The organism is Celerinatantimonas diazotrophica, assembly GCF_004339545.1.
GTDB classification, from domain to species: Bacteria; Pseudomonadota; Gammaproteobacteria; order Enterobacterales; family Celerinatantimonadaceae; genus Celerinatantimonas; species Celerinatantimonas diazotrophica.
On sequence record NZ_SMGD01000015.1, the window covers coordinates 1 to 57671 of the forward strand.

The following is a 57671-nucleotide window of genomic DNA, read 5'->3' on the forward strand; positions in this document are numbered from 1 at the left end:
TGTGGGGTTTCCCCATGTGAAAGTAGGTCACTGCCAGGCTTCGAATTGAGCCCCATCCGTTGGATGGGGCTTTTTTTATGGGTGGGATTTTGTCCTTGCTCCGGATTGCTGTTGATTGACGGGCACTGCCTGGTGTTCCCTCGTGTTTATCTTCCAGCGCTCATTCTGCTCTCTGTTATTGTTCAAAGCCCCTGCCCGTATCACGCTTCCCAGTCCGTTTGACCAATTTTTTATGAACGGATCTCATACGAAATAATGATCGACTATCATACGAATGTGTGAAATTTACATGGATGACGATGTGATCTGAGTATGGGTCTATGATTATTTACTTTTTTGATTATAATTTGGTTTCTTTACAAATAAATAGGTTACTTTGAAAGGAATTCAAGTCAATGAGAGTGCTCCCTAAGATTGCTGTGATTGCATTTACAGCGATGTGTGTGATGTTAACTGGTTGTTCAGCAACGTATACGGCGATTAAAAAGCGAAATCTTGATGTGCAGACGAAGATGTCTGATACGGTTTTCTTAGATCCGGTGAAACCGTCAGAACGGGTGGTCTTTTTACAAATCCGTAATACATCAGATCAGCAAGATATAAAAATTAAGAGTCAAATTGTGGCTGCGATTGAAGCCAAGGGATATCGGGTGACCGATGACCCAGATAAAGCGCACTATATGATCCAAGCCAATATTCTCCAGGTGTCAAAAAGTGATAAAAGTGGCTCTCAAGCTGCGCTGCTAAGTGGATATGGTTCGGGCATCGTTGGTGCGGCTGTAGGGGCTTCCATCGCCGGTGGGGGAACAGGGCGTGTTGGCACCGGACTCATAGGCGGCTTGATTGGGATGGCCGCCGATGCGATGGTTGAAGATGTGTATTTTACCATGGTGACGGATGTGCAAATCTCCGAGCGGGCTGGGCAAGGCGTGAAGGTAACAGAAGAGGATAATGCGCGATTGCACCAAGGGACCAGCGGCTCTAAAAAAATATCCAGTACTCAGATAACCCATTGGAAACGCTATCAAACGCGTATCATTAGTGTCGCCAATAAAGTGAACCTAGATTTCAATGAGGCTCTGCCAAAATTGCAGCAGGGGTTGATCCACTCGATCGCTGGCATTTTATAAACGGAGCTCTTTGGATGGACACAATTATAGCGTAAGCCAACCATCTAAATAGTGTTGAGATATTGAAGATCCGATACCGATTGCAGGTATCGGATTTTTTTATGCTGTGATGCTGTGAATGTCGAAATATGTTCGTTTATTTCTGAATTCAGATTTTGGATAACCAAATTTTCGCTTTAGCTCATGTATTGGGCCAATATGTGATCAAAATTATATTTTTTGTAAGATCTATTAAATATTTTTATCTATATGAGTTATTTAACATTTTTAAAATTGGTTAACCAATAATATGAATATTCCATTGTGATAGGGGAAGCAAGATGGATGTTCATTCTCATCAGGATCAGACAGCTGTAAAAATGCCTGAATTAGCAAAGCCTTTCGGTATGCGAGATAAGATCGGATACGCTTTAGGTGATTTGGCGAATAATCTTACTTTCGTGATCTCTGCAGTCTTTCTTTTAAAGTTTTATACCGATGTCATGGGGGTTTCAGCTGAACTTGTTGGTTTCATGATGTTGGTGAGTAAAGTGGTCGATGCTTTTACCGATGTGACTATGGGACAGCTGGTTGATCGCTGTCAACCTAATGCAAAAGGTAAATTTGCCCCTTGGTTATTGCGAATGAGTGGTCCGGTGGCTGTTGCAACTGTTTTGCTATTCCCTGTTTGGTTTGCTCATATGCCAATGGGTTTTAAAGTGTTCTGGATGTTTTTCTCTTATCTTCTTTGGGGAAGTGTCTGTTATACCGGGATTAATATTCCATATGGCTCAATGGCATCTGCTATTTCTAGCGACCCAATTGATCGGACGGCTTTGTCATCTTGGCGCACGGTGGGAGCGACCGTGGGGATTATGATTGTTGGGGTGATCTTACCGTTATTTGTTTTTTATAAACAACCTAATGGTCACTCGGTATTGTCATCTGAACACTTGGCCGTTGGGGCGCTTGTCTGTGCGTTTCTAATGGTTGGTTGTTATATTGGTTGTTACTTTATGTGTACTGAGCGCATTAAAGTAAAAAAGTTAACAGTGAAGTTTTCACTTGCGAAGCTGTTATCCAGCCTGATTCATGATCGCGCTCTTATCGGGATCGTGTTTAGCTCATTATTGTTGTTGGTTACGCAATTGTCGTTAACCGGAACCGGTGCCTATATCTACCCCAATTATTTTGGGAATGCTTCGGCTTTTTCAGTTGCTGTTTTTCTGGGTGTCATTATTACCTTTGCTTTTACCCCTTTTGTAGTGAAATTATCCCAGTGGTTTGGGAAGAAAGAGATCTCACTTGTAAGCTCTGTAGTGAGTACCGTTTCGCTATTTGTACTCTATTGGCTGCATACGCATAACATTTATGTTTGGTTCGTTTTTTATGCCATTGGTTATATTGGGATTGCAATTTTTACCCTGGTTTGTTGGGCGATGATTACGGATGTCATTGATGCGAATGAGCTCAAGACACTCCGGCGAGAAGATGGCTCTGTTTATTCTCTCTATTCTTTTTTCAGAAAAATTGGTCAGGCATTAGCTTCTGGTTTAACCGGGATCATGTTATCCGTCGTTGGGTATTCATCGACAACTGCTTTTAGCCAGCCGGTTGTTGATGGAATTTATGATATTACTTGTCTCATTCCAGCAATCAGTTCGTTGGCTTTCGTGATTGTGCTGTGGTTCCTGTATCCATTAAATAAAAAGGCAGTGGCTCGCAATGTTGATGCCCTGCGTCGACTTCGCGCTAAGGATGCGTGATAAGGATTTGTATGCTCTCAACATGTCAATTTTTTAGTTCAGTATTGGCAACAAACGTCACTATCAATGTCGTAGTGCCAACGCCAGAAGGTGAAGAACAAATTATTGAAGAAAATTTTGTGCAAAATTATCCCTATCAAAGTGGTTTTCCAGTCATCTATCTATTGCACGGCGCTTATGGAAACTGCCACTCTTGGGTTCGTTTTAGCAGTATTGAGCGCTATGCGCAGAAGCATCGCTGCGTATTGGTAATGGCATCGGCTGAGAACAGCTTTTATCACAATGAAGTCTATGGCAATCGATATTATGACTTCTTCGCGGATGAATTACCGCAGATGGTTGGCAACGTTTTTCCAATTTCGACTGAGCGCAGTAAAACATTCGTAGCCGGATTTTCAATGGGGGGATATGGCGCCTGGCTTTTGGCACTTAAACATCCAGAGCGCTTCGCCAAGGCTGCCAGTTTATCCGGGGCATTAGATTTAGCCTATCTACATGAGTCACCCCAATATGGTGTTGATGATGGTCCAATCCCATGGCATCGATTATTCAAAGATCCGCAGAATTTACGTCGAAGCAACTCAGATTTAATAAAACTGTATGACGATCTTCAAGCAAGTGGTCGTGCTATCCCTGCACTTTATCAGTCCATTGGGTTGGACGATCCGCTTTATGAGCTCAATCTTAAAGTAAAAGAACAATTGACTCAGCGTCAGGCTCAGTTGCTATTTTATAGTGAACCAGGCGGACATAACTGGGAATTTTGGGATCAAGATATTCAACGTGTGTTGCAGTGGATGCTCCCTAGCTAACTTCGGCTATTTAATAGACAGACAGGGTATTTTTTATCGCTGTTTTTAAATGTCCATCTGCTTTGTCTAACTGTGTTTGAGCCTGTTCTGCATCTAACTGGGTCATGGCCATTAAAATAGCGATTTTTAACTGTCCGTTGGCTGCTCTGAGTAGATGCTCAGCCTGAGCTCGATTGCAATCTGTCAATTGCATGAGAATACCCAATGAGCGTGCTTTGAGCTTTAGGTTAGATGCTTTGAGATCGACCATAAAATTCTCATAACATTTACCCATCTGGACCATTGCTGCGGTGGTGAGCATGTTGAGAATTAATTTTTGTGCGGTGCCTGATTTGAGCCGAGTGGAACCTGCGAGTACCTCTGGACCCACTATTGGTGTTAATGCCAGCTGTGCTTTTTGGGCAATGGGTGAATCAGCGTTGCAGCTAAGAGCAATGGTGGTTGCACCGATAACCTGACTATATTCTAGCGCGCCAATCACATACGGGGTTCGGCCACTGGCAGCAATTCCGACGACGACATCTTTTGATGTTAGTTCAAGTGCTTGTAGATCGTCTTGGGCAAGGGCTGGAGAGTCTTCAGCGCCCTCTTGGGCTTTAAACATCGCCTCTTTGCCACCTGCAATCAAGCCGATCACTTGCTGATCGTTGACACCAAAAGTGGGCGGGCATTCACTGGCATCTAATACGCCTAAGCGACCGCTGGTTCCTGCACCCACATAGATTAGACGGCCATTTTGGCGAAAACTTTGGCAAATCAGGTCCACAGCCTGGGCTATTTGTGGCAGAATTTTGGCAATGGCGTTTGGTACCTGTGCATCTTGCTGATTCATCAGAGTCACAATAGCGAGGCTATTCAGCTCATCCAGCTTTTGCGTCGCTGGATTTGATTGCTCGGAAGTCAGCGTTGTAAGTTCCTGAATGAGGTTATCGTTTTGCATTCTGCTCTCTTTTATCGAATGATTGGATCAGCCTGAAATATACCACCTAAGATGGACGCTCTGCTGGCACCGGATATATTGGGCATATCGATAGCGATACCTTTTAAGCATTGCCTTGCTAACCAAGCAAAAGCTATCGCTTCCATATAGTCTGAATGGATACCTTTTTCGTCGGTGGTTAGAACCTGCCAATTGGGTAACTGGTTTTGTAGGCGTTTCATCAGTGCACTATTGTGGGCGCCCCCTCCGCATACGAGTAACTCGCCAGATGGGTAGTTTTGCAGTGGCTCGGTAATGGTTATGGCGGTCAACTCTAACAAGGTTGCCTGCACATCTTCTGGTTTTTCTTGATGATTCAAGTGTGATTGCAGCCAATCGAGATTAAAATGTTCTCGTCCGGTGCTTTTTGGGGCGGGTTGGGTGAAATAGTCATCGTGACGAAGGGCCGTTAAGAGCTCGGGAATGATGGTTCCAGTGAGCGCCCAGCGGCCATCCTCGTCCATTGGTAGTTGCCGACAATGGTTGATCCAACTGTCGAGTAATATATTCCCTGGGCCGGTGTCATAGCCACTTACCGGCGTATCTGCTTGTAAAATTGAGATATTGGCAATTCCCCCGATATTTAGAACGACCACTGTCTCATCACTCTTGCCGAATAATGCATGGTGAAATGCTGGCACCAACGGCGCACCTTGTCCCCCATAGGCTAAATCTTTGCTGCGAAAATCGGCAATAGTGGTAATTTGCGTTTGCGCTGCAATCAGGCTCGGGTTATTCAGTTGTATACTATAGGGATACGGTGGTTGTGGGTGATGCTGGACGGTCTGACCGTGACACCCAATGGCCTGGACATCCTTTTTATCGAAACCTGCACAGTCACACATGTGATTAATCGCATCGCTATAGCATTGGCTAAGCCAAGTTGTGGCATAACCTATCTGACTGATAGGAAGTGCTTTATTAAGAGCAATGTGATGGAGTAACTCGTGCAGTTCTGATGGGAACTGGTCATTGAAGCTAGCGATTAATGTGGGTTGCTGCTTTGAAAAATCGACAGCAACCACATCGATTCCATCCAAACTTGTTCCTGACATAACGCCAATATAGAGCTCAGCTTGTTGCATTGAGATCATACTCCTAATCATAAACAGCCAGTGTTGGTGAGGACTGTTCGGATGTCTCTGGCCGATAATGTCATCCATTTTAGCGGATTTGGTTTTTGATTTACTAGTAAATTAATGGCGTTGCGCTTTGAGTAGCAATTTATTGTCGAGGCAAAATTCAATGATACCGATGGGACTCTATGGATGGCCCGTGTCGGCTTACTTTAAGTCATGATCAATCGATGGGCGTTGCATGTTTGGGCGTATTAACCAATCTATCGGGTCTAATGACGCAATGATGCTATTATCTAGAATATCATCAGGTATTGGCTGTATAGTGACCAACTGATAGATAAATTGTTTACGCTATAGACATCATGATGGTATGAAACATCAGTTGTATACGTAACGTTAAAAATTGGTACACTCAATACGCTATCCCCGGTTTGGCGGTTATCTTACTGGTGATATTTCCTAAGGAGTTCGATAGACCGTCAGACATCATATTCGCTGATAAAATAACTACTGACTTCATGAAATACGAGGTATTTATGCCAACTCAACAATCATTCATTCCACTATCTGATGGCAACACTATCCCGCAGATAGGACTTGGCGTTTGGCAAGCAAGCCAAGAGCAAGCAGCCAATGCCGTCTATGTAGCCATTGAGTCTGGGTATCGTCATATTGATACCGCCTCTGTTTATAAGAACGAGGAAGGGGTTGGGCAGGGGATTAAGCAAGCGGGTATCTCTAGAGAGGAACTGTTTGTAACCACCAAAATATGGAACACGGATCAAGGGTTTGATAAAGCTACCGCGGCCTTGGATGCCAGTCTGGAGCGGTTGCAATTATCCTATGTCGATTTATTGCTGATTCATTGGCCATTTCCAAAGATGGATCTTTATCTTGAAACGTGGAAAGCCTTGATTGCAGCGCAAGCACAAGGAAAGGTCAGATCGATTGGCGTATCGAATTTTAATCTGGAGCATTTACAGCGTTTGATTGATGAAACTGGCGTAACACCTGTATTGAACCAAGTTGAGTTACATCCTTTCTGGCAGCAAAACGCTCTGCAACAAACGCACAAGACTCTGGGGATTGAAACCGAAGCATGGAGTCCACTGGGACAAGGAAAGGCTTTAAATCATCCTACGCTTAATGCTATTGCTGAGAAACATGGGAAGAGCTCAGCGCAAGTGATTATTCGTTGGCATGTGCAACAGGGACGAATCGTCATCCCGAAATCGGTAACACCCAGTCGGATTCAAGAAAACTTTAATGTTTTTGATTTCGCGTTAGATGCAGATGATTTAGTGAATATTGCAGCCATCGATAACGGCGGGCGTTTAGGCCCCGATCCTCTGGAATTTCCTGAGTAACAAACAAGGCCGTTATCATTGTATGGTAACGGTCATATCCCTTCGGTAGATAATCTAAGATCAGAGCTACAAAATGCTGGATTCCATATTTTATAAATAAATATTTACGAGCGAAAAAAATTAATTCATATAACGGTGCATGTAAAAAATAGACTCAAAATCTTAAGCTTCATTCAATCGGAGGACATTGTTCTAATGGTCTCTAATTTTGCTAAAAATATGTCATTAAATACTTATATCGATTTTCCAAGGCACTTGTTTAACTTTTTGAAAATGTCAAAAGAATATTGCCTTCGCTATTTTTAGCTAATTTTTAAACCGCTATTTATTCCTGAGCAGTGTTATTTTTCAATCGTCATTCTAAGTTGTGATGACTCAAGATGCCGATTTTTATCTGGCGGTTATTAATATGAGAGAAATGACTCACGAATGGTATGTGATGTTCGAGTGCTCTGTATCGTAAAAATACGGATATGCATCCTGATTTAATCTGACTGATGCGGCTTTGACACATTGATTAATCAGCGTTTTCGGCGTAAATTTATCAGAGATTTTTAACAAAAAAATAATATTTAAATAACGAAAAAGCGATCGACCAAGAACGCGTCGCGACGTCTTTTTAAGTCCGTGTACCATAGCCTTATTATTGCGATGAAACCACGAGGTTTGACCCGTTTTTCCGATGTTTTAATTATGATGTCAAAGGAGCTATATGGCACAGTTAAGTGAAGAAAATCGCCAATTGATCGGGCGGTTTAATGACATCGTTGGTCATTCTCACGTTCTCACCAAAAATTCCGCAACTCGTCGTTATCGCAAAGGGTTTCGCTTTGGCGATGGCCCTGTTCTGGCTGTAGTTAAGCCGGGTTCGCTTTATCAGCAATGGCAAATTTTACAAGCCTGTGTTGAAGCAGATGTGATTGTCATTACTCAAGCGGCTAATACGGGACTAACGGGGGGGTCAACTCCGGATGGCGATGATTATGATCGACCGATAGTTATTGTGAATGTGATGCGCATAAATCAGGTTCACTTAATTCAGAATGGTGAGCAAGTCGTTTGTCTGCCAGGGTCAACCCTCGACGAGCTCGAAAAACGACTAAGACCTTTGGGACGTGAACCTCACTCAGTGATTGGTTCATCGTGTTTGGGGGCCTCGGTGCTTGGCGGAATTTGTAATAACTCAGGTGGTTCACTGGTGCGGCGTGGGCCAGCTTACACCGAGTTGGCAATTTTTGCTCAGCTTGATGAACAGGGGCAGTTAAAACTGGTTAATCACTTGGGAATTGAATTGGGAGATGATCCTAAAACCATTCTCAGTCAGTTAGAAAAAGGGCAATTTAAGCAAATTCATAGCATGGAAAACGCCAAAGCCAGCGATAACGAATATCAAGAACATATTCGTGATGTAGATGCTAATAGTGCGGCGCGTTTTAATGCAGATCCTCGACGCTTATATGAAGCGTCCGGATGCGCTGGTAAATTAATGGTATTTGCCGTTCGTCTTGATACATTTGAAGCACAAAAAGACAACCAAGTCTTTTACATTGGAACGAATGATCCAGATGTGCTTGAAGATTTGCGTCGTGAGATGCTGGCGCATTTTAAGTCGCTACCGATTTCGGGCGAATATATTCACCGTGATTGTTACGATATTGCAGAAAAATACGGTAAAGACACATTTTTAATGATCAACTGGCTGGGAACCGATCGGTTACCCCTGTTTTTTTCACTCAAAAGCCGCTTTGATGGTTGGTGTGCCCAGATCCCTGGACTGTCCGAAACACTAAGTGATCGTATTTTACAAGGGCTGAGTCGCTTGTTCCCCAACCATTTGCCAAAACGGATGCAGCAATATCGTCAGGGCTATGAGCATCACCTATTACTCAAAATGGCTGGCGATGGTATTGATGAAGCCCGCCAGTATTTAAAAGCGTTCTTTAAGAGCCATGAAGGTGACTTTTTTGAATGTACTCCAGATGAGGGGAAAAAAGCCTTTTTACATCGCTTTGCAGCCGCTGGTGCAGCGGTGCGCTATCGGGCTGTGCATCCCGATACGGTTGAGGACATCGTCGCTTTGGATATAGCGTTAAAACGCAACGAACGTCAATGGGAAGAACATCTACCAGAGGATATTGATAAAGATATCTTAGTTAAGCTCTATTATGGCCATTTTTTCTGCCATGTTTTCCATCAGGATTATGTGATTCGTAAAGGCGCCAATTGTTTGGAATTAGAGCATAAAATGTGGGCATTGCTCGATCAGCGCCAGGCACAGTATCCGGCTGAACATAATGTCGGCCATCTGTATCCAGCTGGGTCTGAGCAGGCTAAATTTTATCAAGAACTCGACCCATGTAATGCGTTTAACCCAGGGATAGGTCAAACCTCTAAATGTAAACATTGGCATGAGCATACGCCTCATTGAGAATGATGCTGATCGGCATCACTCTAAAGGCGTGTTGGTGATTAAAATAGAGCCATTTGTCTTTCTAGATACACCCATCAAACCTTTCTTTTGTTAAGGAAATATCGAATAAAGAGAGATTATGGTGGGTCGTTCGCAACAAACTATGGAATGATTAAAACAGGTGGCGAGGTATACTCTTTCCCTCGTTTAATCTTCCCCTGCATGCCAGATTGCGTTGGCCTTGATTGGCCTAAATCGCTTGAGTATCCATGTGTTTGGCAAGGACAGTCGTTGTCTGTATTGCACCATTTATAATCTTGCGCAATTGCCATCATGCCTCAATACCTCACGGCTGTTTCACGAGTCACCCTGCTAAATAATCCCGCTATGCTCTGCATTTGATCATGTATGTGGAGGCGATCTTTGTGCTGAGGCGTTAATTTTTTTCACAGAAATATTGCATAAAAAAATTAAATCCATATTATTGAATGAAGTTGATAATGATTTTCATTTAGGTTTTTATGTTTTTTTACCCATTCCTTATTATGCTGCGGGAAGGACTCGAAGCTACGTTGATCGTGGTATTGATTGCTTGTTACTTAAAAAAAACTGGGCAGTCACAATGGATGAAGTATGTCTGGATCGGGGTCATTAGTGCAGCGAGCCTATGTCTTGCTCTGGGGATTGCAATTCATATTGGCAGCGGAGAATTTCCTCAAGCTGAGCAAGAGTTATTCGAAGGCATTGTGGCGGTCATTGCTGTCATTATGCTGACTTATATGGTGTTTTGGATGCAGAACAGTGCCAATAGTGTCTCAATCACCCAGCAAGTTGAAGATGCATTAACTACTCGACAAGGGCCTGCTCGGGCTCTACTGCTAATGGTTTTTTTAGCGGTCGCTCGCGAAGGGCTTGAGTCAGTGTTCTTCTTGTTGAGCGCGTTCTCTCAAGATGTCGGTTTACAAGCACCGATTGGGGCTGTAACGGGGTTAGCGACTGCGATTGGTATGGGGCTAGTGCTGTATTTTGCAGGGGTCCGAGTTCCTTTAAAGGCTTTCTTTCGCTGGACATCATTATTCATTTTATTTGTCGCGGCTGGGTTGGCTGCGGGAGCGATTCGAGCGTTTCATGAGGCTGGGTTATGGAATCACTTGCAGGCACTGGCCTTTAATAGCAGTGAATGGCTTTCAACACAAAGTCTTTTGGGAACGCTCTTAGAAAGTTTATTGGGCTATCAGCAAACGCCATCACAAAGCGAAGTGTTGATCTATGTCTTATATCTTATTCCTGCTTTGACGTGGTTTATCGTCAAACAAACCATGAATTCGCAAGTGAATACACGCAAATCAAAAACATAACGACAATGGACGAAGGAGAAAAAGGATGAATTATAAGAGCTCACTTACTCTTACAGCAGGGTTGCTACTCACAGCTTCTAGTTTAGCGAGTGCTAAAGATTACTCTCGCCAGTTAACAGCACCAATGACTGAATATAAAATTTATGTCATTGAGCAAGTGGGTGAATTAGTAAAGGACACGAGAGAATTTACCGATGCGATTAAGGCCGGGAACATGCAAAAGGCAAAGAGATTATATGCCCCCGCTCGAATTCATTATGAACGCATTGAACCTGTCGCAGAGTTATTTTCGGATTTAGATTCGAGTATTGATGCTCGTGAAGACGATTTCCAAAAAGGTGTAAAAGATGCTAATTTTAGTGGGTTTCATCGCTTAGAACACAGTCTATGGGTCAAAGGTTCAACGAAAGAACAAGATCACTATGCGAACAAACTCATGGCTGATGTCAAAGATCTGCAACAACGATTACAAGGCCTTGCTTTCCCCCCGAGTACAGTTGTTGATGGCGCTGCAGGCTTAATTGAAGAAGTGGCCCAGTCGAAAATCAGTGGGGAAGAAGATCGCTATAGCCATACAGATTTATGGGATTTCAAAGCGAATGTGATGGGGTCAGAAAAAATTGTTGATTTGTTACGACCCATACTCAAGCAAGCTAATCCCCAATTATTGGCTAAAATAGATAAGAATTTTCACCAGGTTGATTCTATTTTAGCCAAATATCAGACGCCATCTGGATTTGAATCCTACAGTAAACTGACCAAAGCTGATCGACGTGCACTCCAAGGCCCTATTACGGTATTAGCTGAAGACCTCTCGCAATTACGAGGTTTATTAGGACTTAACTAATAAGGCTAATGGATATGCGAAATTACTTAATTTATGCCACTATTTTCCTCAGTGGCATCTTTGGTTGTGTGTTATCAGTGCAATCTAAAGAGTCGGTCAATGATTATCACATCGTCGTGACAGACCACCAGTGCCAACCCATGTCGATGCAGATCTTTGCAGGAAAGTCTCGGTTTATTATTAAAAATAAAAGTTCACGGGTTCTCGAATGGGAAATCTTAAAAGGCGTTCGTGTGGTTGCCGAGCGAGAGAATATCGCGCCTGGTTTTTATCAGAAAATGACGGTGGATCTGTTACCTGGCAAATACGCTATGACCTGTGGTTTATTAACGAATCCGCAAGGTCAGTTAGTCGTCAAAGTTCCTCAAGGTGGCATGGACTACCAAGTGCAATCGAAAGATCTGATCGCGATTGCGAGCGAATATAAATTTAAGCTCATTATGCGTGCCCGAGCCTTAAGTAAAACCTTAGCTCGTGAGCCAACTCAGTTAAAGGTTGCTGATAGTGGTCAGTATCAATTACTGCATTTATTTGTGAGGAAGTTATCGCCGTCAACTATTCAGAATAGAGCGCCAGCATCTGCCAATTATTCACACCTTCAAAAGCAGATTTCGCAGTGGCAACAACTCTTGCTGCATCAGTCGATGACAACGCGTGACGTCATTGATGTGCTCGCACATGCATTTGCCACCTATACTGGAGAGCACGCAGCTATGACGCAAGCCTTATTGCAGGGGACAGAGCAGTTCGTGACGTTAATTGAACCGGTGATGCAGCATCTTAATCCTCAACAATTGAAACAATTTAAAAGCGATTTAAGCCAATTTCGAACGCGTCAAAATCAACGCACAGCACAGCAGGTTCAACGTGACTTACATCAACTGAGTCAATCATTAGCTGTGGGAGGTCAATGATGGCATGTCCATTTCATTTGGGTAAAAAAAAGCAAGCAAAATCAGATATTAAAGATACCAGCCGCCGTAAAATGCTTAAAGGTATGGTTGGCGTGGCTGGTGGTGCTCTAGCGTATAGTGGGTTGTCTAATTTAGCCTACGGTCAAACGAACATGCGCAATCCAGCAATGGTGGATTTTGATAGTGCTAACAAACGCCAACCGTTTTATGGGAATGAACAAAGTGGCATCATTACACCGCAGCAAGCAAATGTCGCATTAGTCGCTTTTGATGTGTTGGCGACCGACCGGACATCGCTTAAAACCATGTTTAAAACGTTAAACGATCGAATCGCTTTTTTAATGCATGGCGGGACAGTCCCTCAGCGCGATGCTAAATATCCTCCGATGGACTCAGGTATTATGGGCCCTGTCATTGAACCAGATAACCTGACTATTACTGTGTCAGTGGGGGCGTCACTATTTGATCAACGTTTTGGATTAAGCCATCTCAAACCGCGACAGCTTAAAAAGATGACCCGCTTTGCGAATGATGCTCTGCAAAGTGAATATTGTCATGGGGATATTTTGTTACAGATTTGCGCGAATAGCCCCGATACTACTTTACATGCACTACGCGATATTATTAAACATTGCCCGGGTTCACTCGCTGTGCGCTGGCGTCGAGATGGCTTTATTTCGGCGCATGCAGCAGCCTCTGCAGGGCAACAAACACCGATTAATTTATTAGGTTTTAAAGATGGGACAGTGAACCCTCCCGGTAATGATCATCAAGTACAGCGTCAGATGTTGTGGGTGCAACCGGGAGCGGATGAACCGCAATGGGCTGTAGGAGGAAGTTATCAAGCGGTACGCCTTATTAGATTTTATGTTGAACACTGGGATCGAACACCGTTGCAAGAACAACAAACTATTTTTGGTCGTAACCGTGATACGGGGGCGCCTTTGGGGATGCGTCATGAGCACGATGATCCCGATTATGCCAGTGATCCACATGGGAAACGGATCCCGATGGATGCGCATATGCGCTTAGCGAATCCACGGACCCCGGATTTTCCCAAATACCTATTGCTACGTCGCGGATATAGTTATTCCTATACCACGAGCGCTTCAGGTCAATTGGATGTGGGGCTACTATTTATTGCTTATCAAAGTGATCTGGATAAGGGGTTTATTGATACGCAAAATAGACTCAATGGTGAACCTCTTGAAGAGTATATTAAGCCCTTTGGTGGAGGATACTTCTTTGCGTTACCAGGGGTTAAATCGCCCAATCATTATTTAGGCCAGACGTTACTCGAATCGTGATGCGAATTTGGTTGAGAGCAAATGCCTGCTTTTCGCGGGTTTTGTGTATATTTTCAGAGACATTGAGGCACACCCGAGTGAAATTTAAATTCCGGATCGGGACTTAAAATAAGTTCTGTTTCGATGCGTTTGAAAAAAGCGATCCGTTCTTCAATGTTTTCGCCAGCAATTTGTCGTGCCAGGTGCAAGTAATCTTGGAAGTGGCGTGCTTCAGAACGTAATAATGACTGGTAAAATTGCCCCAAACGAGGCTCAACATGCTCACTGAGTGCGGCAAAGCGCTCGCAGGAACGGGCTTCAATATACGCGGCGCAAATGAGTTTATCGATCAGTGTTTGGGGCTCATGGGTAGTGACATGATGAAGCAGTCCTTTGGCATAGCGACTTGAGGTGATGTTGTGGTATTCAATCTTAAACTCATTCATCACTTCAAGCACCTGATAAAAATGGTGAAGCTCTTCTTTAATCAGTAACACCATCTTATCGATAATCGTTTGGGCGTAAGGACTGTCGCCCTTTGCCAGTAACTTTTTGCCTAAACGGTTATGCTGGTTGAGTTGTTGCCAATTGCCAGTGTGGTGATAAATAAAGTTTTCAAAAGGTGCAAGCCAGTCTAATAATTGCTCGTTGCTGGCGCGATCAACACCGTAACGGCGGATAAAGTACATGCCCGATTGTGCGGCTTTTAGCTCACATACCAGATGATCAATGAGTAAGACTGGTAAATTAGTGGGTTTGAGCGCTTCATCAACCCATGCTTGTGGGCTTTGGCAATATAAAAAAGAGTGGATGGGGGCTAATAACTCAGAATTCATGATCAATGGCGAACGAATAAGTCAGTGCTGATCATACCTCGGCTTGGATGACTTGCCCAGTATTGATGATGTTTTAGCTCTGGTTATGTCGGGGATTGCAAATAGTACGACCTATTATTTAATCGCGCCACACAGCGATAGAGACGAATTTAAAACCATTATCTTTTTAGGGAATTAAACCATTGATTGAAAAACGATTGCTGATTGCATAAGCGACAGCAATTAAAACGACTCGATTAAAGTTGCAAGTATGGAAAAATTGCCTACCCAGCAGGCTAAATACCCACAAGATAAGTACGCTCCCCCGCGTGAGAATTACCGGCTATCCTGCTTCAGAAAGAGTGTAATTTTATTATTCATAATGACAAATTTTAAGGGCTTGATTTTGCTCTCCTTGAAGAAGCGATGATTATTCCTCCTGATGGGGGCATGTAGTCTTCTATAAAAGGTTATTTTCGAGCTAAATCAATGAGAAAGACAGCTATTGCAGGCAATTTAAACTTGTTTATTGCCACTTTATTTTAAGAGATTACCGTAGCTACCCATTCATTTAGTACGTTTATCATGCGTTCTATGATATCGCGATATGCATTGCTTACTGATGGGATACTATCCACATAACAAATAGTTAATGGTTCATTCATCATAAAGTGTTATTTTAATAATAGGCCTACACTTAGTGATACAGATCAGTTATTTTTTATACATTAATCAGTTGTGACAACTATTACTTTCGATATTCTCGTCATCCACTGATTAATTTGAAGATTCGGTATCGTCATTGTTAGGGGAGATCAAGTTTTTATTTTTAAACCTTATTCAAATAGTCCATTGATGATAAAGAGTAAATAATAGGATTAGCAATTTATGGCGCGCATTTTAGTAATTTTTGCCCACCCAGCTTTTCATAAGAGTCTATCTAATCGATATTTAATCGATGCAATTGATACGATACAAGACGTGACTATTCGTGATCTTTATCAGCACTATCCGAGTGGATTTATTGATACGTTGGCAGAACAGGCTATTTTGTCTCAGCATGATGTTTTAGTCCTGCAACACCCACTTTACTGGTATTCGGCACCAGCATTGCTCAAAGAGTGGATGGATCTAGTTTTAACTCGCAGCTATGTTTATCCTGACCAGGAAAATTCAACCGCAAAGCTGACGCAGATGCTTCAGGTTGTCAGTTGTGGCGGATCGCTAACCTCGTATCAACCTGATGGTTATAACCGTTATACGTTGCGTCAGTTTTTACTGCCGTTTGAGCAAACGGCCATTTTGTGTGGAATGCGCTATTTACCTCCATTTGTCATTGATGGTGTACACAAACATGGTGATGCTACGCGCCTTCGACAGTTCGCCAGCCGTTATCGGTTGCTATTGGAGCAGATTCGAGATGAATCATTAGTGATTGATGAAAGTTGCCATTACCTTTCTCACCCGGAAGCGGAGGCATAATGGAGCATTCGTTATGGTTTGATGCCTTCATTTATTTAGCCGCGGCGGTTTTGTCCGTGCCAATCGCTACTCGTTTAGGGCTAGGATCCGTATTAGGTTATCTGATTGCTGGGGCGATGATTGGCCCTTACGTCTTAGGATTTGTCGGTGGTTCACCGGACGTGATGCATTTTGCTGAGTTTGGTGTGGTCATTATGTTGTTTTTGATCGGCCTAGAGCTCAAGCCATCTCGGTTATGGCGACTTAAAAAATCGATCTTTTTTACCGGCGGATTGCAGGTCGTACTGACCTGTTTGGTGATCTGGTCGATAGGCCTCGCTGTTGGGTTATCTGGCCGGGTATCAATTGCGCTTGGGTTAATTTTGTCAGTCTCTTCAACGGCATTAGTGCTACAGAGTTTGCAGGAAAAAGGATTATTAAAAACACCGGCAGGAAGGAACTCCTTTTCGGTATTGCTGTTTCAAGATATTGCCGTGATCCCGATGCTGGCCGTGATTCCTTTTTTGGCCGTATCGAGTGCGATGGTGCAAGTTAATTCCTCAATTCCGGCTTGGTTGCGGGTGACTGAAATTGCAGCAGTGATCGCGGGCATTATCTTTGGGGGGCATTATTTATTACGCCCCGTGTTCCGCATGGTGGCACAGTCGAATATGCGAGAACTGTTTGTGGCGGCTGCGTTAGCGCTAGTCGTTGGGATTGCCCAAGCCATGGATATGGTTGGTTTATCTCCGGCATTGGGGACCTTTTTGGCTGGGGTGGTTCTGGCAGATAGTGAGTATCGCCATGAACTAGAAGCAGACGTTGAGCCTTTTAAAGGGTTATTACTGGGCCTGTTTTTTATCTCAGTTGGTGCCAATATCAATTTTAATTTTTTGGCCGAGCACGTTGGCATTATTAGCCTATGTGTACTGTCTTTGGTGGTGATTAAATTAGTGGTACTGATTGCTGTTGGTGTTGCATCGAAATTACGTGGTGAAGATCTGGCGATATTTTCTTTGGCGCTATCGCAAAGTGGTGAATTTGGTTTTGTGCTGGTTTCCTTTGCCGGTAGTTCATATGTACTGAGCAAATCGGTTGTGGACATGACTACATTGGTGATTGCCTTATCAATGGCCACTACACCGTTATTAATGATAGCGGCGCAGGGATGGCTATTCCCTCGTTTATATAAAAATCGAGCGGCGACGCCAGAAAGCGATGTCACTGATGAAGGAAATCCAGTGATTATTGCTGGATTCGGTCGTTTTGGTCAGATCGTTGGGCGAATGCTCCATAGTAATCATATTGGCACGACGATTCTTGAACATGATGCGAATCATATTAAAACCTTAGGACGATTTGGTTTTAAAGTCTTTTATGGGAATGCATCTCGGGCCGATTTATTAAGTTCAGCTGGTGCTGAGAATGCCAAATTGTTGATTGTAGCGGTTGATGATCCAGAGCGCACGCTCGAGATCGTGCGGATGGCGCGGCAAAATTTTCCGCATTTGATTATTTTAGCTCGCGCAGTCGATCGTCCCCACGCTTTGGAGCTGATGCGTGCAGGGGTTGATTATGTGCATCGGGAAACGTTAGGGTCAGGGGTGGCGTTAGGGGTTGATGCGCTCTCTGAATTGGGATGGCGTGCGAATCAAGCCTATCGAATTGGTGAGTTTTTTAAATCTTATGATAATAAATTGTTACGCGAGCAGCTTCTTAAAGAAGATTATGATGGCGAATTTTTACGGCAGAGTCTGCGCTCACAGGCCATGCTTGATAAATTGCTTAATGATGATAGTCAAGTCCCGACTGAGGCTTATGAACAGGCTTGGGAGAATTATGTTGGCGAAGATAAGAATCCTATGACACCACAAATGCATCAAGCCCACAAACGAAATAAAAAGCAACGTTTGGAGCGGAAAAATAATCCGCTCGATTCATAAGCTACGTTTTAGATTGAACGGTTCTGCGTTCGATGTTTGCATCATCTGCTAAGTATGAGGGAAGCACATTTGCTAATTTCTCGACACTATGGCGGATGATGCCTGAGTCTTGCTCTAATAAATCGGTCTCAACAATCTCATAATGTTTGAGCAGTTTTTTACGATTCGTAATCTTAACCGGCATAGAACGCTGTTTACGATAGTTTTTTAAGGTTGCTTCGCTGGCGGTTGCATTATTATAGATGATGCAATCGACTGGACGACCAATATAGTGTTCCAGAATCGAAACAAATGATTCCAACGTATAACCATCTGTTTCACCAAATTTAGTCATAATATTGCTAATATAAATGAGTTTTGCAGGACTTTTTTGTAGCGCTTCGCGGACCCCCGGAACTAACAAATTGGGGATGATACTGGTATAGAGATCCCCCGGGCCTAAAATCACGGCTTTAACTTGGCGCAGTCGCTCGATGACTCGCGGGAAAACAGTGATTTGATCGCTGTGATGAGGGACTAAGAAAACATTGGCTATCTTTTGACGCTGATTGCCTCTTGGCACATCGATGGCATTTTCACCATAGATTTGTTCTCCATTCGTCAGTTGTGCAACTAACGTTGATTTGTCGGTCGTCACGGGAAGAATTTCACCACGAACATCGAGCAATTGGGCCAATGCTTCGATCCCGGTTGAAAAAGATCCTGAATATTGGCTCAACATCGTGAGCAGCATATTCCCCGCACTATGGCCGCGCAGCCGCTGGTTTCCGGTAAAACGTTTGAGTAACAATTTACGAGCCATGTCTCGATGGGGCGATAGCGCTAAAATGCATTTTAATATATCACCAGGCGGTAAAATCCCCAGCTCATCGCGCAAACGTCCGGTTGAACCACCACTGTCAGTCATCGATACAATTGCACTCACATCTAAACTTTCGGCATCACGCAGGGCACTGAGTAATACAAATTGTCCACTGCCGCCGCCGATTGTGGCGATAGCCCGACGAGCATTAACAACGCGAGGATTCTGCAAGGAAAACTCCTATTAATAAATAATTCAGGACATCTCTATTGTAGATTATTGCTCTGTGACATCAATAGTGCGGTCGTTTTTGTTATTGAGGATATATTCTTTGTTATTGTGGGAATCATTTGCAATGAGGTGTCATCTTTTTGATCGAACTTTAGCCAGTGATTGGCTCAAAAAGGCTGGCATAAATCAGCCTTGATTTACCAACGAATGACCCACGCTGATTATTAATCGTTGGGTTGGGCGGAAAGTTTGGCTCGGATATAATCACTATGATCGAGATAAACTAAATCGGCTATTTTACGAATAAGTGCTTCTTCGTGTGGGTCTAAATTGTTGTCTGCATAGGCAACTTGCCACAGCGCCAATATCATTTTATATCGTTTTTCGTATTCCAACTCTTTTACTAGGTGGGTAAATTCGTAAACAGAGACGGATTTTTCAGTGGCTTTTTGCGCTTGAATGTAAAGGGCTCTTGATTCCTCACGTGTTAAAGATAATAATTGGCTTAGCTGATGATAAATGACGGATTGCTCTTCTCCACTTTCGTTTGCATCGGCACCACTAACCTGAATTAATAATGCAGCTGTAGCAAGCCTCAATTGTTCTTCTGGGCTTTGGGATTGTTGTTCATCGCTGCCAAAAGCATCACGGATAAATTGTTGGAGTGTTTCAAGCATTACTGATTCCTCATAGTTGGCTACAAATTGTGGCAGAGTTAGTGGTCAAACCCAAATTTTTTTATTCGTAGGGCTTGAAAATGTCCCGTAAGGGACCATTTATACAGAAAGTACCAAAATATTAGAATCACTATTTGCTACTTAACATATTGTTTATTATGTAGTGAATGATAACAACATAAATGGTGTTGTTATTTGACTATTGTTTTTGTGACTTTCTTTTTATCGATATAAATGAGTAATTTCCTTATAAAGTCATTCGTTATTTTTTTAGTGTATACTTAAATATATCTATGGCTTATTTCATCAATTACATATTGATTGGTTTAAAGATTCAATGACAAACACTCCACGTACAAAATTAGATTGGTTGATTCGATTCCGTCGTGCAAAGACGCAGGAAACGCTGGATTTCATGCTGGAACGAGCTTTAGAACAACTTGCTTCAACTACTGATAAAGCCGAAGCTATATTAGCGCACTCCGCTCGCCAAGATGAATTAGATTCTAATCGTCGTTCCTTTTAATTGAGCTGCACATTTGTTGTTTTTTGCCAGCTAATTAGGGCCAATAGATATCGATAGATAAAGATAATATGCTGCTGAATATGGATTATGTTAATGCAGCATTTTTTTAGATCATCTTTCTTTATAGAAATTTACATTATGGTAAATAGTTATATCTATGGATCGAATACAGAGGAAATCAAAAAAGAGATAAGCCGATAACAACAATAACAATGAAATAAATGAAGAAAATAGACTAAACGTTAAGATGGTGCCGACTGCCGGAATCGAACTGGCGACCTACTGATTACAAGTCAGTTGCTCTACCTACTGAGCTAAGTCGGCGACGCTTAATGGAGCGCTATTAAACGGTTATTTTGATTTGATGTCAAACACCAAATCAAAAAAATTCGCCTTACGGTTATTTTTTGACATACAGTAAATATATTGTCAGATTAATTGTATAGATTGTTGGCAAACCATGGATAAGCTGGTTTTTGGATCACGAGTTATTTTAAGGTGTTCTTAAGATGTTACGTATTCTTTTGCTTTGCATTGGTTGGCTTTCGTTGGGGCTTGGCGTTATAGGGATTGTGTTACCGTTACTGCCCACAACGCCATTTGTATTGCTTTCGTGCGTCTGTTTTTCCAAAGCATCAAAACGCTTCGAGTCGTGGTTACTGAACCATCGTTATTTTGGCGCAATTATAACGAACTGGCGTCAGCATCGAGTGATCCCTAGCCGCGCTAAATGGTTGGCAAGTGGTATGCTCATTTTTTCTGCTACAACGCTCATTTTTGTAGAGATGCCATGGGTAGGGCGAGTCATGACTTGGTGTCTGTTGGCTGGAATTTTGCTCTTTATTCTCACTCGGCGGTCTCAAATTCCGCAGTCAGAATGATGTATTATCTTTTAAATTGCTTAAAGCTTACCCAATCGATTTTTTTAATGAAAATTGCTCTTTACCTTTATCAATGTTTAGGTATACTACGCTGCGTCTTTAGGGGTGTAGTTCGAATTGGTAGAACAGCGGTCTCCAAAACCGACGGTTGGGGGTTCGAGTCCCTCCGCCCCTGCCAGATTTTAAGGCCTGCTCATTGAGCAGGCCTTTTTGATCCGCTATGGTAACGTTTTGAGTCATGAAGAATCAGCCGATGCAACAACGTTCAATTGCTTTCTTGCAGCAGATGGGGATCTCTGTTTGGCGTTCTCGCGAAAAGCAGGAGCTCTTGATCCCGTTATTATGGGTGCATGATCAACCTGACCAGCTTCAAGCATCTCCATTGTGGCGAGGATTGATTGCAGCGATTCAAGATGAATATTCAAACATCTTTATCACCACACCTGAAAAATGCAGCCATTACACAAGCACCACTATTATCTGGACTTCAGAGCAATCCCCGGAAAGTGATGAAAGAGTGAGTCGCTATATTTGGTCTGAGCTTAGTACTCAAGGCGAACAAAAACGTCAGCTTTGGCAGCAGGTCTCTCATGCCTTATATGGTTAAGCCATTGCTCGAGTCGCGGGTTGGTGAAATTCTCGCAATTGAGCAATCTGTTCAGTGTCATCCTTGGAGCGCTAGGTTATTTGAGCAAAGCTTTTCCTCAAGAAGCGTTAATTTAGCGATTGAAGATTGCCATGGGGATATAGCTGGGTACTTGTTTAGTCAGGTGATTGTCGATGAGGCCGAATTATTAAATATTAGTATTGCTAAGAACCACCAGCGACACGGATTAGCAAGTCAGTTATTAACTCATTGGATTAAGTATTTAAACGACCAATCTGTGACTCGATGTTTGCTCGAAGTGCGCCAGAGTAATGAGGCTGCAATTGCGCTGTATCAGAAATTCGGATTCACACTCGATGGGATCCGCAAAGGTTACTACCCTTGTCCCCACGGGCGAGAGGATGCTTGTCTGATGACTTTTTTGCTTGAGCAAACGGAGTAGCTAATTTTTAGCGTCGGACATTGCCTGACGCTTAGCTATCTCGGTGACGCGTTTCAGCGACAGTTTCAATGTGGTGATGGATAATGGCATATGATTGCCGTTATCAATACTGTTTTCTGCTACCCACACCTGATTCATCGGTAGTACTAGGTGTGTTGACACTGGTGGATGCTGTTGATATTGCACGATTAATGCAGGTTGCAGGCGAATATGGTATTTTTTGATAAATTGCTGATGAGCCCGATTCAAATCCATGGTGTAGCGAACTTTGACATAGTTTTGGGTGAAATGAATAAAATCGGCATTGTTGATAATATTTTTTTCGAAATCTTTGCAGATTTGACACGCTTTGCGCCGAAAATAAAAGAGGATGGGACGGTTTTGCTGTTGTGAAATCGCCAGTGCTTGCCGATACCCTTCATCTTCAAAATACCATCCATCGCTGGCACTTACGCCATAGCTCTTAATGTGAAAAAAATAAATGTAACCGCAGGCTAAAATCGCAACTAAGCCGGCTAATGCTGCCATTGACCAAGTACGGACTTGGTTCCGTGAGACTTTCATAACTATCCCATTGAATTCGCTAACCATCTTCATTTTATTATAGAGCGATTATTTATATTTGCCGTGGATCCACATAACAAGATTTTTGTGGCGATTAATAACGCCAATAATCGTTTGCTCGAGCGCTGCTTTCAAACGAGGTTTTTATATAGGTTAAAAATATTCTATAACGGAAAAGAATGATAAAACACTTGAATGAGAATAATTTTTATTTATATTAATGAGCTCATTGCTTTTCCCCTGATTCATTTTGTAGGAGTTTTTCTTCATGCGCCATTTAACGAAGTTACTGTTGCTCGTTTGTAGCTGTCTCATTTCTTGGGCTAGTTTTGCTAGCACTTACCCTTTAACGGTAACTGATATGGCGGGTCGTCAGGTAACGATTCAGTCTGAGCCGCAGCGAGTTGTTCTGCAAGATGGCCGTGACTTAATGATGTTGGCATTGCTCGATCGGCACAATCCGTTCAAACGGGTGGTTGCGTGGAACAACCTGATTAAGCGCCATGATCGTGGGACTTGGAAGCCCCTGGTAAAAGAGTGGCCAGCGGGCGGCAAAATTTTAGATATGAATTTTGGGGATAGCGGTAATTTGAATATCGAAGAAGTCATTACTCATCGACCACAACTGCTGATTGCTGAGCTTCGTGCCAAACCGGCCTTGGAACAGTCTGGTGTGATCCAAAAGCTAGCCAAAGTAAACGTCCCGGTTGTATTTGTTGATACTGGCGTTCATCCGGTTAAAAATGCTCCTAAAAGTGTGGCGCTGCTGGGTAAAATTTTAAATAAACAAGCCAATGCTAAAGCATACGTTGATTTTTATGAGAGCCATTTAGCCAAAGTTAAACAGCTGGTCAAGCAGGCGATTAAAGACAATGGCGGTAAACGCGTCCGCGTCTTTTTAGAAGCCCATGCGGGGGCGAAAGGAGCGAATGATTGTTGTTTTACGCATAATCATTTTGGTTGGGGCCCTCAAATAGTCGCTGCTGGTGGTGAAAATGTGGGTGGCGAGCTTCTTAAAGGTCCAACAGGCGTGATTTCGATGGAAAAAGTGTTGCAGATGCAACCGGATGTCTACGTTATGAGTGGTGCTGATTTTGGTCCTGATTCATTAGCCTTGCCGTTAGGGGGTGTCGTCTCCGCGCAACGTGTTCATAAAGCATTTGTTCGATTACTAAACCGCCCAGGATTTAAGCAACTCAATGCGTATAAAAATCATCGAGTTTATGGAATATACCATCAGTTCTATAACCATGCTTACAATATTGTTTCAATTGAAGGTTTAGCCAAAGATTTTTACCCGAAAGCCTTTAAAAATATTGATCCGACTCAGACGTATCATACGATCCTCAGTCGTTTTACAGATATAAAAATAGGTGATGTGACCTTGTTTGCTCACGCCAAATATAAGTAAATAGGACATGTAGATATCACCATGACTGAGAGTGTTATTTCGCCGCAACCTAAGTGTTGCGGCGCGGTTGTTTATAAAAACGACATTCGGCGAAAGCTACTTTGGGTGATTAGTTTCACCTTATTGGCGGTTATTGCGGCAATTACCGATGTGTTGTGTGGTTCTGGCACATTACCTTGGAAAGTTGCACTGAACGGGATCTTTCATCCTGAGCAAGTGTCGACGATGGTTCGGGTGGTCATTTGGGATCTGCGGATGCCCGTTACCTTAACCGCCGTACTTGCTGGCATCGGTTTATCATTAGCTGGTTCATTGATGCAAACGGTGCTGGACAATCCCCTCGCAGAACCATTTACGTTGGGAATTTCAGCTGCGGCGGGTTTTGGCGCTGCATTAGTCATTGTCTTCCAAACGGCGTTAGTTAGCTGGTTGCCCGTCGATTATCTGTTAACTGCGAATGCATTTATTTTTTCGCTAGTGACCGTGTTATTTATCGGTATCTTTGCTGCGCGCTGTGGCTTGTCAGTCGAGATCATTGTGATGTTAGGGATTGCCGTTCACTTTATTTTCTCAGCACTGCTTGGACTGGCGCAATATCTGGCGGATGTCAATCAGTTGCAATCTCTGGTGTTCTGGATGATGGGCTCTTTGCAAAAAAGCAATTGGACTCAAGTTGGTATTAATGCAGCCATTATTGCAGTCATTCTGCCAATTTTGTTGTTGTTATCTTGGCAGATTTCTGCACTGCGTGGTTTTGGTGAGCAGGCGCAAGTTTTGGGGATCCCGGTGGCAAAACTGCGGATGTTACTGCTGGTCTTTTCCGCCTTGATGGCGAGTGCGATTACCGCAACGATTGGGGTGGTTGGTTTTATTGGTCTGGTGGCGCCCCATGTCGCCCGCATGCTGGTGGGAGAAGATCAGCGTTTTACCCAGATTATGACAATGGTTGTAGGGGCATTGCTGATGACCGTTGCTTCAATTGTGAGCAAGATGTTGATCCCTGGCGTAATTTTACCGATTGGGATGGTCACGTCCTTGCTGGGAGTTCCGTTCTTTTTATGGTTGATTCTAGGGCGACGAGTGAGGAGAAATTGAATGCTTGAAGTTCATGATTTAAGTGTCACGATTGGGCGCACTGAGATCCTAAAACCTACTAGTTTTGTTCTAGAAAACGGCCATTCTTTGGCGCTGTTAGGACGTAATGGCGCAGGTAAATCTACCTTAGTTAAGGCGTTAGCCGGGATGTTGAAGTATCGCGGTAGTGTTCAGTTAGATGGCCGGGTTTTAGATAAAGTGAGTTATAAAGAGCGCAGCCAATTGATTGGCTATATGGCCCAGGATTTTGCTGCGAACTCGGTTCGGTTAACGGTGTTTGAGTTGCTGCTCATGGCGCAAAATAGCCATAATATGCGTTTTTCTGCTTCGCATGAAAGTATTGTTCGCGCGCAGCATATGCTCTCAATGCTTAACATTGAAAATCTGAGCGAGCGGATGAGTGATGAAATGTCGGGCGGTCAGCGCCAAAAAGTGGCTTTGGCATTGGCTCTGATTCGCAAACCACAACTATTGCTGCTTGATGAGCCGACCTCTGCACTTGATTTAGCTAACCAGTTACAACTCCTTGAACGGGTTTTGGATTACACTCGTCAGCAGGGCATTTGTACGTTGATGGTGTTGCATGATCTGAATCAGGCACATCGTTATGCGGATCAAACGATGATCCTCGAGTCTGGCTCGATCAGTGCCAAAGGACAGACTGATAAAGTACTCACAGCAGAGCAAATCGCGAAAAGCTATGGTGTTCATTGTGAAGTATTTGTCGGTTCTGATGGTTCGCGTAGCATTCATCCATTGTCTGCGATTGTGAATTTCTAGACTTCTGCACCAGGCCACGCGATGATAAGTGTTATTCTCATTACTATTTAAAAGGATTGTTGTTCATGCGTGAAGCTATTGATGCTGCTTATGTCAAAGCGCTTGCCCAAGAAATACTCTCGATTGATTCTCCCAGTGGTTATTGTCAAAGTGTGATCAAGCGAATTGAGCAAGAGTGTGCTTTATATGACGGTGAGTTTCAGCGCGATAATAAGGGCAATGGTATTTTTACCATTGCTGGTAAGGATCGCTCTCAGACGATAGGCGTGGGGGTACATGTCGATACCTTAGGTGCGATGGTCCGCAGCATCGACGAGCAAGGGCGCATTCGCTTTACCCCAGTAGGGGGACTCATCTGGCCCACAGCCGATGGTGAATATTGCAATATTCGTACTCGTGATGGCCGCACGTATACGGGAACTTTTTTAAGTCTATCTGCAGCTGCTCATGTCTATAAAGATGCTAAGTCTCGTCCTCGAGAGCCGGAACAGATGTATGTGCGCCTTGATGAAGTGGTTGAATCAGCTGAGGATGTTCGTTCGTTAGGGATTGCGGTGGGCGATTACCTCTGCATTGAAACCAAAACGAAGATAACAGATAGTGACTTTATAAAATCACGGTTTATCGATGACAAAATTAATGTCGCGAGTGTTTTCGGGCTGCTCAAGTTGTTCGCAGCAAAAAAAATTCAGCCGCAGTATAACGTCTCATTTGTCTTCTCTACTTATGAAGAAGTTGGCCATGGTGCGGCTTGTTTACCTACCCATATTCGAGAGTTTATTGCCGTCGATATGGGATGTATCGGCGATGATCTCAGTTGTAATGAGCGCCAAGTGAGTATCTGTGCCAAGGATTCTTCAGGGCCTTATGATTACCAGATGGTGTCAAAATTAATCGAATTGGCGAAAGAACATCAACTGGATTACGCCGTTGACGTGTATCCATTTTACAGCTCTGATGCCAGTGCGGCGATGAAAGGTGGCCGTGATATTCGTGCGGCCCTCATTGGTCCTGGCGTGGATGCCTCTCATGGTATGGAACGTACGCACTATAAAGCCCTCGAAAATACGATTGCGCTGTTAGCGGCTTATTTGCAAGAAGGAGCCATTCGAGCATAAGCAACTCGCCTGCCGCAAGGCAGGCTATACATATTATCTTGGGGGCATTAAATCCCCATACATAGATATTTAATTTCGCTATATTCTTCTATGCCATAGCGAGAGCCTTCCCGGCCGATGCCCGATTCTTTAATACCACCAAAAGGGGCCACTTCATTGGAAATTAACCCTTCATTGATCCCAACCATGCCATATTCCAGTGCTTCACTCACCCGCCAGATACGGCTCATATCGCTGGCATAAAAATAGGCGGCTAAACCAAATGGTGTTGCGTTAGCCAGTTCAATAGCTTGTGCCTCATCGGTGAATTTTACCAGTGGTGCAACTGGGCCAAAAATCTCATTGTTGAATATATCCATCTGAGCATTAACACCTGTGAGAACCGTGGGTTGATAAAAGAGTGTATCACCCTGTTGTTGGCCTCCAGTGGTCACTTTAGCTCCGGCTGAGATGGCTTGAGACACTAACGCATTGACTTTGTCGACGGCAGCTCGGTTGATCAATGGCCCCATATTTACACCTGTTTCAAGGCCGTTACCTAATTTAAATTGTTTTAGTGCAGCCGTGAGTTTATCGGTAAATTGATCGTATACATCTTCTTGAACCAGAATGCGGTTTGAACAGACACAAGTTTGCCCACTATTGCGGAATTTTGAGGCAATTGCACCTGCTACCGCTTCATCTAAATCGGCATCATCAAAGACAATAAAGGGGGCATTGCCGCCTAATTCCATGGATGTGCGTTTGACCGTGTCAGCGCATTGTCGCAGTAATAGCTTACCGACTTGTGTTGAGCCGGTGAAGCTGAGTTTACGGACGATTGGGCTCTTAGTTAAAACACCGCCAATGGCTTTAGAATCAAGCCCAGTGACAATATTCAGTACCCCTTGTGGGAGTCCAGCGCGCTGCGCTAATTCTGCCAGAGCTAATGCGCAAAGAGGAGTTTCTTCTGAAGGCTTGACGATCATCGTACATCCAGCGGCTAAGGCTGGTGCGGCTTTGCGAGTGATCATCGCTATAGGAAAGTTCCAAGGGGTAATTGCTGCAACAACGCCAACCGGTTGACGAATGGTTAAGAGGCGTTGGTTGGGATTGGCCGATGGGATAACCTCACCATATTGGCGTTTGGCCTCTTCAGCAAACCACTGAATAAACGAAGCACCATAGGCAACTTCGCCATTGGCTTCACTTAGCGTTTTACCTTGTTCTAAGGTCATCAGGGTGGCTAAGTCTTGCTGATTGTCCATAATAAGCTCAAACCAACGATTTAGGATTGCCCCTCGTTGTTTGGCGGTTAATGCTGACCAACTGGGAAGAGCCCGTTGGGCAGCTTGAACCGATTTTTCAGTTATTTTTGAATCACAATCAGTAACTTGTGTGATAACTTGTGCCGTAGCAGGATTGAGCACGGCAAACTTGTGTTCACTATCGAACCACTGACCATCAATAAATGCTTGCTGTTTGAGTAGTGATGGATCGGATAAAAGCATGACTTATTCTCCCCTGATCGTTTATGTATTGTTCAGCGTATCACGAACTGTTTAGGCATCCCTATATCATTTGCTTTTTCGATTGCCGTTTTGGGGCATCATTGGGTAATAAGCAATAAAGAAACGCAGGAATAAGTACAATTAACCCTAAAATGGTGAAACTCCAATTGAAACTCCACAGCATATTATGGTTTGGCGAAATTTTATAAAAAATTGCTAGCAATGTTGCGCCACAGGCAACGCCTAAACTAAATCCTAACTGCTGGATAACCGATAGCAATCCATTGCCAGAACTGGCTTGTTGATCACTTAAGTCACGCAGTGAGATGGTTCCGATGCCACTATAGGTAATAGAATTAAGTGAACCTAAAATCGCGAGCTGAACCAAAATGAGCACTAAACTATGGTTGGTTAGTGTAAACGAGCAGAAGCATAAAAATTGTAGGCAACTGGCAGTGCGCAATACATTCCGATAGCCATAATGGTGGATGAGTCGAACCACATAGCTCTTAGCGATTATCGCAAATAGTGCGATGGGGATCATGGCCAGGCCCGAAGTAAAAGGAGACAAACCCAGGGCTAGTTGCAAATAGAGTGGAATGAGCAACGGCATAGCTCCGCTCCCCATTCGGTAAAATAAGTTCGCAAAGGCACCAATGGCAAAAGTTGAGACGCCAAACAATCTCGGTGAAAACAGCGGATTAGATTTCACACTGGCTAGCCACCAATATAAGGCGATCAGTATCACCCCAGTAGCTAGGCAGTATAAAGAATGATAATGCCCTGTTTTATAGTGGGCTAATAAGTCCAATCCAATGGTGAATGTTGCCATGGCGCCAGCCAATAGGATGAATCCGAGATAATCAAACTTTTCTTGATGAGGTGAGCGGATATCTGGCATGACTTTATAGGCCGTCCATAAGCCAATGACTGCCACGGGTAAGTTGATTAAAAACACCCAGTGCCAGTTGGCGATTTCAACTAAAAAACCACCCAGCGCAGGACCAATAATTGGTCCTAATAATCCGGGCATGACCACAAAGCTCATAGCGGCCAAGAACTGCTCTCTGGGGATGGTTCGTAAAATCGTTAATCGTCCAACAGGTAACATCAAGGAGCCCCCAATACCTTGAATGACTCGAGAAATAATGAGCTGATTGAGTGTCTGCGATTGCGCGCAGCATAGTGATCCGATTGCAAACATCGTCAGCGCAAACATGAAGATGCTGCGAGTCCCGAAACGATCTGAAAGCCAGCCAGAAGCTGGAATTAAAATAGCAATAGTTAATAGATAAGCCTCAATGACTGATTGCATCTGTAATGGACTTTCACCCAGAGCCTTAGCCATCGAAGGTAGCGCTGTATTGACAATGGTGCCATCTAGCGTTTGCATAAAAAAGGCGATGGCAACCAGCCATAGCAAGGGTTTACCGGTGACCGGATTGTTCATAGGTATCTCTAGTTTTATGTATTGCTATTGTGATAACGCGAAGATGTACTTAATATACTTATTGCTCTGTACCATGCTGTTATATCGATAACAGTCGTAACTCAAAGAGTGAGTGTTCTGAGCAATATTAGCAAATGCGACTAAAACGATAAGAAATAGAAATTTCATCAAACTCAAGTGAGCCTGTTCTTTGTCGCAAATATGAGGCTCAGTTAACCTTTGTTGGAGAAAGTTCTCCAAATCCGTCACTATCATAACTAACTGGCGTCAGCTTGTCTTTGGGGAGAGGCTATTTACATCGAGTTTATAATAATTTAGGCTCTGGGGGCTTTATTGCAGCAGGAAGGCGTGTGGCCTGAGGCCTGCGCTAAGTTCGTGTCTGTAAATTGATAATAGTGTTGTTTTAGTTTGTTCCAGCGACTGGATTTCACGTTCGCATTAGCGGCCTCCAGTATCGTTTTAAGTTGGGTCTTTCTGACGTCATATACGAGATAAAGCGTATGCTCGGACAACTGGATCTGTTGTATCCCTGGAAAATCTTTTAACTCCTGAAGCGTGTCTTGGCACAGGGCTGTATTAAGTTTCAGTGAACGTTTAACCAGAAAATTAGCCATGATATTCCTTCCCAGTATCTAGGGACTGTTGACCTTTTGTGATTAGTTTTGCAGAAATCTGAGAGGGATTTAGGCAAGGCAAACGTTGTGCTGTGTAGTTATTCTCCACAAAGAACGTTTAACGCTGGATAAATTCCTCTCAGATACTGCCCTTGGGGTTCATTTAAACGCATCCTGAACTTTGTTGCCCCCTGCTTGCTTCACTCATTAAGCGACGCAGGGAGCGCCGCGTTCAAAATGCGTTTAATTTGAACAAAATTCAACCGCCAAAGGTCAACAGTTCCTAGTTAGAATCTTGAGGTTGTTTCTAATCACAAACGGTACTCTAAACGCTCCTTTGGGGGGAATGTAAAGTACAAGAAATAATCCATACTCCGTGTTTATGTCATACAATTAATCATAGATTTTTTGCAATATTGACCTGTTTGGGGTGTGGAAATAAGTTGCTCGTTCTCCAACGGGTTCTTAATCCTTTTCATTTTAGATTAAGGTAATTATTTTAATGAGTTTGTTTTTTAAGAGTCGAAAAAATAAGCAGCAGGATGATGCTGAGTATAAAAATCAGTGGTTATTAGCTGAATACTCAGCCATTACCGAGGCGATGGCTGTGATTCATTTTGATCTGAACGGTACGATTAAATCCGCTAATGAACGATTTTTAGAATTAATGGGTTATACCCAGTCACAACTGATTGGGCAATCCCATCGCAAGCTTTGTAAAAAAGATTATCAGCAATCGGTTGAATATCAGCAATTTTGGCAACGTCTGCAACGCGGGGAGAGTTATTCTGGGCGAGTGCTGCGAGTGAATGCCAAAGGGGAGCAGCTATGGTTAGAAGCGGTTTATACCCCGGTGAAAGATAATCAAGGAAAAGTAATTGGAGTGATTAAATTAGCTTCAGATATTACCGAGCGAATTAATCGTTATTATCGCCAGAAAGCCGTGATCAGGGCATTTAGCCGGGTTATGGCCACGGTTGAATTTACGGTCGATGGCGAAGTTATAGAAGCAAATGATAATTTTTTGCAAGTGATGGGCTACACCCAGAATCAGATCCAGGGGTTACACCATCGCCAGTTTTGTGAGCAGAGTTTTGTCAATACGGATGCATATCGCCAGTTTTGGGAAAAATTAGCGCGAGGGGAATTTATTGCAGCTCGGATTAAGCGGATTGCTCGAGACGGTTCAACGCGTTGGCTGCAAGCCAGTTATAACCCAATTATTGATGAGGCGGGGAGTGTGACTGGCGTGATTAAGTTCGCCACCGATATTACTGATGAGGTAGCACATCAGGATGCTGAGCGAGAAAGCGCTAGTTTTGCCCACAATGTCTCGGAACAGACCCGACAATGGTGTGAGCAAGGTGTCGGGCAGATTAATGAGAGTGCGAGATTAATGCAGACCACGGCTCAGAACATAAAAGATGCCAGTAACGAGGTTAAAGTTTTAGGAGAGCGTTCAGAGCAGATCACTTCGATTGTTCAGACGATTAACAGTATTGCGGAACAGACTAACCTGTTGGCTCTAAATGCAGCGATTGAAGCGGCTCGAGCGGGTGAATACGGGCGCGGGTTTGCCGTGGTTGCCGATGAAGTGAGAAACCTAGCGAAACGTTCGGCGGAATCGACTGCTGAGATCGATAGAATGATTGATGATATACAGAGCCAGAGTGTTGTTTCGGTCAGACATATGGATGATTTGTTACCTCAGGTTGAAAAGAATGTTGAGATAACCGATGAGATTGGTCAAATGATGTCTAAAATAAATGAACATGCGCAGTCAGTTGTGGAAGCGATCGGACAATTTACACATATGCAAAAATAGTAAGGCGATGAGTTTATTTTCTTCATAAAAAAACAGCTCCATCAAGGAGCTGTTTTGATTTGAATAAACGAAAATTATACATCATAAGTTGTTGATGCAGTATTCCCGCCTTTGCCTGTCCAGTTGGTATGGAAGAACTCACCACGTGCTTTATCAGTGCGCTCATAAGTATGGGCACCAAAGTAGTCACGTTGAGCTTGGATCATATTCGCAGGCAGACGATCTGTAGTGTAACCATCTAAGAAAGTCAAAGCAGAAGCCATACATGGCATTGGCAAACCCACTTCGATTGATTTAGCAACCACTTTACGCCATGAACTCATGCAGTCTTCTAAGATATCTTTGAAGTAAGGATCTGAACCTAAGAATTGCAGATCTGGGTTATTTTCATATGCATCACGGATGTTCCCTAAAAAGGCACTTCGGATGATACAACCACCACGCCACATCAGGGCAACGCCACCATAGTTCAGATCCCAGTTAAACTGTTCTGAAGCTTCACGGATCAGCATAAAGCCTTGTGCGTATGAGATGATTTTAGATGCCAACAGAGCCTGACGAATGGCTTCTAGCCACTGTGCTTTGTCGCCTTCAACTTTATCAATTTGTTTGTTGAAATGTTTCGCCGCTTCGACACGTTGGTCTTTTAAAGAAGACAAGCAACGAGCAAATACTGATTCAGAGATCAATGTCAGTGGAATACCTAAGTCCAATGCATTGATACCGGTCCATTTGCCTGTTCCTTTCTGGCCAGCAGCATCGAGGATGTGTTCAACTAGGGGCTGACCATCTTCATCTTTATAACCTAAGATATCAGTGGTAATTTCAACTAGGTAGCTATCTAGCTCAGTGGTGTTGAACTGTTTGAAGGCTTCTTGCATCTCTTCATAGCTCATACCTAACCCTTCTTTCATGAAGTGGTACGCTTCGCTGATGAGCTGCATGTCACCGTATTCGATACCGTTGTGAACCATTTTGACAAAGTGGCCTGCGCCATTTTTGCCTACCCAGTCACAGCAAGGTTCGTTTTGATCTGTTTTAGCTGAAATCCCCTGTAAAATTGGTTTTACAAAAGGCCAAGCTTCAGGATTCCCGCCGGGCATGATCGATGGTCCGAAACGAGCACCTTCTTCGCCACCAGAAACGCCGGTACCAATATAACGAATCCCTTTTTCTGCCAGTTCCTGAGTCCGACGGTTTGTATCTGGATAATTAGAGTTACCACCATCAATGATGATGTCGCCTTCATCCAGCAGTGGAACTAACTTATCAATAAATTTATCGACGACATCTCCAGCACGCACCATCAACATAATTTTACGTGGCGTTTCTAGTTTTTCGACCAGATCTTCTAGAGAATGAGCGCCGATAACATCTGTGCCTTTGGCTGCATCGTTAAGAAAATCGTCTACTTTTGAAGTTGTCCGGTTGAATGCCACAACTTTAAAACCGTGGTCATTCATGTTGAGAATCAGGTTCTGGCCCATCACTGCCAGACCGATAACACCGATATCACCTTTTTTCATTTGAGCTCCTCACTTATAAATCTTTGGCTGCATTGGCATCTAAATACCACTCAGTGATATTTCTCGCTTTAATTTTCGCCGCAGGGTAGGGCAAGTCGACTGAATCATGGGTCGCAATTTCTTGAAGACGCTGCGCCTTGCCTTCACCCAACACCAGATAGGTAATTCGTTCTGCGTTACTCAGCAGTCGAGCACTTTTAGAAACCCTTAATTGACCACTCTGTGGATGTTCTGCCACAAGCGTTAAATCAGGATCATTAAAATCAGTATGATGTGGGAACAGTGACGCTGTGTGCCCGTCATCTCCCATGCCTAATACAATCCAGTCAAACGCAGGGATCCCATGTACTTTCGGAACGCTCTGGCAGATCTCTTCGGCTAAGCGCTGTGCTTCTTCTTCTGGATCATTTTCGCCGATGATACGGTGGATATTTTCTGGGTTCATTTCAATATGGTCTAACAAGAGTGCTTTGGCTTGACCATAATTACTTTCTGGATCGTTGGGCGCTACACAGCGTTCGTCTCCCCACCAAAAATGCAGGTTATTCCAGTTGATTTTGTCACGGTAATGATCGGCCAGATATTTAAACCATAGTTTCGGCGTGCTGCCCCCTGAGAGGGAAATATGCACAGGTTGTGTCGACTGGCTATATTCAAGCAGCTCTTGAGAGAGTGCTTCCACGACAGCTTGCCCATCGTCAAATACTTTATAATTTATCATGTTAAAGCTCGCAATAATCGGCATCAGTTAAGTTTTTGCAAGGAAATCGCCACTGTCGACCTTCACGGGTTAATAACTCGTCAGCCTCTTTGGGGCCCCAAGTTCCACAGGCGTACCCATACAGTGTCGGATTGTCTTGCGTGATATCTAAAATAGGCTGTACAAAATCCCAGCACGCTAATACGGCATCGCTGCGTGCAAATAAGGTTGGGTCCCCTTTAATTGAATCAAGCAATAACCGTTCGTAAGCTGTTAACACTTCGGTGCCGTCTAAGCTGTCATAGCGAAATTCCATAGAGACTTCTTGCGATTCAAAGCCTGCACCGGGTTTTTTCAGGCCAAACTTCATCAAAATACCTTCGTCAGGTTGAATACGAATGACCAACTTATTATCAGGGGTATTTTGTCCGAAGACCGGATGCGGTGTTTTCTTAAAGTGAATGACAACTTCGGTCACGCGGGTGGGCAGTCGCTTACCAGTACGGACATAAAAAGGCACACCATTCCAACGCCAGTTATCAATGGATAGTTTCAGTGCAACATAGGTTTCAGTGCGTGAGTTTTCATCCACCCCATGCTCTTCACGGTAACCCACCATATGTTCTCCGCGAATATCAGAGGCTGTGTACTGACCTAAAACCAGATCTTCTTTTAGTCTCGTTTCATCCAATGGATGTAAGCTTTGGAATACCTTGAATGTTTCATTACGAATAGCATCTGAATTGATGCGTGCTGGTGGTTCCATTGCCACCATTCCTAAAACTTGCAGAAGATGGTTCTGGAACATATCGCGCATTGCACCAGCGCCATCGTAATAACCGCCACGCTCTTCAACCCCAATCGATTCAGCAGAGGTGATTTCAACATGGTCGATGTAGTTGCGGTTCCACAAGGGCTCGAACAACCCATTGGAAAAACGAAAAACCAACAGGTTTTGTACGGTTTCTTTGCCCAGATAATGGTCAATTCGATAGATCTGGTCTTCGCGGAAAAAACGGTGAAGTTGTTTGTCTAATGCAACGGCTGATTTTTTATCATAACCAAATGGTTTTTCGACAATTAGACGTTTCCAACCATCTTTTTCAGAATGCAAGTCATGCGCCGCTAGGCATTCTGGAATGACGCCATACAAGCTTGGGGGTGTAGACAAGTAATAAATGACATTTCCTGCAGTGTCATATTGCTGACTTAATTCGGTCAATCGGCCTTTTAAGACTGCATAGCTATCTTGATCAGCAGTGTTCAGCGACTGATAGTGAATGTGCGCGCAAAATTCATCAAGTTGCTCGCTATTTTCGAGTTTTTCACTTTCAATCAGTGCGTCTTTAATTCGGGCGCGATAAGCGTCGTCGGAATATTCAGTGCGGCTAATCCCCAAGATTGAGAACGAAGCAGATAACTGCTCTGTTATATAAAGATGGTAAAGAGCCGGGATTAATTTACGGCGTGTCAAATCGCCTGATGCCCCGAATATGGCAATACAGTTGTTATCTAATTGGTTCATATTTTATTCCCGTATGACTCATCGACCTGTTGTTTGTAACATGACTGGTGATAAATGGATGCGTATTACAACCCTGATGTTTATCTGCTTCGCAGGCTAACCAATCCCTAGTGGCACTGGATGCATCTGTTGGAGGGCGCGGATAATAAAAAATTACATATCGTCCTCTTTTACTTTACCGTTTCAATTTAACAAATTAATAACTTGTTGAGAATAACCCAAAATCGATTAAAACGATTACTTATCGCAATGAATATATCACAATTTATTGAAAACTCGCTTAATCTTTATCGTCATGTTGCATTAAGTTATTGATTTAATTTTTGTTTGGCACCATTTTGCATAACAGCAAATAGTTATTTTTTTGACCAGATAAATAGCCAATAGTTCAATCTAGCAAAGATTAATGTTGATTGCCTAGCCTAATTTTTTAAGGTAAAAAGGCTTCTTCTGCGTTGTTGATATGGACATCTTTTGTGAGTGCATTTTGGAATGATTTTGCCGGTGGAGCATCAGGCGAGTTATTAGCTTTTTTGTTATTTGTTGCGATTGTTGCTGGAACGATCGATACATTAGCTGGAGGCGGTGGACTATTAAGCATTCCCGCGTTGATGACTTGTGGGGTGCCTCCGCTGATGGCCTTAGGTACCAACAAATTTCAGGGGAGCTTTGGTTCGGCAATGGCCTCGGTACTGATGTTTCGCTCACGTCGAGTACATTGGGCGGATGTCCGTGGTGGCATTTTGGGATCCCTGCTTGGAGCAGTCGTTGGCACCTTTTTAGTACAACATATCCATGCTCATTGGCTCAGTTGGATAGTGCCGGGCGTATTGGTATTTATTGCGTTGTTTTTCTTGCTTGCAAAGCCCCCGCTAAAGACGGCGAAGCCACGCTGTTCTAAGCGTATTTATCAGCGTTGTATTGTGCCTGTGATCGGTTGGTATGATGGCTTCTTTGGGCCGGGGACGGGATCCTTTTTTGCGCTTTCCGGGGTGTCTTTACGTGGTTTGTCGATGGTCGATGCAACCGCGGTCGCGAAAGTATTTAACTGTGCATCTAATGTGGCGTCGTTGGTGGTGTTTTTAGTCGCAGGACAGGTCTTCTGGTCGGCAGCCATTGTGATGTTCTTGGGGCAATTGGTTGGCGCATGGATGGGCGCCCACGCGTTATTTAAAATCAACCCCAATTATCTGCGTTATCTTGTCGTTGTGATGAGTATTTCAATGCTTGCGCGCTATCTATGGACACAGCATTTCGGAGCGTAGAAAACTTGTATTATTAAACCAATGCTATTGTTGAAGCGATGTGTATTGGCAAGATCACCATTAACGACTGCATAGTCGTTAATGGTTGAGGATGGCTCTGTTAGCGAATGACCTCGTTATAAAAAGCCAGCGAATAGAGCTGATGTTTAGAGTTTTCTATGGACTACCAGTCTTAACTGCGCAGCGCTGTCAAAGTGTCTAGTAAATGCGTATGCATGGATTGGTGTTCTAGGTGCTGATGTTCTTTGACCTGCCATTTCCCTGCCACCATCACTGACTGAATAGCATTTTTGTAATGCGCAAAAACCCAACTATCGAGTAGCTGTTCGATATTGGCACTTTCAAGATAAGGGGCACTTAAATCAAGCTCAATCAAATCTGCTCGTTGTCCCACGGCGAGTTGGCCAATCGGTTGGGCAAGTGCTTGCGCGCCGCCCCGATAAGATTCAACTAACATTCGCTCTGCGGTACTAGGGTATTGAGTGTTCGCTAAAAAGTTTCGTTGTTGATGTTTGAGCCGTTGGCCGTATTCCAGCATACGCAGTTCTTCGCTCACATCGACACTGATGTGGCTGTCGCTACCAATTCCGATTCTTCCGCCTTTGGCTAAAAAGCGTTTCACTTCAAATAAGCCATCACCTAGGCTGGCTTCAGTGAGCGGACATAATCCAGCAACGGCTTGCGCGTTGGCTAATAACTCGAGTTCGCGAGTGGTGATATGTGTTGCATGGATCATACACCAGCGAGCATTAATCTCGACTGAACGACTGAGCCAATCAAGCGGGGTCGTTTGGTGTACTTCCAAACAACGATTAACCTCTCGCATCTGTTCACTTAAATGCAGATGCAACGGCCAGTCGCTGGGTAATGTTGCAACGACATCATTGATCTGTTCGGGGGTGCAGGCTCGAAGGGAATGAAAGCAACCCCCAAGACGTTGGTTAGGGCGTGCCTGAATCAGAGGTTTAAGCCTGTCTAATTGAGCAAGATATTGCTCAGTCGTTTGGATAAAACGCCGCTGAGTGCTGCTCGCGGGAGCCATGGCAAAATCACTATAGCTATAAAGCGTGGGTAAGAGCGTGAGTCCAATCCCTGCATCGGCAGCAGCCCGGCTGATGGCATCGGCCATCTCATCATTGCCAGCATAGGGTTTGCCATTAGCATCATGATGCAGATAGTGAAACTCACCGACACTGGTAAATCCACCTTCAAGCATTTCCATATACAGTGATTTAGCAATGACATATAACTGCTCGGGAGTGATTTGCAAAGCGACTTGATACATCTGTTCACGCCAGCTCCAGAAACTGTCATGGGGGTTTAAGCGTTGTTCTCCTAACCCTGCCATCGCTCGTTGAAAAGCATGAGAATGAAGGTTCGGCATGCCAGGCAGTATGGCGCCAGTTAGTTTTTGACACTGTCCACTGACATCATTTGCAGTCAGTTGAGTAATAAAACCATTGTCGTCAATTTCAATGCAGACATTACGCTGCCATCCAGAAGGCAGATAGGCAAAGGGGGCTAGATAGCGTTCCATAGTCATCTCTTGGGTTAAGCTGTTGTCTATACATATAAAGAAAGATTCAGCCAATGTAAATGAAAGATGTGGTGAATTCGCAATATATGATGTGTGACAATCTATTTAGCTATAAAAGAATCGAATTATTAAGCAAAAAACTTGTCTTATGGATATTATTCTGTCATTTTTTATGTAAATGTATATACAAGTTATCGACGTGATTATCACTTAACCAGAATGAGATGGATAGGAGAGACCCAATGAGTGCAGGAAACCGTTATCGTGATGGAGTGATTAAAGCTCCAACTGGAACCCAATTAAACGCAAAAAGCTGGCTGACCGAAGGGCCATTGCGAATGTTAATGAATAACCTGGATCCAGAAGTTGCAGAAAACCCTAAAGAATTAGTCATTTATGGCGGAATTGGTCGTGCTGCCCGTAATTGGGAATGTTACGATAAAATCGTTGAGTCACTTAAAGCGCTAAATGATGATGAAACACTGCTCGTCCAGTCAGGTAAACCCGTTGGCGTATTTAAAACCCACAGCGATGCTCCGCGAGTATTGATTGCCAACTCAAATCTAGTTCCACACTGGGCTAATTGGGAGCACTTTAACGAACTCGATGCCAAAGGGTTGATGATGTACGGCCAGATGACCGCAGGTAGCTGGATTTATATCGGTAGCCAAGGCATTGTTCAGGGAACCTATGAAACAATAGCCGAAGCAGGGCGTCAGCATTATGATGGCGATCTGAAAGGGCGCTGGTTCTTTACCGCAGGCCTCGGTGGTATGGGAGGGGCTCAGCCTTTGGCGGCAACTTTTGCCGGCATGAGCTCAATCAGTGTTGAGTGTCAGCAATCGCATATCGATTTCCGTCTGAAGACTGGTTATGTTGATGAACAGGCTACTGACCTGGATGATGCGCTAGAACGTGTTCAGAAATATTGTGCAGAAGGCAAAGCGATCTCAATCGCATTGTTGGGCAATGTTGCTGAGATCCTTCCAGAAATGGTTCGCCGTGGTATTAAGCCTGATATGCTCACCGATCAGACTAGTTCTCATGATCCACTTAATGGCTATCTGCCAATCGGTTGGAGTTGGGATGAATATCGCGAGCGTGCTAAAACTGAACCAGAAGCTGTGGTTAAAGCTGCAAAACAGTCGATGGCTCAGCATGTTAAAGCGATGGTTGAACTACATAATCAAGGTGTACCGACCTTTGATTATGGTAACAACCTGCGTCAGATGGCCGCTGATGAAGGGGTCCGTGATGCATTTTCTTTCCCTGGTTTTGTGCCTGCCTATGTTCGTCCGTTGTTCTGTCGTGGTATCGGTCCATTCCGTTGGGCTGCTTTGTCTGGTGATCCGGAAGATATCTATAAAACAGATGCCAAAATTAAAGAACTTATTCCAGATGATGAACATCTGCATCAATGGTTAGATATGGCGCGTGAACGCATTCATTTTCAGGGATTGCCATCACGTATTTGCTGGGTCGGACTTGGAGATCGTGAGAAACTCGGTCTAGCCTTTAATGAGATGGTTCGCAGTGGTGAACTATCAGCTCCGGTTGTGATTGGCCGAGATCATTTAGATTCAGGTTCTGTCGCTAGTCCAAACCGTGAAACTGAATCGATGAAAGATGGTTCAGATGCGGTTTCAGATTGGCCATTACTCAATGCATTGCTGAATACGGCCAGTGGTGCAACTTGGGTCTCGTTGCACCATGGTGGTGGGGTCGGTATGGGCTTTTCACAGCATGCCGGGATGGTGATTGTCTGCGACGGTAGTGAAGACGCAGACCGGCGAATTGCTCGGGTTTTACATAACGACCCGGCAACAGGTGTGATGCGCCATGCTGATGCTGGTTATCAGAGTGCAATTGACTGTGCGAAGGAACATCAATTGAACCTGCCTATGCTGGATCAGTAATAAGGAGGTTCTATGTCAACCCTATGGCATAATTTACGATTGATTAACCAACCTGATGTTGATGCAATTGTTTCTGATGGTGCCAGCATTGTTTGGGTTGGAGAGCAAACTGCTGCGCCAGATTGCGATCAAACAGTAGACCTGGGCAATGCCTGGGTCACTCCCGGTTTCATTGATTGCCATACCCACGTTGTCTTTGGTGGGGAGCGAGCCCATGAGTTTGATTTGCGCTTGCAAGGTAAAAGCTATGCAGAGATTGCTGCCAGTGGCGGCGGTATTGCCTCAACCATGCAAGCGACCCGGCAAAGCGATGAACAGACACTTTATAAGCTCGCCCGGCGACGTATTGAGCAGTTGATCGCAGATGGCGTGACAACCATCGAGATTAAATCTGGTTATGGTCTGGATGAGCTAAGCGAAACGAAAATGTTGCGGGTCATTCGCCAATTAGGCGAAGATCTTCCTGTGACCATCCTGTCGACAGCGTTGCTGGCGCACTCCCTTCCCCCTGAATATGCCGATGATCAAGCAGGCTATGTACATTGGGTCTGTCAGATGCTTCCTAAATTGCATAAAGAAGGGTTGATTGATGCAGTGGATGCGTTTTGTGAACATCTGGCGTTTTCACCTGAGCAAGTTGCCCAGATTTTTGACTGCGCTGGACGTTTATATCTTCCGGTTAAATTGCACGCCGAGCAGCTCTCATTGCAAGGTGGAGCGCAAGTTGCAGCTCGTTTTCATGCCTTGTCAGCCGATCATTTAGAGTATCTTGATGAAGCGGGTGTGATTGCGATGGCCAAAGCGGGAACGGTTGCGGTGTTACTGCCGGGCGCCTTTTACTTTTTGCGTGAAACGCAATATCCCCCGGTGAATTTATTGCGTCGCTATCAGGTGCCGATTGCGATTGCGAGTGATTGCAATCCGGGCACATCACCGGTTTTATCGTTGCGGTTGATGATGAACATGGCATGTACGCTGTTTCGCTTGACGCCAAGCGAAGCCTTGGCAGGGGTTACGACCAATGCGGCCAAAGCGTTAGGGCTGCAAAACACGCATGGTCAGATTGCACCCGGTTTTTGTGCCGATATGATTGCCTGGCAAGTGGATGATCCTGCTGAGATTTGTTATTGGCTGGGGGGACAGTTGCCTCATCAACGTATTTATCAAGGAGAACTCGATGCATCCCAAGGCGTTTGAATTTGAGCAAGGTGATAGTCCGCTATTGATTAGTATGCCGCATGTGGGGCAGGCGCTCTCAGATGAGGTGGCGCAAAAGTTGACACCCAACGCAGCACTATTGCCCGATACCGACTGGCATTTACCGACGTTATATCGTGATGTTAAATCATTAAAGCCAAGTATGATCATTGCGAACTATTCACGTTATGTCGTTGATTTAAATCGTCCAGCCGATGATCAACCACTTTATCAGGGCAATACCACGGGGTTATTCCCTCAGACATTGTTTACTGGTGAACCGTTATTTCACTCACCTATTAGCGATGAGCAGCATGAGTGGGCGAAAAATGAGATTTGGCAGCCTTATCACCAACAAATCAAAGATGAATTAGCACGTCTTAAGGCAAAATATGGTTATGCCTTATTATTTGATGCGCATTCCATTCGCAGTCAAATACCATTTTTATTTGAAGGTAAACTGCCTGATCTCAATTTTGGGACTAACCAAGGGCACAGTGGTGATCCTCGTTTGGTTGAAGCGCTGCTGCCTGTGTGTCAAAGCAATGCGTATTCTTGGGTGGTCAATGGTCGTTTTAAAGGGGGGCATATCACGCGTCATTTCGGCCAACCTGAACAGCAGATCCACGCACTACAACTGGAAATGGCGCAACACGTGTATATGCAAGAACAATGGCCATTCAGTTACCTGCCCGACAAGGCCGCACAGATCCAACCGGTGATATTCGCACTGTTACGTACTTATGTTGAGCGAGCTGCACAAATCTTTACATGAACACGTACCATCTTGAACGGATTAACTGGTCATAACTTGAGTCCGATTCGATGAGCCTGCTCACAAGGCCTTAAGCTATGACCATCCACAGCCCCTAATTCTTGTGCGGCCTGGGCAGTATTGCTCATCTGAGCTGGTTCAGGGGCGGAGCTCATGATGAACCATCTCAATATTTACTAATCTTAAGCTGTCTAAATCGTTGCTTCGTGATCACTCTCGCCTGTGTTGCAATAATTCTTAAAGGGGATTCAAGGCAGGCTCTGGGGATGAACCAAATGAGCAGGCCAGGTTGGCCTGCTCGTTAACTGATAGGATAGGTATAAAACCTAGGGACTGTTGACCTTTGGTGGTTGAATTTTGTTCAAATTAAACGCATTTTGAACGCGGCGCCTCCTGCGTCGCTTAATGAGTTAAGCAAGCAGGGGGCAACAAAGTTCAGGATGCGTTTAAATGAACCCCAAGGGCAGTATCTGAGAGGAATTTATCCAGCGTTAAACGTTCTTTGTGGAGAATAACTACACGGCACAACGTTTGCCTTGCCTAAATCCCTCTCAGATTTCTGCAAAACTAATCACAAAAGGTCAACAGTCCCTAGAAATTGCTCAAGCCAAGCGTTCAATTAACGGCTGCGAGGTGAGTGATCGTTCAGTGTCATAAAACGCGTCAGGAGAATACTCACTGCATAAAGAATGGCATAAATCCAGATAATGCCGTGAATACCAAGCGAATCAAAAAATAAGCTCACTGTTGCTGTCCCAATAAAAGTGGATAAACCTGCACCTAAATTAAGCACAGATAGGGCAGCACCTTTATGCTCAGGTGCGAGTGTGGGCATCAATGCTGATAACGGTACAAAACCGGCCAAAGAAATCCCGAACAATATCGACACACCTAACATGGCGTAGTAGTTCGCGCCTAGCCATAACGGGACATAATAGAACCCTAGTACGCACAAGGCTGACAAAAACCCACCAATCCACATAATGGTCTGTCGCCATCCTAAACGGTCAGCCACCATGCCGCAAACAAGGTTGGCAATGATATTAGTTGAGAACAGAGCGCCCCAAATACTGAGCCAGTCACTTTGACTAAAGCCGACCGTTGATTGCATAAAATTAGGCATAAATGCAATAAACCCATACACCGCAATCGTGTTAATAATTCGGACGATCCCACCAAATCCAATCTTGTAATTTTCAAAAGCGATCGTGAGCCCTTTCTGCAAGGTTTGCAGCGCCGCGTGCTTGGCGGGTCGCTCAGCTGAGGGGGAATGGCGACGAACCCAGACAAAGTTTAGTAGCACGACAGTGGCCCCAGTCGAGACGAAAATTAACCCTGTCCATAACAGCTCGATATAGCTAAGGTGCAGGTCTTTTAAAGCTACGTCTGAATAGTAGGCGCCGAGAACGAAAAATCCACCGGTGAAACAAAACCAGAACCAACCGACGGCGGAACCCAAGCGCTCTTTGGGGGTAGCTTGTGCGATCACCACTAAAAATGAATAAGCAAACAATGGATAGGCAAATCCACGCAGTGGATAAGTGAGCAATAACAGATGATAATTAGTCCCCGCAGCAAGTGAAGGAACAAATAGACATGTGCCTATCACAAATAGAATTGTTCCAGCAAGCATGGTTCGGATAGGGCCAAATGCTTCTGTGAGAACACCAGAAAACCAAGATCCAATCGCCACCGTTAATCCATAACCGGCAAATATCGTTGCGGCTTGCGTATGGCTCAGACCATGGTTAACAAAGTAATTTTGCAACCACGCAGATTCTAGGCCGTCGCCCATCATAAAAATAACGACGCCTAAAAAACCAAAAAAGAGAGCTGGTGGAATACCTATTTTATTTAACCATTCGAAACGATGGATTGAGGCTGATGACGATTGTTCTGTCATCGACTTTTTTGTAGGGGCTGGTTGAGTCAACATGTTCTATCTCCCAAACGACCTCTTAAGGGCCATTATTATGTGTTGTAGGGAAGAGGAGCAGATTAGCGTTCACAACGTCGATTTACTTCGCATTATTCTATTTTCTGTGTAATGACCTGCGAACGCTGTTAATCATAAATGGGCATGTCCTACTTTACGGGTTGCCCATAGGTCTTGAATTTTTCTTGCATTAGCGTCATTTCATCATGATCAAGAACCACCGGGGTGCCAAAGCTCGATGCAATGCAGTGAATTTTTGCGCAATGCTCAATTTCTTCGGCAATATTGAATGCTGCATCCAATGTTCCCGCACCTGTCAGTAGACCATGATTGGCTAGCAAGACGGCCCGTCGGTCGATCATCGCTTCAAAGGCCGCCTTAGCAAGTTCCTCGGTGCCAAAGGTTGCATAGTCAGCGCATCGGACATCGTAGCCAGCAAAAGCCACTAGGTAATTAGATGCCGGAAGCGGCTGACGCAATGTCGCTAATGCCGTACAGTAAGTGGAATGGGCATGAACAACGGCCCGAATATCACTGCGTCGCTCGTAAAAAATTTTATGCATACTCCATTCACTGGAGGGTTTGCGATGACTATCGACTACTTCTCCTTGTGGATCTATTAAGACGATATCTTCAGGGGTTGCGCTAAAATAATCGACACCACTGGCACTAATCGCCATTAATTCTGACTGTGGATCGTAGATCGAAATATTGCCACCGGTCCCGATGGTTAACCCATGGGTGGAAAGTTTTTTACAGGTCTCAACTATTTCAATTCGTTGTTGCTCTAATAACATGACGGTCATCCTTTTGTTGCAATTGATATCAGCTTATTTAAATTGATATAAAAGTGGTTCATGATTAATAAATCGTTGAATTTCAGCCGCAATCATTTGGGTGTGATTGGTCAGCACTTCACGTGTTGCTCCGGCAATATGTGGGGTAATCACGACATTATCGAGTTCGCTAATGTAAGGGTGGTCGGCATAAATCGGCTCGTTGGCAAATACATCAAAGCCGGCCCCGGCAATTCGTTTTTCACGCAACGCCTCAATTACCGCCTGCTCGTCTAATACGGCGGCCCGAGAGGTGTTAATCAGATATGCTGTCGGTTTCATGAGTGCTAATTTGTCAGCATTAATGAGATTTTCGGTCGCTGGTGAAACCTTAAGATGTATGGTGATGAAGTCTGAACTGCGCATCAGTTCGTCAAGTGTGACTTTGATGACTCCTGGTTCGTTAACCTCTATCTCAGAAACATAAGGATCATAGATCGCAAGTTCCATCCCAAAAGCGCGGGCAATTTTGCCGACTCGTCTGCCAATGCTACCGTAGCCGATAATACCCAACCGTTTGTTATGTAATTCCACGCCTTTAAAAACCTCATAAGGGCTGTCAGCAGTCACATCCCAAATACAGTCTTTCTGTTTACCGGCTCCGCTTTGCTGCGTATGTTGTTGGGTAAATTTTTTCTGCTTTAACGCGCGGTATGCTTGAGGAATATGGCGAGCGCTATTGAGCAGATGGGCAATGGTTAACTCTGCCGTGGCATCGGAGTTGCGGCCCGGTGTATAGATCACTGGAATCTGCTTGGCCTGAGCTGCAGCCACATCAATATTGACCGGATTTGCCCGTGTACATGCGATGAGTTTTAGGTTCGGGCAGTTCTCAATTACATTTGCAGTAATATCGTCATATGACGTAATGAGAATGTCGCAATCATGGCCCAGAGCAATGAGTTCAGACTCAAGTAACTTGGGTAACCCTTTTGCCCACCCTTCTATTTTTAGGTCACCAATGGCCTCTAGTTCATGCAAATGACCATCATGTTCAGCTGTGAATAATATCTTCATCATTTATTGCTCCAAATGTTTGGATTCAAGGATCTGTGCTCTTAAGTCCCAAAGAGGAATCGCCACGTCTCTTAATGTCTTATAGATTTCGAATAAATTTTCATAGAGTTCAAAGTGTTGCGGCAGCGGGGAATAACATTGATCGATAGCAAAAATGTCATCCATCTGGTGTGCTGGAGTCATGCCAAGTGCTATTCCTGCCAAAATAGCGGCCCCTTTAGAAGAGAGCTCTTTGGCTTGAGGGATCACGACGGTACGTCCTGTCACATCGGCAATGATTTGGCTCCAGGCTGGAGAATTGGTTCCACCACCCGCTAAGAAGAGTCGTCCTTCCGTTGGCGAACCCTCTAATGCATCTTTAATGGTATATGCAATGCCCTCATAGACTGCTTTAATCAAATGTTCTCGAGTGGTATTGCGGTTGATACCAAAAAAGTTAGCGCGGGCATTTTCATTAAAAAAAGGTGCGCGTTCGCCGACGAGGTAAGGGTGATAAATAATGCCACCAGCGCCAGCAGGAACTTGGCTGATCAACTTTTCTATTTCAACAAAGTCGTGTGTCTGTGAGATGGAATCCAGACACCATTCAATGTTAGGCGTCCCACTGAGCGTTGCTTTAAGCACCATGAAGTGATCGGCGAGTGCATGAGGAATTGTGCGATTGCTATCATCCTGACTGATTTCTAGCTCGCTGGTGACAATACCTGTACAACACGTGGTTCCCAAGATCGTAAAAACATCATTGTCTTTAATTGCTCCGACACCGAGTGCAGCCGCTGAAACATCGAGTGCCCCGGCACACACTTGGGTGGTTAATGCTAAGCCGGTAAATTCAGCCACATCTGCGGTTATCGTTCCCACAAGATCTGTGGGCTGGTGGATCGGACTCATTAGGCGAGTGGCATCGGTCAAGTTTAGTTCAGGATCATTAAAAATCGACGATGCTAGCGTTTGAGAGTCCAAATTCAGTAGTGATGTCCCGCTATCACTCAGCTCTAAACCGAGCATTCCGGTCAGTTTGTAACGTATCCAATCTTTGGCAAAGAGTAAGCGGTGTGCCTTTTGCAGCGTTTGTGGTTCATGTTGCGCAAGCCAACTTAAGATCATAGTAGTATTGCAAGGTAACGGTTTGTTGTATGTTTCTTGCGTAATTTGTGTCAGTTTATCGTGTGTTATTTCTAATTGATGAACGACAGAAGCGGCTCTTGAATCACACCATAAGATGGCGTTACGCACCGGTTTGCCTTGCGGATCGATGAGCCATACCCCTTCGCCTTGACCTGTGACGCCGATCCCTTTGATGTCTGTGGCGGCAACCCCACATTTTTCAACCAGTTCCTTGAGCGTCAGACAGACTTTCTGCCAGGCGCGATCCATATCTTGTTCAGCAAAAGATTCAGAATCATCGAGGTGTATCGTTTCATTGGGTTGAGACGCAACATAGGTTTCTCTGTATTGGTCATCAAACAAGACTGATTTTATATTTGAGGTACCGATATCGATCCCAATCAGATAATGGCTCATCAGATCATCCTTCAAATTGCTATATCGCATAAGATTTAATGTTGTCAGACAACATTAATGATTTATGCAATATAAAAGTGTGATTGTGATCTTATTCTGTTAAATTTTAGTTAAAAATGTAATTATCAGGGTGTTTTTTGATGTTTATTTGTTTTTGTTGTCTGACAATATGGTTTTTTACTTAAATCCAAAGTCGCTGTGATAATAAGGGCATAACTTAAAAGTTAGCCCTGTTTTAAAACACAGAGAATGGTTCTTGACGTCTAAAGAAATTGGTTACGGAGGCGTTGATGTTTGGGGAAAATTTGGTTCAGATCGAACGCGACATAGTCTGTGCTACGTAATGAGTTAAGCAAACAAAGGGAGCAAAGTTCAGGATGCGTTTAAATGCGCCCTAAGGGGCCGGCGCACAATGCTGCAAAACGAATCACCAACTAGTCGTTATTTTGGGAGTCTTGTTGGCGCAGCTTAAAAGACTTTACTCAATGATTCGATTACGAATAATACTGAAATCGAACATCTCATTATTATAGTAATCATTTGTGTAACCGATAATTTCCCCCTTTGTACTAAAATACACCTCTTCAAACATAAGAAACAACCCCACCTCCGTAGTCAGCTCGGGAATATCCCGACGCGTTAGAATTGCGGGAGTAATTTTACTTTGCGCATGAGAGACGATATGTCCTCGGCTGGCAAGAAACTGAAACAAAGAACCCTGCAGATGAACTTCCTCTAGCCCTTCACCTAATATTCTGACTGGAAAAGTGTTGATGTTGTAGACCGCAACGGTCTCATCAGCATAGCGGATACGATGGATCAGGTAGCAAGCTTCATCTTTGTTAATATTAAGCTTATTGGCAACGGTCTGGGACGGTAGGATTGTGGAGAGATTGATTCGTTTTGTGCTTGGGTAGGCATGATGTTTCTTGATGGCTTCTGTTACACTAAATAACGTATCAATGCCATTATTGACGCTGTCTGGACGAGTTCGAAGAAAAGTGCCTTTCCCTTGAATTTTATAGATAATGCCTTCTTGAGAGAGATTCGCCAGCGCTTCTCGAACGGATGAACGACTAACGCCAAACCGTTGGGTGAGCTCTGTTTCTCCGGGTAAACGGTCATCGACGGACAAGTTGGCTTGTTTGATGAATTCAATAATGCCATGTTGAATGATACTGACCCGCGATTGCTGTTCTTTTGGTTTCATAAGAGATACTCTAAATGGTGCTTTCTCCGAGTTTAATTTTACTATACTACAGAGTGTCTCAATACCCCATTAATAGCACTTGTTGCATTGACGGGGATTGCTATTTGCATCGTATTTCAATAACGCCTTTTTGATCGCCCAATGTTTGCAGAAGCCGTTATTGTACCAGCTCCAGCGCAACGTCTATCGCTTGGATATTTTGCCGCAAACGAGTTTTTGCAGCTTAAGGCTGAAAGGATTTGGCGCATCAGCAATGACTCGCTGTGCGCAGCAAATTTAGGTATCTCTAGCGCCTAATTCTATTGAGCGGCGTGTATTGCCATCAGTGCTTTGACTGTTTTAGTGCTCTGGTGGCTCTGTTTTTTACAATTTGTCAGTATCGCCATAAGGATAGCGTTTATGGCCGAAACGAATGACCAGAATCGCCAGAGCAACGACCAAAATAGCAGCACCTAAGCCAAGCATTCGCCAAGTATCGAGGTTTTTCATATCCAACGCCATATAGCGGGCGAGCGCGACAATGACAATATACAAAGGCATCCGTACAGGGAGCCGGCCTGATTGCAGATATAGTCCAACCATTGCCAGTACTTCTAGGTAAATAAACAGCAATAATAAATCCGCGAGAGTTACTTTCATCGCATGGATCACGAGCCAAAGTTCCTGACCCATTGCGATAACGGTTAAAAGAGCAATTAACAATAGCCCCAAATCTTCAACGATACTTATGGCGTTGGAGCCAAATTGCTTTAACCTGTGCATGTTATTCTGACCCATTATTTAAGAAAATATAAAACTACCGAAAGATCAACAGTGCCTCATGATAGAAGTGCTAGATTATCCTGAAAGCTGGCTGAACTCCAAATATTTCAATGATTTTAAGAGTAAATCGCGTGGCGATAGAAGATTTATAAAAGGAAAGCCTCCAGCCAGAGATCCAGATGGAGGCCGGGGATTATACAGGCTTAATGGGTTTTAAACACCGCTAGATTTAGGCCATCTTTGACGAGTAGTCGGCTGGCTCGTTTCAAAGTGGGGCCGAGTGGGCATAGTGAGCCTAATGCTGTATTTTGGCATCCTTTAAAACTCAAATCTTGGTGTAATAGTGGATGGTTGGCATTAAGTCTGGAAAGTGTTCGCCATTGGTCAAGACTGCGTGCTGCAAAGCGTACCCGGACAAATTCCTGGCCAGTGTGATTATTGTGAAATCGAGCAAAGCTTAAAGTCCCACCGGGTGGAATATCATTTTTGGGGTAGCCCTTCAGTGTCCAGTTAAAACCAATCATAGTTTGAATTTCAGCAATGTTAGTGTCATGGCCGAAGAACATAACTAATGGTCTCGCTAAGCGTTTATCACCAGGATATTTTGCTGCATACGAGGTTTTGGCGCTTAAGGCTGAAAGGATTTGGCGCATCAGCAATGACCCGCTGTGTGCAGCAAATTCAGGTGTATCCAGTGCTAAATTATATTGAGCCGCGTGTATTGCCATCAGTGCTTTGACTGCTTTAGCGTTGTTGCCATGACCAAATGCAACATCTTTAATCGGCAGATTATCGCTATATTGTAGGCGAATCGTTTCGCCAATGGTTGCCCCATATTTACCGGGACCATTTAATGCCGGTTTACCTGTTGATTTAAAGTGAACGCCCCAAGGTTTATCCAAAAATTTACAGCTATGAGGTGCACAAACGGTACGTCTTAATAACTCGACACTGTCTTTATAACGTTTCTGGGCCTGTTCTGGCGATCCCATTCGAGCCATAATTTGTTGTTTCATCACCTTGTGATTCGGATGAGCCTGATGCAGGTGATAAAGCTCAAATAATGGCCCATATTTAGCGTTCACTGACGCAGGAATAATACCGCATCCAGCAAACATGCCGTCACTCATCGCTTTTGCTGAGGCCTTAATCCGTTGTGATGGACTCGACCACAAAAAATAATTTTGTGGATTAGGGCATTTCTGGGCTTGTTTAATACGTAGCCCTTCGTTTTGCCATTGGTGCAGTTGGTATCGTCCTTGTTGCCACATCCCTGTATAGCCATGCCCGGTTAAATGACCATCTGGCACTAAAAACTTTGGCCACTTTAACCCCGTTGCTTTGTCTAGTTTAGCGGTATCCGTTTGAGGACGAACTCCATGACGGGTCAGGCTAACAACTTTATCTAATGTCCAGGTTGGCTGAGCATAAACACTACTTGATAACAAGGCCATAAGTACGCCAACGTAATAAACTTTCTTTGTTGATTTCATATTAGTCTCTCAATTATTTAGAGCTTATATTTAAAGCCAATTTTATATTCAGTTTGTCGTTGATCTGTTTTAGAGCTTACCGCTTCATTTTTAAGCTCAATATAAGGGGACCATTTCTTAGTTAACTTATATTCAGCCGTGACTTCGTTCTCGTAATCAGTTTTTTTATTATCAAAAAGGTCTTTATTTGCGTGGTAATAGGTGAATGTATATCCTAGTGTTAAAGCATTTATTTTATAACTAGTTCCTATATCAAATCTATTATTTTTTTTGGTTTTCTTATCAGTTGTGTAATGAGTAATTTCGTAACGGTAACGGGTACTTAATTCCCAGTCCTTCGATAAACTCACTTTCGCTTTTAAATAGGGTTTATATTTATATTCATCATGCTTTCGTGCCAGTGATATCCCAGGGATGAGAGCCCATGTTGAGTTGATTTGCAACGGGTAGCCTAACCCTACTTTGGTTTCACTCCAGCGATCATCGTTAAAAATATCCCCCGCATCCCCATTGCTTTTCTCATGAGGTTCAAATTCCACAGTTGCGGAAGCTTTCAAACCAAAACCGAATTTATGAGCGATGCTGAATTCATCAGTATGTTGACCTGAAACATCTTCATATTCGTGATCATACGAAAGCGTCGTTGCATAGGCATGACTAAATGTTGATAAACCAAGTGCTACAATGGCGATAAATTTAAGTTTTTGCATTTTAATTTCCTTTTAAATTTTGATTAATTAAATTGAATTTAAATTGTTGCTATTGGGCAACTGTGAATTATTGGTTTTATTAAAAAAAGAGCGAAAAAATCCCATTGCAAATTAATGCACGATTAAAGAGTTCTGGGATTATTTATTAGTTATAACTAATGTTTTTATTCTTAAATAAAATGATTAAATAATACTAGTTGCAACCACTCCTCACTGTTTTTCTCCATACGGGAGGCGCTTTAAATAATATGGGTTTATTCGTTTTTTCTTGGTTTGGATCATTTAGTAAATGAATGATTGCGGCCGCCATTTCACTTAAAGGCTGAGCAAATGTGGTCAGTTGATAACCGACCCAACTGGCTTGTCCTATATCATCAAAGCCGATAACGCAAATATCTTCAGGAATCCGCAGCCCAAATTCATGACGAGCCACATCAATAAAACCACAGGCAATGAGATCGGTGACACAAAAAACCCCATCTGGGCGTTTCCGCCCGGCCAGTAATTGCCGAGCGGCTATCGCTCCTGTTTGGTAACTTGTCGGTCCCGTCCGTAAAAGTTTACAGTCATGGCCAGCAATTTGAGCCGCATCTAAAAACTTCTGTTCACGTAGAACGATACTGGGCGATTGTGCATTCGATGAAATCATAGCAATGTGTGAACAGTCGGCTCGAAGTAGCATGTGATAAGCATCGGCTAGGGTATGGGTATAGTCGATCCCAATATGGTCGGCACCTTCAAATTGCCCCATTCGGTTAATTAAGATGACCTGTTGACCGCTATCTAGACAGTTTTCAATCAGTGATGCTTGAGGGGAGCCTGACAGTACAATAGTGGCTGCAGCCCGATAATTGAGGGTTTGTTTGAGCGCTTCATTGGCACTTTGTTCACCATCAGCCGTGTTGATCACCATGACCGCTCGTTGAGCTTGCTGTAACTGTTGGGTGATCTGGTCTAACAAACCGGCTTGATACGGAGAACTTAAATTACTCCCCAAAATACAGACTGGACGGCTGTCCTGCTTGGATAATCCTCGGGCGAGCATATTGACGTGGTAATTTAATTGTTCTGCCGCTTCGAGGACTTTATGCCGAGTTCGTTTAGAAACACTACTACCCGGGGTAAACGTTCGTGAAACCGCAGAACGAGAAACTCCGGCCAGTTTGGCGACTTCAGCGGCAGTTGCCATATGAGGTGGTTTAGCGTCGTTAGTCACACTTAATTCCTTTTCATTCAAAAACTTTACAGCACTGGTGCATGGTGATGGCATGCTCTGCCAGTGCAATCAGTTCAGGTTTAGGGGCTTCGAACCATTCATTTGGATGTAATTTGCGTTTTGTGCGCACTTTTGCAATGGCATCTTCTAATTTGGGGTAGAGCTGTGGATATTCTAAATGCAAAAATAGAGCAACGACAATCACAGAGCGGCTACGCCCGCCGCGACAATGAACGAGCACATTCCCTCGCTGCTGATTACGATAAGAGGGTTTATCTGGCATTTGTTGGAGCATCGCAGCTCTTAGCATCTGATAGCCGGCATAGACCAATTCTCGGGGATTGCCCGGGCCATCAATGAGTCCCAACTTATAGTATCGAATCGCGCCGCTTCCATGGCGCAGTAATCGGTTGATATCATTGAATGCTGGATATTTGACATAATCGATATCTAAATTAACGGCGCAATTAATAACGGTTTTGATTTGATGCTTTTCCAGCAAAGCTAGATCGGTTGCTCCAGTTGAGCCGCCCACATACAAGTCGACCCCTAATCCAGGCAGATTTTGGGCAATTAAGCTTAATGGCTCATGGGGATATTTTATTTTCGCTATCGTTTCGGCGATTGTCCCATCATTGTCAGAGACACTTAACGGAATGTCACAAATATCAGAAAGCGTCTGGGCAATACCAGGCGCCGCCGCTAAAATGGCACCACCATTAAAAATTTCAGCCTGATTTTCTGGATATGAGCCGGTCCATCCACCGGCTTCGCGCACCAGTAACAATCCTGCCAGAGCGTCCCAGGCATTCATGTGTAGTTCGACGTAGCCATCGGTTTTGCCTTCAGCAACCCAAGCCAGGGCGAGTGCACCAGATGCACCACGGCGAACATTCGCTCCTTGATCTAACATCTGCTTCATAATACTGAGGTAGCGTTGCTGTGGAACTCGGTTAGACCAGCCAAGCTCAAAGGTTGTGCTCGCAAGTGAGCAGGCTTCAGCAACCTTGATAGGCTGTGAATTCTTCATCGCATAATGGCCTCGACGAGCTTGATAGAGCTCATTGGTCACCGGGTTATAAATGGCTCCCAGTTCCGTTTGTCCATTCGCTACAAAAGCGATACAGATACAAAAATGTTCAATTCCACGGGCAAAGTTAGCCGTGCCGTCGATAGGATCGACAATCCATAATGATTCTGCATCGCCAGCATGTTGTCCCGTTTCTTCGCCATAAATTTGATCACCACTAAACTGCGCCGAAATAGCCTGATGGATCTGTTGCTCAATCATTGTATCGGTTTCAGTTAAGTAGTCCTGATCCGCTTTCAAGGTAAACTGCCCTGATGAGCGCGAATAAAAAGACTGTAAAGCGGTTTTCCCCGCTGCAAGTATGATTGTTTTTAGGGCCGCTTCACGCAGCTCGAGATTTTTATGATTCAAGTTATGTCCTTTTCTTTAGGAGCCCGAGGGGCTCCCCTATCGATTTATTGCATGTAACTAAGATTCCACAGATCCTGCCATTTTTGACGTTGTCGCCAATCGGAGCGAGCTGTGTCCATATGAAAAGTCATCAGTTGATGACGATATTTAGAAATGCCAGAGGCTTCATTCGCCGGGAGCTTGATCTGCTCGTTAGTTGACATCTTGCCATCAATGCTTTGTGCCGCGATCCCTTTTTTAGTGAGCAGATAGTAAATAAATAATTTGGCAGCGGCTGGATGGCTCGTTTGTGACGCGATAACCCCTAAACTTGGATAGTTCCAACCAATAAATGGTTTGACGCCATTACAGATCCCCAATTTCATGCCATCTTTGTTTTTGCGAAATTTAGCCGTTGAAATGAACCCGACAAAATCTTGCTTAGTATCCGGCGAACCAATTGCGGCAGCAGCATCCGTATCGGAGTGAGTTAAGAGTGGATGGTTAGCCGCCAATTTTTTTACAAAAACGGCCATGGCACTGCTTTGGTCTGTTTTGAGGGCGTGACCAAATTGACTCTGATAGGCTTTGCGCATCTGCTTATTGTAATGGGTGGCCATCTGATTGAACCAATCGGTATAGGCTGGTTTTCCCGTTGGGTCTTGCATCGCAATATGGCCTCGCCACTTAGGTAAGGTTAATTGCCAGATATTTGTAATGGGGCAGTGCTTATGTAGAGCTGTATTATAAGCAAGCACATTCGGAGCTAAGACCACCGCGAGTGGATGTTGATAACGTTTAGGAATGTCATTTTTAAATTCTGGAGGGACGTAGCTATATGCGACTTTAGTTTTCAGTAACTGCGCGATCCCGGCGGGGGTATCTTCAACAATCGCAACATCTGTTTTGACATTATGCGCTTGGTATTCGCGGCTCATTATTTCAATAATTTGCGGTGCTTTTGCTTTCACACCGACGGCGTTGATATGGTATTTCTTGCTAAAGCTTTTAGCTTGCTGAACTATTTTTCCAGTAGAGGCATAGACGGTTAACGAGCCTTCTTGCTGAGCTTTTTTGATCAGACTTTGCAGGTTTGGATCTGCATGTGCGAGATTGACTGCACATGAAGTCACCAGCACGGCTAAGAGTGACTTTTTTAGCGAGAGGTTCATAAACATGTTCCTTTTTGAGTTTCAGATGCAACGAAATAATTCATATTGATAAGTGTTAAGTGGACAACATTTAACATTGACCTTTGGTTAAACTTTGACGACTTCCCGTAGGGGTAAAAAAATGTAATGCCAGCTCGGGGAGCTGACAGAAGACCTGCTCTTGCGTTTGCCATTGCGGATGACGTTGGGTTGAATAGTGCAGCTGATCTTCGCCATTTTTTAGCTCAATAATCCAGCTTCCTCCGGTTGGAATAATGCTACTAATTTGCATCGGCAGTGCATCTGCTTGTGGGGTAGTGCTGAGAATAATCTCCTCAGGACGAATCGCACAGCAGTCAAAGTTCTGGAGCTGGCCAAAGCGCTGGTGAAGATGAGCCGATAGCGGCGATTGAATATTATGTAGCGGCATCAAATTCAGCTTTGGGTTACCAATAAACTCAGCTACGAAACGGTTGACTGGTTTGGTATAGATCTCATTGGGCGGACCTACTTGTTGCAGCTGACCATCACTCATGACAGCGATAGTACTGGCAAGAGTCATCGCTTCCCACTGATCGTGACTGACAAAGATAATGGTTGTGCCAAATGCTTTATGGATGCGGCGCAGCTCTGAGCGCATTTCCAGACGTAGTGCCGCATCTAAATTAGATAAAGGTTCATCGAGTAATAAAACTTTCGGATTGAGGACCAACATCCTGGCTAATGCAACACGTTGCTGCTGACCTCCAGAGAGCTGAGCAGGATAGCGGCTGGCCAATTGAGCAATATGTAGCTTTTCCATGACATCTTGGGTTCGGCGTTGCTGTTCGGCCATTGGGACTTTCTTAATTTTCAAGCCAAAGCTGACATTTTCCAGAACAGTCATATGGGGCCAGAGCGCATAGCTTTGAAATACTAACCCGATATGGCGCTGTTCCGGTGGCACAAAGCAGCCTTTTTCCACTGAGTCGACTGGCGTATTATCAATGGTTATCTCACCGGCGCTAATGGTTTCAATCCCGGCGATCATGCGCAAAATAGTTGTTTTACCGCAACCCGATGGACCTAATAGACAGAGAAATTCACCATCATTTACTTCCAGATTGAGATGATTGACCGCCGGCTTACTAGTATTTGCATAGGTCTTGGTCAGATTTGTTAATTTAATTGCAGGCATGTTATTTCTCCAAACCATCTGCAAGAGAGTTGCCAGTGAGTTTCCCGATAAGAGCTGTTCCACCCCAAGAAATCAGCGCAATGACGAGTACGACTGCATTGGCGGCTTGATCGTAGTTG

The 57671-nt window shown here is 44.0% G+C and carries 50 protein-coding genes, 2 tRNA genes and 2 pseudogenes (1 of these 54 running past the window's edge); 26 read left to right on the top strand and 28 right to left on the bottom strand.

Translation table 11 applies throughout. From position 1 onward, the window contains the following. Nucleotides 1-395: 395 nt before the first annotated feature. From EV690_RS13405 to EV690_RS13415, 3 genes are all read left to right on the top strand, one after another. Entirely contained in the window at nt 396-1130 is a 735-nt protein-coding gene (locus EV690_RS13405) for a complement resistance protein TraT (RefSeq protein WP_207907528.1), read from the top strand. 320 nt (nt 1131-1450) lie between these two features. After that, nucleotides 1451-2875, top strand: a complete 1425-nt coding sequence (locus EV690_RS13410; protein ID WP_224054991.1) for an MFS transporter — start codon at nt 1451-1453, stop codon at nt 2873-2875. 11 nt (nt 2876-2886) lie between these two features. Continuing rightward, complete coding sequence (locus tag EV690_RS13415; RefSeq protein WP_131913527.1) at nt 2887-3687, top strand: alpha/beta hydrolase; 801 nt, start codon at nt 2887-2889, stop codon at nt 3685-3687. Nucleotides 3688-3697: 10 nt separating this feature from the next. Here EV690_RS13415 and murQ read toward each other — a convergent pair whose 3' ends face one another. Together murQ and EV690_RS13425 are read right to left on the bottom strand one after the other, a co-directional pair. Beyond that, nucleotides 3698-4627, bottom strand: coding sequence for an N-acetylmuramic acid 6-phosphate etherase (gene murQ, locus EV690_RS13420; RefSeq protein WP_131913528.1), 930 nt, complete (start codon nt 4625-4627; stop codon nt 3698-3700). Nucleotides 4628-4638: 11 nt separating this feature from the next. Beyond that, complete coding sequence (locus EV690_RS13425; RefSeq protein ID WP_131913529.1) at nt 4639-5751, bottom strand: anhydro-N-acetylmuramic acid kinase; 1113 nt, start codon at nt 5749-5751, stop codon at nt 4639-4641. A gap of 530 nt (nt 5752-6281) precedes the next feature. On the opposite strand from EV690_RS13425, the gene EV690_RS13430 reads away from it, so the two are divergent. From EV690_RS13430 to efeB, 6 genes and pseudogenes are all read left to right on the top strand, one after another. Continuing rightward, nucleotides 6282-7112, top strand: a complete 831-nt coding sequence (locus EV690_RS13430; protein ID WP_131913530.1) for an aldo/keto reductase — start codon at nt 6282-6284, stop codon at nt 7110-7112. 712 nt (nt 7113-7824) lie between these two features. Further along, complete coding sequence (dld, locus tag EV690_RS13435; RefSeq protein ID WP_131913531.1) at nt 7825-9540, top strand: D-lactate dehydrogenase; 1716 nt, start codon at nt 7825-7827, stop codon at nt 9538-9540. 503 nt (nt 9541-10043) lie between these two features. Then, complete coding sequence (gene efeU, locus EV690_RS13440) at nt 10044-10880, top strand: iron uptake transporter permease EfeU (RefSeq protein ID WP_131913532.1); 837 nt, start codon at nt 10044-10046, stop codon at nt 10878-10880. Between the two features lie 85 nt (nt 10881-10965). Next, nucleotides 10966-11727: pseudogene (gene efeO, locus EV690_RS13445) on the top strand (iron uptake system protein EfeO); the annotation flags it as partial. 14 nt (nt 11728-11741) lie between these two features. Next, the gene (locus EV690_RS18650; protein WP_131913534.1) at nt 11742-12641 is read left to right on the top strand and encodes a cupredoxin domain-containing protein; all 900 of its coding nucleotides are present in this window, start codon (nt 11742-11744) and stop codon (nt 12639-12641) included. After that, a complete protein-coding gene (gene efeB / locus EV690_RS13455) occupies nt 12641-13948 on the top strand; it encodes an iron uptake transporter deferrochelatase/peroxidase subunit (RefSeq protein WP_131913763.1) in 1308 nt (435 codons plus the stop codon). Before EV690_RS18650 ends, efeB begins: the two co-directional genes overlap by 1 nt. 53 nt (nt 13949-14001) lie before the next feature. On the opposite strand, the gene miaE is transcribed toward efeB, so the two are convergent. Then, on the bottom strand, nt 14002-14763 hold the full coding sequence (gene miaE, locus EV690_RS13460; protein ID WP_131913535.1) for a tRNA isopentenyl-2-thiomethyl-A-37 hydroxylase MiaE: 762 nt from the start codon (nt 14761-14763) through the stop codon (nt 14002-14004). An 867-nt stretch (nt 14764-15630) separates the two neighbouring features. Between miaE and EV690_RS13465 the strand changes: the two genes are divergently transcribed. Together EV690_RS13465 and EV690_RS13470 are read left to right on the top strand one after the other, a co-directional pair. Then, entirely contained in the window at nt 15631-16224 is a 594-nt protein-coding gene (locus tag EV690_RS13465; protein ID WP_131913536.1) for an NAD(P)H-dependent oxidoreductase, read from the top strand. Further along, nucleotides 16224-18146: a monovalent cation:proton antiporter-2 (CPA2) family protein gene (locus EV690_RS13470; RefSeq protein ID WP_131913537.1), complete on the top strand. Its 1923-nt coding sequence runs from the start codon at nt 16224-16226 to the stop codon at nt 18144-18146. The genes EV690_RS13465 and EV690_RS13470 overlap by 1 nt, the downstream gene beginning before the upstream one ends. Nucleotide 18147: 1 nt before the next feature. Here EV690_RS13470 and EV690_RS13475 read toward each other — a convergent pair whose 3' ends face one another. Together EV690_RS13475 and EV690_RS13480 are read right to left on the bottom strand one after the other, a co-directional pair. After that, the gene (locus tag EV690_RS13475; protein WP_131913538.1) at nt 18148-19179 is read right to left on the bottom strand and encodes a gluconeogenesis factor YvcK family protein; all 1032 of its coding nucleotides are present in this window, start codon (nt 19177-19179) and stop codon (nt 18148-18150) included. A 224-nt stretch (nt 19180-19403) separates the two neighbouring features. Then, nucleotides 19404-19856, bottom strand: a complete 453-nt coding sequence (locus EV690_RS13480; RefSeq protein WP_131913539.1) for a tellurite resistance TerB family protein — start codon at nt 19854-19856, stop codon at nt 19404-19406. Nucleotides 19857-20193: 337 nt separating this feature from the next. Here EV690_RS13480 and EV690_RS13485 point away from each other — a divergent pair, with 337 nt between their 5' ends. Beyond that, nucleotides 20194-20382, top strand: a complete 189-nt coding sequence (locus EV690_RS13485) for a hypothetical protein (RefSeq protein ID WP_131913540.1) — start codon at nt 20194-20196, stop codon at nt 20380-20382. A gap of 248 nt (nt 20383-20630) precedes the next feature. On the opposite strand, the gene EV690_RS13490 is transcribed toward EV690_RS13485, so the two are convergent. Continuing rightward, nucleotides 20631-20706 (bottom strand) — tRNA-Thr (locus EV690_RS13490). A 185-nt stretch (nt 20707-20891) separates the two neighbouring features. On the opposite strand from EV690_RS13490, the gene EV690_RS13495 reads away from it, so the two are divergent. From EV690_RS13495 to rimI, 4 genes are all read left to right on the top strand, one after another. Further along, nucleotides 20892-21263 carry a YbaN family protein gene (locus EV690_RS13495; protein ID WP_131913541.1) on the top strand — a complete coding sequence of 124 codons (372 nt, stop codon included), beginning with the start codon at nt 20892-20894 and terminating at the stop codon, nt 21261-21263. Between the two features lie 101 nt (nt 21264-21364). After that, a tRNA-Trp gene (locus tag EV690_RS13500) sits at nt 21365-21441 on the top strand. Nucleotides 21442-21516: 75 nt separating this feature from the next. Further along, the gene (locus tag EV690_RS13505) at nt 21517-21870 is read left to right on the top strand and encodes a DNA polymerase III subunit psi (RefSeq protein ID WP_165872760.1); all 354 of its coding nucleotides are present in this window, start codon (nt 21517-21519) and stop codon (nt 21868-21870) included. Then, entirely contained in the window at nt 21854-22312 is a 459-nt protein-coding gene (rimI, locus tag EV690_RS13510) for a ribosomal protein S18-alanine N-acetyltransferase (protein WP_131913543.1), read from the top strand. The genes EV690_RS13505 and rimI overlap by 17 nt, the downstream gene beginning before the upstream one ends. Here rimI and EV690_RS13515 read toward each other — a convergent pair whose 3' ends face one another. Continuing rightward, nucleotides 22313-22876 (bottom strand): thioredoxin family protein, encoded by a 564-nt coding sequence (locus EV690_RS13515; RefSeq protein WP_165872761.1) that lies wholly within the window; start codon nt 22874-22876, stop codon nt 22313-22315. Between the two features lie 268 nt (nt 22877-23144). Between EV690_RS13515 and EV690_RS13520 the strand changes: the two genes are divergently transcribed. The 4 genes from EV690_RS13520 to EV690_RS13535 all read left to right on the top strand — a co-directional run bounded on the left by EV690_RS13520 (nt 23145) and on the right by EV690_RS13535 (nt 27280). Continuing rightward, nucleotides 23145-24287, top strand: coding sequence for an ABC transporter substrate-binding protein (locus tag EV690_RS13520; RefSeq protein ID WP_131913545.1), 1143 nt, complete (start codon nt 23145-23147; stop codon nt 24285-24287). 21 nt (nt 24288-24308) lie between these two features. Then, nucleotides 24309-25382, top strand: a complete 1074-nt coding sequence (locus EV690_RS13525) for a FecCD family ABC transporter permease (RefSeq protein WP_131913546.1) — start codon at nt 24309-24311, stop codon at nt 25380-25382. Then, a complete protein-coding gene (locus EV690_RS13530; protein ID WP_131913547.1) occupies nt 25383-26162 on the top strand; it encodes an ABC transporter ATP-binding protein in 780 nt (259 codons plus the stop codon). A 65-nt stretch (nt 26163-26227) separates the two neighbouring features. After that, nucleotides 26228-27280 (top strand): M42 family metallopeptidase, encoded by a 1053-nt coding sequence (locus EV690_RS13535; protein ID WP_131913548.1) that lies wholly within the window; start codon nt 26228-26230, stop codon nt 27278-27280. Between the two features lie 47 nt (nt 27281-27327). Here EV690_RS13535 and EV690_RS13540 read toward each other — a convergent pair whose 3' ends face one another. The 3 genes from EV690_RS13540 to EV690_RS13550 all read right to left on the bottom strand — a co-directional run bounded on the left by EV690_RS13540 (nt 27328) and on the right by EV690_RS13550 (nt 30834). Further along, nucleotides 27328-28770, bottom strand: a complete 1443-nt coding sequence (locus EV690_RS13540) for an NAD-dependent succinate-semialdehyde dehydrogenase (protein WP_131913549.1) — start codon at nt 28768-28770, stop codon at nt 27328-27330. A gap of 61 nt (nt 28771-28831) precedes the next feature. After that, entirely contained in the window at nt 28832-30220 is a 1389-nt protein-coding gene (gene mdtD / locus EV690_RS13545) for a multidrug transporter subunit MdtD (protein WP_131913550.1), read from the bottom strand. 314 nt (nt 30221-30534) lie between these two features. Then, on the bottom strand, nt 30535-30834 hold the full coding sequence (locus EV690_RS13550) for a hypothetical protein (RefSeq protein ID WP_131913551.1): 300 nt from the start codon (nt 30832-30834) through the stop codon (nt 30535-30537). Nucleotides 30835-31336: 502 nt separating this feature from the next. Here EV690_RS13550 and EV690_RS18760 point away from each other — a divergent pair. Further along, nucleotides 31337-32110 (top strand): annotated as a pseudogene (locus EV690_RS18760) (PAS domain-containing protein); the annotation flags it as partial. Nucleotides 32111-32230: 120 nt separating this feature from the next. Continuing rightward, nucleotides 32231-32659 (top strand): methyl-accepting chemotaxis protein, encoded by a 429-nt coding sequence (locus tag EV690_RS18765; RefSeq protein ID WP_396022822.1) that lies wholly within the window; start codon nt 32231-32233, stop codon nt 32657-32659. Between the two features lie 74 nt (nt 32660-32733). Here the strand turns inward: EV690_RS18765 and gnd are convergent, their stop codons facing one another. From gnd to zwf, 3 genes are read right to left on the bottom strand one after another with little or no spacing between them, the layout of a single operon-like run. After that, complete coding sequence (gene gnd, locus EV690_RS13560) at nt 32734-34185, bottom strand: decarboxylating NADP(+)-dependent phosphogluconate dehydrogenase (RefSeq protein WP_131913553.1); 1452 nt, start codon at nt 34183-34185, stop codon at nt 32734-32736. A 13-nt stretch (nt 34186-34198) separates the two neighbouring features. After that, nucleotides 34199-34906, bottom strand: a complete 708-nt coding sequence (gene pgl / locus EV690_RS13565; protein ID WP_131913554.1) for a 6-phosphogluconolactonase — start codon at nt 34904-34906, stop codon at nt 34199-34201. A 1-nt stretch (nt 34907) separates the two neighbouring features. Next, on the bottom strand, nt 34908-36410 hold the full coding sequence (gene zwf, locus EV690_RS13570) for a glucose-6-phosphate dehydrogenase (protein WP_131913555.1): 1503 nt from the start codon (nt 36408-36410) through the stop codon (nt 34908-34910). A 476-nt stretch (nt 36411-36886) separates the two neighbouring features. Here zwf and EV690_RS13575 point away from each other — a divergent pair, with 476 nt between their 5' ends. Continuing rightward, entirely contained in the window at nt 36887-37675 is a 789-nt protein-coding gene (locus tag EV690_RS13575) for a TSUP family transporter (protein WP_131913556.1), read from the top strand. A 172-nt stretch (nt 37676-37847) separates the two neighbouring features. Here EV690_RS13575 and hutF read toward each other — a convergent pair whose 3' ends face one another. Next, nucleotides 37848-39212: a formimidoylglutamate deiminase gene (gene hutF, locus EV690_RS13580; protein WP_131913557.1), complete on the bottom strand. Its 1365-nt coding sequence runs from the start codon at nt 39210-39212 to the stop codon at nt 37848-37850. A gap of 242 nt (nt 39213-39454) precedes the next feature. Here hutF and hutU point away from each other — a divergent pair, with 242 nt between their 5' ends. The 3 genes from hutU to hutG are packed head-to-tail and all read left to right on the top strand — an operon-like array spanning nt 39455 to nt 43100. Beyond that, nucleotides 39455-41128, top strand: coding sequence for a urocanate hydratase (gene hutU, locus EV690_RS13585; RefSeq protein ID WP_131913558.1), 1674 nt, complete (start codon nt 39455-39457; stop codon nt 41126-41128). Nucleotides 41129-41140: 12 nt separating this feature from the next. After that, nucleotides 41141-42325 carry an imidazolonepropionase gene (hutI, locus tag EV690_RS13590; protein ID WP_131913559.1) on the top strand — a complete coding sequence of 395 codons (1185 nt, stop codon included), beginning with the start codon at nt 41141-41143 and terminating at the stop codon, nt 42323-42325. Beyond that, on the top strand, nt 42306-43100 hold the full coding sequence (hutG, locus tag EV690_RS13595; RefSeq protein ID WP_131913560.1) for an N-formylglutamate deformylase: 795 nt from the start codon (nt 42306-42308) through the stop codon (nt 43098-43100). Before hutI ends, hutG begins: the two co-directional genes overlap by 20 nt. 29 nt (nt 43101-43129) lie before the next feature. Here the strand turns inward: hutG and EV690_RS18585 are convergent, their stop codons facing one another. The 14 genes from EV690_RS18585 to EV690_RS13660 form a co-directional block, all read right to left on the bottom strand. Beyond that, nucleotides 43130-43255, bottom strand: coding sequence for a hypothetical protein (locus tag EV690_RS18585; RefSeq protein ID WP_263433846.1), 126 nt, complete (start codon nt 43253-43255; stop codon nt 43130-43132). 464 nt (nt 43256-43719) lie between these two features. Continuing rightward, the gene (locus tag EV690_RS13600) at nt 43720-45036 is read right to left on the bottom strand and encodes an MFS transporter (RefSeq protein ID WP_224054992.1); all 1317 of its coding nucleotides are present in this window, start codon (nt 45034-45036) and stop codon (nt 43720-43722) included. 149 nt (nt 45037-45185) lie between these two features. Beyond that, entirely contained in the window at nt 45186-45833 is a 648-nt protein-coding gene (locus EV690_RS13605) for an L-fuculose-phosphate aldolase (protein ID WP_131913561.1), read from the bottom strand. Between the two features lie 33 nt (nt 45834-45866). Continuing rightward, nucleotides 45867-46889 (bottom strand): 2-hydroxyacid dehydrogenase, encoded by a 1023-nt coding sequence (locus EV690_RS13610; RefSeq protein ID WP_131913765.1) that lies wholly within the window; start codon nt 46887-46889, stop codon nt 45867-45869. A gap of 3 nt (nt 46890-46892) precedes the next feature. Further along, entirely contained in the window at nt 46893-48413 is a 1521-nt protein-coding gene (locus tag EV690_RS13615; RefSeq protein ID WP_165872762.1) for an FGGY-family carbohydrate kinase, read from the bottom strand. A gap of 478 nt (nt 48414-48891) precedes the next feature. Then, the gene (locus EV690_RS13620) at nt 48892-49623 is read right to left on the bottom strand and encodes a GntR family transcriptional regulator (RefSeq protein WP_131913563.1); all 732 of its coding nucleotides are present in this window, start codon (nt 49621-49623) and stop codon (nt 48892-48894) included. Nucleotides 49624-49986: 363 nt separating this feature from the next. Next, entirely contained in the window at nt 49987-50385 is a 399-nt protein-coding gene (locus tag EV690_RS13625) for a phosphate-starvation-inducible protein PsiE (protein WP_131913564.1), read from the bottom strand. Nucleotides 50386-50588: 203 nt separating this feature from the next. Continuing rightward, on the bottom strand, nt 50589-51878 hold the full coding sequence (locus tag EV690_RS13630) for a histidine-type phosphatase (protein WP_131913565.1): 1290 nt from the start codon (nt 51876-51878) through the stop codon (nt 50589-50591). Nucleotides 51879-51895: 17 nt separating this feature from the next. Continuing rightward, nucleotides 51896-52588, bottom strand: a complete 693-nt coding sequence (locus EV690_RS13635; RefSeq protein WP_131913566.1) for an oligogalacturonate-specific porin KdgM family protein — start codon at nt 52586-52588, stop codon at nt 51896-51898. Nucleotides 52589-52781: 193 nt separating this feature from the next. Then, nucleotides 52782-53777, bottom strand: coding sequence for a LacI family DNA-binding transcriptional regulator (locus tag EV690_RS13640; protein WP_131913766.1), 996 nt, complete (start codon nt 53775-53777; stop codon nt 52782-52784). Between the two features lie 40 nt (nt 53778-53817). Further along, a complete protein-coding gene (locus EV690_RS13645; protein WP_131913567.1) occupies nt 53818-55245 on the bottom strand; it encodes an inositol monophosphatase family protein in 1428 nt (475 codons plus the stop codon). Between the two features lie 44 nt (nt 55246-55289). Then, nucleotides 55290-56396 carry an ABC transporter substrate-binding protein gene (locus tag EV690_RS13650; RefSeq protein ID WP_131913568.1) on the bottom strand — a complete coding sequence of 369 codons (1107 nt, stop codon included), beginning with the start codon at nt 56394-56396 and terminating at the stop codon, nt 55290-55292. A 70-nt stretch (nt 56397-56466) separates the two neighbouring features. Continuing rightward, nucleotides 56467-57552, bottom strand: a complete 1086-nt coding sequence (locus tag EV690_RS13655) for an ABC transporter ATP-binding protein (protein WP_131913569.1) — start codon at nt 57550-57552, stop codon at nt 56467-56469. A 1-nt stretch (nt 57553) separates the two neighbouring features. After that, nucleotides 57554-57671 carry the 3' portion of an ABC transporter permease gene (locus tag EV690_RS13660; RefSeq protein WP_131913570.1) on the bottom strand. Its footprint extends 1709 nt past the window's final position, so 118 of the gene's 1827 nt are visible here — the last part of the coding sequence; its start codon lies off the right edge, out of view; its stop codon occupies nt 57554-57556.

Bases quoted from the DNA above. Each gene is read 5' to 3' on its own strand.
- EV690_RS13405 (WP_207907528.1), top strand. From the start codon at position 396: ATGAGAGTGCTCCCTAAGATTGCTGTGATTGCATTTACAGCGATGTGT.
- EV690_RS13410 (WP_224054991.1), top strand. From the start codon at position 1,451: ATGGATGTTCATTCTCATCAGGATCAGACAGCTGTAAAAATGCCTGAA.
- EV690_RS13415 (WP_131913527.1), top strand. From the start codon at position 2,887: ATGCTCTCAACATGTCAATTTTTTAGTTCAGTATTGGCAACAAACGTC.
- murQ (WP_131913528.1), bottom strand. From the start codon at position 4,627: ATGCAAAACGATAACCTCATTCAGGAACTTACAACGCTGACTTCCGAG.
- EV690_RS13425 (WP_131913529.1), bottom strand. From the start codon at position 5,751: ATGCAACAAGCTGAGCTCTATATTGGCGTTATGTCAGGAACAAGTTTG.
- EV690_RS13430 (WP_131913530.1), top strand. From the start codon at position 6,282: ATGCCAACTCAACAATCATTCATTCCACTATCTGATGGCAACACTATC.
- dld (WP_131913531.1), top strand. From the start codon at position 7,825: ATGGCACAGTTAAGTGAAGAAAATCGCCAATTGATCGGGCGGTTTAAT.
- efeU (WP_131913532.1), top strand. From the start codon at position 10,044: ATGTTTTTTTACCCATTCCTTATTATGCTGCGGGAAGGACTCGAAGCT.
- EV690_RS18650 (WP_131913534.1), top strand. From the start codon at position 11,742: ATGCGAAATTACTTAATTTATGCCACTATTTTCCTCAGTGGCATCTTT.
- efeB (WP_131913763.1), top strand. From the start codon at position 12,641: ATGGCATGTCCATTTCATTTGGGTAAAAAAAAGCAAGCAAAATCAGAT.
- miaE (WP_131913535.1), bottom strand. From the start codon at position 14,763: ATGAATTCTGAGTTATTAGCCCCCATCCACTCTTTTTTATATTGCCAA.
- EV690_RS13465 (WP_131913536.1), top strand. From the start codon at position 15,631: ATGGCGCGCATTTTAGTAATTTTTGCCCACCCAGCTTTTCATAAGAGT.
- EV690_RS13470 (WP_131913537.1), top strand. From the start codon at position 16,224: ATGGAGCATTCGTTATGGTTTGATGCCTTCATTTATTTAGCCGCGGCG.
- EV690_RS13480 (WP_131913539.1), bottom strand. From the start codon at position 19,856: ATGCTTGAAACACTCCAACAATTTATCCGTGATGCTTTTGGCAGCGAT.
- EV690_RS13485 (WP_131913540.1), top strand. From the start codon at position 20,194: ATGACAAACACTCCACGTACAAAATTAGATTGGTTGATTCGATTCCGT.
- EV690_RS13495 (WP_131913541.1), top strand. From the start codon at position 20,892: ATGTTACGTATTCTTTTGCTTTGCATTGGTTGGCTTTCGTTGGGGCTT.
- EV690_RS13505 (WP_165872760.1), top strand. From the start codon at position 21,517: ATGCAACAACGTTCAATTGCTTTCTTGCAGCAGATGGGGATCTCTGTT.
- rimI (WP_131913543.1), top strand. From the start codon at position 21,854: ATGCCTTATATGGTTAAGCCATTGCTCGAGTCGCGGGTTGGTGAAATT.
- EV690_RS13515 (WP_165872761.1), bottom strand. From the start codon at position 22,876: ATGAAAGTCTCACGGAACCAAGTCCGTACTTGGTCAATGGCAGCATTA.
- EV690_RS13520 (WP_131913545.1), top strand. From the start codon at position 23,145: ATGCGCCATTTAACGAAGTTACTGTTGCTCGTTTGTAGCTGTCTCATT.
- EV690_RS13525 (WP_131913546.1), top strand. From the start codon at position 24,309: ATGACTGAGAGTGTTATTTCGCCGCAACCTAAGTGTTGCGGCGCGGTT.
- EV690_RS13530 (WP_131913547.1), top strand. From the start codon at position 25,383: ATGCTTGAAGTTCATGATTTAAGTGTCACGATTGGGCGCACTGAGATC.
- EV690_RS13535 (WP_131913548.1), top strand. From the start codon at position 26,228: ATGCGTGAAGCTATTGATGCTGCTTATGTCAAAGCGCTTGCCCAAGAA.
- EV690_RS13540 (WP_131913549.1), bottom strand. From the start codon at position 28,770: ATGCTTTTATCCGATCCATCACTACTCAAACAGCAAGCATTTATTGAT.
- mdtD (WP_131913550.1), bottom strand. From the start codon at position 30,220: ATGAACAATCCGGTCACCGGTAAACCCTTGCTATGGCTGGTTGCCATC.
- EV690_RS13550 (WP_131913551.1), bottom strand. From the start codon at position 30,834: ATGGCTAATTTTCTGGTTAAACGTTCACTGAAACTTAATACAGCCCTG.
- EV690_RS18765 (WP_396022822.1), top strand. From the start codon at position 32,231: ATGCAGACCACGGCTCAGAACATAAAAGATGCCAGTAACGAGGTTAAA.
- gnd (WP_131913553.1), bottom strand. From the start codon at position 34,185: ATGAAAAAAGGTGATATCGGTGTTATCGGTCTGGCAGTGATGGGCCAG.
- pgl (WP_131913554.1), bottom strand. From the start codon at position 34,906: ATGATAAATTATAAAGTATTTGACGATGGGCAAGCTGTCGTGGAAGCA.
- zwf (WP_131913555.1), bottom strand. From the start codon at position 36,410: ATGAACCAATTAGATAACAACTGTATTGCCATATTCGGGGCATCAGGC.
- hutF (WP_131913557.1), bottom strand. From the start codon at position 39,212: ATGGAACGCTATCTAGCCCCCTTTGCCTATCTGCCTTCTGGATGGCAG.
- hutU (WP_131913558.1), top strand. From the start codon at position 39,455: ATGAGTGCAGGAAACCGTTATCGTGATGGAGTGATTAAAGCTCCAACT.
- hutI (WP_131913559.1), top strand. From the start codon at position 41,141: ATGTCAACCCTATGGCATAATTTACGATTGATTAACCAACCTGATGTT.
- hutG (WP_131913560.1), top strand. From the start codon at position 42,306: ATGCATCCCAAGGCGTTTGAATTTGAGCAAGGTGATAGTCCGCTATTG.
- EV690_RS18585 (WP_263433846.1), bottom strand. From the start codon at position 43,255: ATGAGCTCCGCCCCTGAACCAGCTCAGATGAGCAATACTGCCCAGGCC.
- EV690_RS13600 (WP_224054992.1), bottom strand. From the start codon at position 45,036: ATGTTGACTCAACCAGCCCCTACAAAAAAGTCGATGACAGAACAATCG.
- EV690_RS13605 (WP_131913561.1), bottom strand. From the start codon at position 45,833: ATGTTATTAGAGCAACAACGAATTGAAATAGTTGAGACCTGTAAAAAA.
- EV690_RS13610 (WP_131913765.1), bottom strand. From the start codon at position 46,889: ATGAAGATATTATTCACAGCTGAACATGATGGTCATTTGCATGAACTA.
- EV690_RS13615 (WP_165872762.1), bottom strand. From the start codon at position 48,413: ATGAGCCATTATCTGATTGGGATCGATATCGGTACCTCAAATATAAAA.
- EV690_RS13620 (WP_131913563.1), bottom strand. From the start codon at position 49,623: ATGAAACCAAAAGAACAGCAATCGCGGGTCAGTATCATTCAACATGGC.
- EV690_RS13625 (WP_131913564.1), bottom strand. From the start codon at position 50,385: ATGCACAGGTTAAAGCAATTTGGCTCCAACGCCATAAGTATCGTTGAA.
- EV690_RS13630 (WP_131913565.1), bottom strand. From the start codon at position 51,878: ATGAAATCAACAAAGAAAGTTTATTACGTTGGCGTACTTATGGCCTTG.
- EV690_RS13635 (WP_131913566.1), bottom strand. From the start codon at position 52,588: ATGCAAAAACTTAAATTTATCGCCATTGTAGCACTTGGTTTATCAACA.
- EV690_RS13640 (WP_131913766.1), bottom strand. From the start codon at position 53,777: ATGGCAACTGCCGCTGAAGTCGCCAAACTGGCCGGAGTTTCTCGTTCT.
- EV690_RS13650 (WP_131913568.1), bottom strand. From the start codon at position 56,396: ATGAACCTCTCGCTAAAAAAGTCACTCTTAGCCGTGCTGGTGACTTCA.
- EV690_RS13655 (WP_131913569.1), bottom strand. From the start codon at position 57,552: ATGCCTGCAATTAAATTAACAAATCTGACCAAGACCTATGCAAATACT.